The 56370-nt window shown below is 68.0% G+C and carries 51 protein-coding genes and 1 pseudogene (1 of these 52 only partly in view); 36 read left to right on the top strand and 16 right to left on the bottom strand.

Annotation, left to right across the window (positions count from 1 at the left end; all coding sequences use genetic code 11):
- Window positions 1–44: 44 nt before the first annotated feature.
- Complete coding sequence (gene rpsO, locus FOZ76_RS23875) at window positions 45–314, bottom strand: 30S ribosomal protein S15 (RefSeq protein ID WP_143950802.1); 270 nt, start codon at window positions 312–314, stop codon at window positions 45–47.
- A 398-nt stretch (window positions 315–712) separates the two neighbouring features.
- Between rpsO and FOZ76_RS23880 the strand changes: the two genes are divergently transcribed.
- A complete protein-coding gene (locus FOZ76_RS23880; protein WP_143950803.1) occupies window positions 713–1237 on the top strand; it encodes an outer membrane protein assembly factor BamE in 525 nt (174 codons plus the stop codon).
- A 92-nt stretch (window positions 1238–1329) separates the two neighbouring features.
- Here the strand turns inward: FOZ76_RS23880 and pssA are convergent, their stop codons facing one another.
- Window positions 1330–2106 carry a CDP-diacylglycerol--serine O-phosphatidyltransferase gene (gene pssA / locus FOZ76_RS23885; protein ID WP_143950804.1) on the bottom strand — a complete coding sequence of 259 codons (777 nt, stop codon included), beginning with the start codon at window positions 2104–2106 and terminating at the stop codon, window positions 1330–1332.
- Between the two features lie 45 nt (window positions 2107–2151).
- Window positions 2152–2838, bottom strand: a complete 687-nt coding sequence (locus tag FOZ76_RS23890) for a phosphatidylserine decarboxylase (protein WP_143950805.1) — start codon at window positions 2836–2838, stop codon at window positions 2152–2154.
- 198 nt (window positions 2839–3036) lie between these two features.
- Between FOZ76_RS23890 and FOZ76_RS23895 the strand changes: the two genes are divergently transcribed.
- From FOZ76_RS23895 to FOZ76_RS23905, 3 genes are read left to right on the top strand one after another with little or no spacing between them, the layout of a single operon-like run.
- Window positions 3037–3231, top strand: a complete 195-nt coding sequence (locus tag FOZ76_RS23895) for a YqaE/Pmp3 family membrane protein (protein ID WP_143950806.1) — start codon at window positions 3037–3039, stop codon at window positions 3229–3231.
- Window positions 3232–3244: 13 nt separating this feature from the next.
- Window positions 3245–3916 carry an epoxyqueuosine reductase QueH gene (locus FOZ76_RS23900; RefSeq protein WP_143950807.1) on the top strand — a complete coding sequence of 224 codons (672 nt, stop codon included), beginning with the start codon at window positions 3245–3247 and terminating at the stop codon, window positions 3914–3916.
- Window positions 3917–3926: 10 nt separating this feature from the next.
- On the top strand, window positions 3927–4955 hold the full coding sequence (locus FOZ76_RS23905) for an AI-2E family transporter (protein ID WP_246129740.1): 1029 nt from the start codon (window positions 3927–3929) through the stop codon (window positions 4953–4955).
- Here FOZ76_RS23905 and FOZ76_RS23910 read toward each other — a convergent pair.
- From FOZ76_RS23910 to FOZ76_RS23925, 4 genes are all read right to left on the bottom strand, one after another.
- On the bottom strand, window positions 4921–6558 hold the full coding sequence (locus FOZ76_RS23910) for a PepSY-associated TM helix domain-containing protein (protein ID WP_211366460.1): 1638 nt from the start codon (window positions 6556–6558) through the stop codon (window positions 4921–4923). The two genes, FOZ76_RS23905 and FOZ76_RS23910, sit on opposite strands and share 35 nt — an antisense overlap.
- A gap of 84 nt (window positions 6559–6642) precedes the next feature.
- Window positions 6643–9108 carry a TonB-dependent receptor gene (locus FOZ76_RS23915; RefSeq protein WP_170235608.1) on the bottom strand — a complete coding sequence of 822 codons (2466 nt, stop codon included), beginning with the start codon at window positions 9106–9108 and terminating at the stop codon, window positions 6643–6645.
- Between the two features lie 146 nt (window positions 9109–9254).
- Window positions 9255–10277, bottom strand: a complete 1023-nt coding sequence (locus FOZ76_RS23920) for a FecR family protein (protein WP_246129741.1) — start codon at window positions 10275–10277, stop codon at window positions 9255–9257.
- A 31-nt stretch (window positions 10278–10308) separates the two neighbouring features.
- Window positions 10309–10779: a sigma-70 family RNA polymerase sigma factor gene (locus FOZ76_RS23925; RefSeq protein ID WP_143950810.1), complete on the bottom strand. Its 471-nt coding sequence runs from the start codon at window positions 10777–10779 to the stop codon at window positions 10309–10311.
- Window positions 10780–11044: 265 nt separating this feature from the next.
- Between FOZ76_RS23925 and FOZ76_RS23930 the strand changes: the two genes are divergently transcribed.
- The 3 genes and pseudogenes from FOZ76_RS23930 (at window position 11045) to FOZ76_RS23940 (ending at window position 13323) form a co-directional block, all read left to right on the top strand.
- A complete protein-coding gene (locus FOZ76_RS23930) occupies window positions 11045–11554 on the top strand; it encodes an acyl-CoA thioesterase (RefSeq protein WP_143950811.1) in 510 nt (169 codons plus the stop codon).
- 205 nt (window positions 11555–11759) lie between these two features.
- A pseudogene (locus FOZ76_RS23935) lies at window positions 11760–12284 on the top strand (IclR family transcriptional regulator domain-containing protein); the annotation flags it as partial.
- Window positions 12285–12369: 85 nt separating this feature from the next.
- Complete coding sequence (locus FOZ76_RS23940) at window positions 12370–13323, top strand: tripartite tricarboxylate transporter substrate-binding protein (RefSeq protein ID WP_143950813.1); 954 nt, start codon at window positions 12370–12372, stop codon at window positions 13321–13323.
- Window positions 13324–13772: 449 nt separating this feature from the next.
- Here the strand turns inward: FOZ76_RS23940 and ilvC are convergent, their stop codons facing one another.
- The 4 genes from ilvC to FOZ76_RS23960 form a co-directional block, all read right to left on the bottom strand.
- Window positions 13773–14789 (bottom strand): ketol-acid reductoisomerase, encoded by a 1017-nt coding sequence (ilvC, locus tag FOZ76_RS23945; RefSeq protein WP_143950814.1) that lies wholly within the window; start codon window positions 14787–14789, stop codon window positions 13773–13775.
- A gap of 57 nt (window positions 14790–14846) precedes the next feature.
- Window positions 14847–15338 (bottom strand): acetolactate synthase small subunit, encoded by a 492-nt coding sequence (ilvN, locus tag FOZ76_RS23950; RefSeq protein ID WP_143950815.1) that lies wholly within the window; start codon window positions 15336–15338, stop codon window positions 14847–14849.
- A gap of 10 nt (window positions 15339–15348) precedes the next feature.
- Window positions 15349–17061 (bottom strand): acetolactate synthase 3 catalytic subunit, encoded by a 1713-nt coding sequence (locus tag FOZ76_RS23955; RefSeq protein ID WP_143950816.1) that lies wholly within the window; start codon window positions 17059–17061, stop codon window positions 15349–15351.
- Between the two features lie 393 nt (window positions 17062–17454).
- Window positions 17455–18024 (bottom strand): MarR family winged helix-turn-helix transcriptional regulator, encoded by a 570-nt coding sequence (locus FOZ76_RS23960; protein ID WP_143950817.1) that lies wholly within the window; start codon window positions 18022–18024, stop codon window positions 17455–17457.
- A 127-nt stretch (window positions 18025–18151) separates the two neighbouring features.
- Between FOZ76_RS23960 and FOZ76_RS23965 the strand changes: the two genes are divergently transcribed.
- From FOZ76_RS23965 to hslO, 20 genes are all read left to right on the top strand, one after another.
- Window positions 18152–19117 (top strand): Bug family tripartite tricarboxylate transporter substrate binding protein, encoded by a 966-nt coding sequence (locus FOZ76_RS23965; RefSeq protein WP_143950818.1) that lies wholly within the window; start codon window positions 18152–18154, stop codon window positions 19115–19117.
- Between the two features lie 11 nt (window positions 19118–19128).
- A complete protein-coding gene (locus tag FOZ76_RS23970) occupies window positions 19129–20685 on the top strand; it encodes a sulfatase-like hydrolase/transferase (RefSeq protein ID WP_143950819.1) in 1557 nt (518 codons plus the stop codon).
- A 145-nt stretch (window positions 20686–20830) separates the two neighbouring features.
- Window positions 20831–21880 (top strand): phosphate ABC transporter substrate-binding protein PstS, encoded by a 1050-nt coding sequence (gene pstS / locus FOZ76_RS23975; RefSeq protein ID WP_143950874.1) that lies wholly within the window; start codon window positions 20831–20833, stop codon window positions 21878–21880.
- Window positions 21881–22061: 181 nt separating this feature from the next.
- Window positions 22062–23105 (top strand): phosphate ABC transporter substrate-binding protein PstS, encoded by a 1044-nt coding sequence (gene pstS, locus FOZ76_RS23980; RefSeq protein ID WP_143950820.1) that lies wholly within the window; start codon window positions 22062–22064, stop codon window positions 23103–23105.
- 206 nt (window positions 23106–23311) lie between these two features.
- Complete coding sequence (gene pstC, locus FOZ76_RS23985; protein WP_170235612.1) at window positions 23312–24250, top strand: phosphate ABC transporter permease subunit PstC; 939 nt, start codon at window positions 23312–23314, stop codon at window positions 24248–24250.
- A 57-nt stretch (window positions 24251–24307) separates the two neighbouring features.
- A complete protein-coding gene (pstA, locus tag FOZ76_RS23990; RefSeq protein ID WP_143950822.1) occupies window positions 24308–25156 on the top strand; it encodes a phosphate ABC transporter permease PstA in 849 nt (282 codons plus the stop codon).
- A 40-nt stretch (window positions 25157–25196) separates the two neighbouring features.
- Window positions 25197–25967 (top strand): phosphate ABC transporter ATP-binding protein PstB, encoded by a 771-nt coding sequence (gene pstB, locus FOZ76_RS23995; protein ID WP_143950823.1) that lies wholly within the window; start codon window positions 25197–25199, stop codon window positions 25965–25967.
- Window positions 25968–26157: 190 nt separating this feature from the next.
- A complete protein-coding gene (locus tag FOZ76_RS24000) occupies window positions 26158–26796 on the top strand; it encodes a peroxiredoxin (protein WP_143950824.1) in 639 nt (212 codons plus the stop codon).
- A gap of 253 nt (window positions 26797–27049) precedes the next feature.
- Entirely contained in the window at window positions 27050–27502 is a 453-nt protein-coding gene (locus FOZ76_RS24005) for a MarR family winged helix-turn-helix transcriptional regulator (RefSeq protein WP_143950825.1), read from the top strand.
- A 3-nt stretch (window positions 27503–27505) separates the two neighbouring features.
- Entirely contained in the window at window positions 27506–28321 is an 816-nt protein-coding gene (locus FOZ76_RS24010; RefSeq protein WP_143950826.1) for an NAD-dependent epimerase/dehydratase family protein, read from the top strand.
- Between the two features lie 220 nt (window positions 28322–28541).
- Complete coding sequence (locus FOZ76_RS24015; RefSeq protein ID WP_281283033.1) at window positions 28542–29381, top strand: patatin-like phospholipase family protein; 840 nt, start codon at window positions 28542–28544, stop codon at window positions 29379–29381.
- A gap of 338 nt (window positions 29382–29719) precedes the next feature.
- Complete coding sequence (locus tag FOZ76_RS24020; protein WP_143950828.1) at window positions 29720–31054, top strand: NTP/NDP exchange transporter; 1335 nt, start codon at window positions 29720–29722, stop codon at window positions 31052–31054.
- A gap of 66 nt (window positions 31055–31120) precedes the next feature.
- Window positions 31121–32179 (top strand): SDR family oxidoreductase, encoded by a 1059-nt coding sequence (locus tag FOZ76_RS24025; RefSeq protein WP_143950829.1) that lies wholly within the window; start codon window positions 31121–31123, stop codon window positions 32177–32179.
- Between the two features lie 248 nt (window positions 32180–32427).
- Window positions 32428–33732, top strand: a complete 1305-nt coding sequence (locus FOZ76_RS24030) for an NTP/NDP exchange transporter (RefSeq protein WP_143950830.1) — start codon at window positions 32428–32430, stop codon at window positions 33730–33732.
- 292 nt (window positions 33733–34024) lie between these two features.
- Complete coding sequence (locus tag FOZ76_RS24035) at window positions 34025–34768, top strand: SDR family oxidoreductase (protein ID WP_143950831.1); 744 nt, start codon at window positions 34025–34027, stop codon at window positions 34766–34768.
- Between the two features lie 19 nt (window positions 34769–34787).
- Complete coding sequence (locus FOZ76_RS24040) at window positions 34788–35705, top strand: SDR family oxidoreductase (protein ID WP_143950832.1); 918 nt, start codon at window positions 34788–34790, stop codon at window positions 35703–35705.
- 28 nt (window positions 35706–35733) lie between these two features.
- Window positions 35734–36201, top strand: coding sequence for a DUF1097 domain-containing protein (locus FOZ76_RS24045; protein WP_246129743.1), 468 nt, complete (start codon window positions 35734–35736; stop codon window positions 36199–36201).
- Between the two features lie 252 nt (window positions 36202–36453).
- Window positions 36454–36954 carry an RDD family protein gene (locus FOZ76_RS24050; RefSeq protein WP_143950833.1) on the top strand — a complete coding sequence of 167 codons (501 nt, stop codon included), beginning with the start codon at window positions 36454–36456 and terminating at the stop codon, window positions 36952–36954.
- Between the two features lie 104 nt (window positions 36955–37058).
- Entirely contained in the window at window positions 37059–38726 is a 1668-nt protein-coding gene (locus FOZ76_RS24055; RefSeq protein WP_143950834.1) for an acetate--CoA ligase, read from the top strand.
- Between the two features lie 376 nt (window positions 38727–39102).
- Window positions 39103–40032 carry an Hsp33 family molecular chaperone HslO gene (hslO, locus tag FOZ76_RS24060; protein WP_143950835.1) on the top strand — a complete coding sequence of 310 codons (930 nt, stop codon included), beginning with the start codon at window positions 39103–39105 and terminating at the stop codon, window positions 40030–40032.
- 81 nt (window positions 40033–40113) lie between these two features.
- Here the strand turns inward: hslO and FOZ76_RS24065 are convergent, their stop codons facing one another.
- A complete protein-coding gene (locus tag FOZ76_RS24065) occupies window positions 40114–41178 on the bottom strand; it encodes a YncE family protein (RefSeq protein ID WP_143950836.1) in 1065 nt (354 codons plus the stop codon).
- Between the two features lie 536 nt (window positions 41179–41714).
- Here FOZ76_RS24065 and FOZ76_RS27640 point away from each other — a divergent pair.
- A complete protein-coding gene (locus FOZ76_RS27640; protein ID WP_170235611.1) occupies window positions 41715–42569 on the top strand; it encodes a type 1 periplasmic-binding domain-containing protein in 855 nt (284 codons plus the stop codon).
- A gap of 92 nt (window positions 42570–42661) precedes the next feature.
- Window positions 42662–43339 carry a cytochrome b/b6 domain-containing protein gene (locus FOZ76_RS24080; RefSeq protein ID WP_143950838.1) on the top strand — a complete coding sequence of 226 codons (678 nt, stop codon included), beginning with the start codon at window positions 42662–42664 and terminating at the stop codon, window positions 43337–43339.
- A 13-nt stretch (window positions 43340–43352) separates the two neighbouring features.
- Here FOZ76_RS24080 and FOZ76_RS24085 read toward each other — a convergent pair whose 3' ends face one another.
- Together FOZ76_RS24085 and purB are read right to left on the bottom strand one after the other, a co-directional pair.
- Window positions 43353–43814: a c-type cytochrome gene (locus FOZ76_RS24085; protein ID WP_143950839.1), complete on the bottom strand. Its 462-nt coding sequence runs from the start codon at window positions 43812–43814 to the stop codon at window positions 43353–43355.
- A 268-nt stretch (window positions 43815–44082) separates the two neighbouring features.
- Window positions 44083–45459, bottom strand: coding sequence for an adenylosuccinate lyase (purB, locus tag FOZ76_RS24090; protein ID WP_143950840.1), 1377 nt, complete (start codon window positions 45457–45459; stop codon window positions 44083–44085).
- 189 nt (window positions 45460–45648) lie between these two features.
- Between purB and FOZ76_RS24095 the strand changes: the two genes are divergently transcribed.
- Window positions 45649–46266, top strand: a complete 618-nt coding sequence (locus tag FOZ76_RS24095) for a glutathione S-transferase N-terminal domain-containing protein (RefSeq protein ID WP_143950841.1) — start codon at window positions 45649–45651, stop codon at window positions 46264–46266.
- 45 nt (window positions 46267–46311) lie between these two features.
- Here the strand turns inward: FOZ76_RS24095 and hrpA are convergent, their stop codons facing one another.
- The gene (gene hrpA, locus FOZ76_RS24100) at window positions 46312–50142 is read right to left on the bottom strand and encodes an ATP-dependent RNA helicase HrpA (RefSeq protein ID WP_143950842.1); all 3831 of its coding nucleotides are present in this window, start codon (window positions 50140–50142) and stop codon (window positions 46312–46314) included.
- Window positions 50143–50262: 120 nt separating this feature from the next.
- On the opposite strand from hrpA, the gene argA reads away from it, so the two are divergent.
- Together argA and FOZ76_RS24110 are read left to right on the top strand one after the other, a co-directional pair.
- A complete protein-coding gene (argA, locus tag FOZ76_RS24105; RefSeq protein ID WP_143950843.1) occupies window positions 50263–51645 on the top strand; it encodes an amino-acid N-acetyltransferase in 1383 nt (460 codons plus the stop codon).
- Window positions 51646–51751: 106 nt separating this feature from the next.
- Window positions 51752–52162 carry a DUF3830 family protein gene (locus tag FOZ76_RS24110; RefSeq protein WP_143950844.1) on the top strand — a complete coding sequence of 137 codons (411 nt, stop codon included), beginning with the start codon at window positions 51752–51754 and terminating at the stop codon, window positions 52160–52162.
- Between the two features lie 105 nt (window positions 52163–52267).
- On the opposite strand, the gene FOZ76_RS24115 is transcribed toward FOZ76_RS24110, so the two are convergent.
- On the bottom strand, window positions 52268–52969 hold the full coding sequence (locus FOZ76_RS24115; RefSeq protein ID WP_143950845.1) for a GntR family transcriptional regulator: 702 nt from the start codon (window positions 52967–52969) through the stop codon (window positions 52268–52270).
- A gap of 280 nt (window positions 52970–53249) precedes the next feature.
- Between FOZ76_RS24115 and FOZ76_RS24120 the strand changes: the two genes are divergently transcribed.
- The 4 genes in view from FOZ76_RS24120 to FOZ76_RS24135 are tightly spaced (at most 11 nt apart) and all read left to right on the top strand, a layout consistent with a single transcriptional unit that may run on beyond the window.
- Entirely contained in the window at window positions 53250–54035 is a 786-nt protein-coding gene (locus tag FOZ76_RS24120) for an SDR family oxidoreductase (RefSeq protein WP_143950846.1), read from the top strand.
- Between the two features lie 7 nt (window positions 54036–54042).
- Window positions 54043–55176: a pyridoxal phosphate-dependent aminotransferase gene (locus FOZ76_RS24125; RefSeq protein WP_143950876.1), complete on the top strand. Its 1134-nt coding sequence runs from the start codon at window positions 54043–54045 to the stop codon at window positions 55174–55176.
- 11 nt (window positions 55177–55187) lie between these two features.
- Complete coding sequence (locus tag FOZ76_RS24130; protein ID WP_143950847.1) at window positions 55188–56069, top strand: alpha/beta fold hydrolase; 882 nt, start codon at window positions 55188–55190, stop codon at window positions 56067–56069.
- Window positions 56066–56370 carry the beginning of a M20 family metallo-hydrolase gene (locus FOZ76_RS24135; RefSeq protein ID WP_143950848.1) on the top strand. 949 nt of this gene lie beyond the right edge of the window, so 305 of the gene's 1254 nt are visible here — the first part of the coding sequence; its start codon is at window positions 56066–56068; its stop codon lies off the right edge, out of view. The genes FOZ76_RS24130 and FOZ76_RS24135 overlap by 4 nt, the downstream gene beginning before the upstream one ends.

The raw sequence follows: 56370 nt of genomic DNA on the forward strand, positions 1-56370 counted from the left end.
GATCGCCACGACCACGGTTGCGTTCGACAAGGCCGAACGGCGGATCACTTGCGCAGGCCGAGCTTTTCGATCAGCGAGCGGTAAGCGTCGGCGTTGCGACCCTTCAGATAGTCGAGCAGCTTGCGACGGCGGCTCACCATGCGCAGCAGACCACGGCGCGAGTGGTGATCCTTCTTGTGTTCCTTGAAGTGCTCGGTGAGCTCATTGATGCGCGCGGTGAGCAGCGCAACCTGAACTTCGGGCGAACCGGTGTCGCCTTGGGCACGTTGAAATTGCCCAACGATTTCAGCCTTCTTGATGTCGGCTACGGACATGTTCCTCTCCAGACGTGCGGCAGGGCCGAGGCGCCCAGCCGTGTAGGTGCAAAAAAAACGGAAGGCAGAGCCATCCACGAGCAGCGCAACATGCGCCCCCCGCCGCGGGAATCAAGCTTGCTGGCCGGAAGAGGCCACACGGGCCTGCCGGCGATACACCGACAAGCCCGATCCGATTTCCCGATGCGGGGGTTTGTGCTGGCCTGCGTCTAGCCTCAGACGGCCGTCGAGCCTCGTACAGCAGCCGAGCTAACGGCAGTCGACCCGAAACGGCACCAGCAGCAAAATCCTGATGGCAGATGCGCCAATATCGAACGCACGAGCCAGACCCGGCATTCTACCCTAAAATCGGTCCGCATTCGGCCAACGCTGTATGTGTGCCCTGCAGGAGCGTATCCATGACCCATCACCGCCCTCTTTCCTTCGCCTCGTGCGCGCTTGCGGCCGCGGCTGTTCTGGCAGGCTGTACCACACTGGAGCAGCGCCTGCCGCCCGGCACCGCCACGGACGCGGTGGTGGCCGCCATGGGCAAGCCCAGCCTGAGCTGCCCGCTGCCCGACGGCGGCCAGCGCCTGGTGTGGTCCGGGCAGCCGTTTCGCCAGGCTTCCTGGGCCGCCGATGCCGGGCCGGACGGCCGCACCACCGGCGTACAGCAGGTGCTGACGGACGCGGGTTTCGCGCAGTTGCGTACGGGCGAGTGGAACCGCGACCGCGTGCGGTGCACCTTCGGCCCGCCGGCGCAGATCGGCGCAGTCGGATCCTTCGGACATCCCCAGGAGGTGTGGTCCTACGCCTACAAGCAGGACACGGTCTGGAACTCGCTCATGCACGTGCATTTCGACGACGCCGGCTACGTCACGCGCGTCTACCCCGGGCCGGACCCGGCCTACGACCCGGATCGCGGCATGTTCGGCGCGCTCTGAGAACCGGCGCGCAGCCCGTACGAAAGCGAGGGCGCCATGGGCGCCCTCGCTGCGTTTTCGGCCCCGGGGCCGGGTCTGGCCGCCGGGAAGTATCAGGCCGTCGGCGGCGCCGGCGGCTCGCGCCGCGTACGCAGCTTGCGCGCACGCTGCCAGCGCGCGGCGAGCAGGACCCAGCCGGAGAGCCCGTAGATCACGAAAAGGCCGAACAACACCATGGGCGGGTTGGTCGACACGAACACGAACACCAGCACCATGACCAGGATCACCCAGAACGGCACGCTGCGCCCGAGGGTGAAGGTCTTGCCGCTGTAGAACGGCGCGTTGGACACCATGGTGAGCCCCGCATAGACCGTGACGACGAAGGCCACGCCGGGCAGCCAGGCGTCCGAGATGTGCATGCGGTTGTCGGCGGCCAGCCAGACGAAGCCCGCCACCAGCGCGGCGGCCGACGGGCTGGGCAGGCCCTGGAAGAAACGCTTGTCGACGACACCGATGTTGGTATTGAAACGCGCCAGGCGCAACGCGGCGCAGGCCACGTAGACGAATGCCGCCAGCCAGCCCCAGCGGCCCAGCGTGTTGAGGATCCAGACGTACATCACCAACGCCGGCGCCACCCCGAAGGCGATCATGTCGGACAGCGAGTCGTACTGCTCGCCGAAGGCCGACTGGGTGTTGGTCAGGCGCGCCACGCGACCGTCCATGCCGTCGAGCACCATCGCGACGAAGATCGCGATGGCGGCGGCCTCGAACTGGTTGTTCATGGCCTGCACGATGGCGTAGAACCCGGCGAACAGGGCCGCCGTCGTGAAGGCGTTGGGCAGCAGGTAGATGCCGCGGCGGCGGCGCTCTTGGGCGTCTTGATCAATCATGCGCGGCCAGGGCTTGCGTGGATGGAGCATGGAAGCGAGCAGGCATCATGCCTGCGCCGTCGCGGCTGCCGCACCGGCGTAGGCGCGCGGCAGGTCGGCCAGGATGGTGGAGGTGGCGCTCACCTTGTCGCCGATCGCCACGCGGGGCACGCTGCCCGGCGGCAGGTACACATCGACCCGCGAGCCGAAGCGGATGAAGCCGTAGCGCTGGCCGCGCGCGACCGCGTCGCCGGGCTGCACGTAGCAGAGGATGCGCCGCGCGACCAGCCCGGCGACCTGCACGCAGGTGACCCGCTCGCCCGAGGCGGTGTCGATGACCAGCGCGTTGCGCTCGTTCTCCAGGGAAGCCTTGTCCAGGTCGGCATTGACGAACTTGCCGGGGAAGTACTCCAGGTGCGTGATGCGCCCGTCGACCGGGATCCGGTTGGAGTGCACGTTGAAGACGTTCATGAACACGCTGATCTTCACCGCTTCGCGCTTTGCGTAGGGGTCGTGGGTGGTCTCGACCGACACGATCCGCCCGTCGGCCGGCGCGAGCACCGCGTCGGGCGGCTGCGGCACGTGGCGCGGCGGATCGCGGAAGAACTGGATCACGAAGACCGCGGCCAGCCAGAAGATCAGCGACCACGCCCCGAAAAGGATCGTCGCAACGAGCGCCACGACGAGAACTATGGCGATATGAGGCCAGCCTTCGCGGGCGAGGATCGGGTGCGGGTAGTTGGGCTTTTGCATGGGCGGGTGCGGAATTAAACGCTATCATTGTACGATTGAGACGAGCGCGCAGGCTGCTTTCTGCGCCCGATCGTGCGATCCGCCCGCGCCAGGGTGCCCTTGCCAGGGGCGCGACCCCGGGCAAATCCCTAGCCGGCAGACCTCCACTCTTGCTTACTTACGCCCCGCGCCGCCAAGGCCCGGGGCCCCCGATACACCATGCGCCTATTGCTTGCCCTGCTGCTGCCCTGGCTGCAGTTCTTCACCATCGGCCGCCCCTTCGCGGGCATCATCTGCCTGATCCTGCAGATCACCCTGATCGGCTGGATTCCGGCGGCGATCTGGTCCGTCTACGCCCTGAGCCAGTACAAGACCGACCAGAAGATCGATCGCGCCCTGGGCGGCCGTTCCTGATTCCGGAATCGCCATGGCACTCACCCAGCGCGAAACGCTCGCCCTGCCCGACGGCGGCGACAAGCTGCTCCTGCACTCGTGCTGCGCCCCCTGTTCGGGCGAGCCGATGGAGGCGCTGCTCGCCTCGGGCATCGAGTTCACGATCTTCTTCTACAACCCCAACATCCACCCCGAGCGCGAATACCTCATCCGCAAGGACGAGAACATCCGCTTCGCCGAGAAGCACGACATTCCCTTCGTCGACGCCGACTACGAGACCGAACCCTGGTTCGAGCGCGTCAAGGGCCTGGAGAACGAGCCCGAGCGCGGCGAACGCTGCACCGTGTGCTTCGACATGCGCTTCGAGCGCACCGCGCTCTACGCCCATGAGCACGGCTTTCCGGTCATCACCAGCTCGCTCGGCATCTCGCGCTGGAAGAACATGAACCAGATCAACGACTGCGGGCTGCGCGCGGCCGCGCGTTATCCGGGCATGAGCTACTGGACCTACAACTGGCGCAAGAAGGGCGGCTCGGCACGCATGATCGAGATCAGCAAGGACGAGGGCTTCTACCAGCAGGAATACTGCGGCTGCGTGTACTCGCTGCGCGACACCAATCGTCATCGCCGCCAGAGCGGGCGCGCGGCGATCCAGATCGGCGTGAAGTACTACAGCCACGACAGCGACGACAACGGCAGCCTCTGAGTCCGCCGCCGTGGGTTCGGACGATCTGACGCCGGGGTTCTCGCGCCTGCCCCCACTGCTGCTGGTGGGCTGGGCGCTGGCGCTGCTCGCCCTCTTTCTCTCGCTGCAGCTACACCTGCTGATCGCGCTGTTCTCGGCACTGCTCGTGCACCAGTTGATCCAGTTGCTCGCGGCGCGCTTCGCCGGGCGTTTCACCGGGCGCGGCCACGCGCTGGCCGTGGCGGTTCTCGCAGCCCTGGTGGTCGCGGTCACCGCACCGCTGGTGCTGGCCGCGGTCGCCTGGCTGGCCAAGGCCGGCCAGCATCTGCCGCTGATCGAGGCGCGCGTGCAATCCGTGCTGGAGCAGGCGCACACGCAACTGCCGCCCTTTCTGCAGGAGTACCTGCCGCGCGACTTCGCGCAGATCCAGACCGGCATGCTCGAGTGGCTGCACCAGCACGTGGGCGAGCTGCAGCTTGCCGGCAAGACAGCCGCGAGCGCCGTCGTGCACATCATCGTGGGCGCGGTGCTGGGCGGGCTGGTGGCGTTCGAGGAGCAATGGCAGCCCGAACGGCTGCGCCCGCTGGCGCGCACGCTCGCGCGGCGCGCCGCCCTGCTCGGCCAGTCGTTCCGGCAGGTGGTGTTCGCCCAGGTGCGCATCTCGGCGCTGAACACCGCCTTCACGGCGATCTTCCTCATGCTGGTGCTGCCTGCCTTCGGCGTGCACCTGCCGCTGGTCAAGACGCTCGTGACGATCACTTTCGTCGCCGGGCTGCTGCCCGTGGTCGGCAACCTCATCTCGAACGCGGTCATCGTGCTGGTCAGCCTCTCGCTCTCGCTCTACGTGGCGATTGCCGCGCTCGTCTTCCTGGTGCTCATCCACAAGCTCGAGTATTTCCTCAACGCCCGCATCGTAGGCTCGCGCATCCACGCCCGCGCCTGGGAGCTGCTCGCCGCCATGCTGGTGATGGAAGCCGCCTTCGGCATCGCCGGGCTGGTCGCGGCCCCGGTCTACTACGCCTATATCAAGCGCGAGTTGAACGAGGTCGGGCTGGTGTAGCGTCCGGCTCGGCCCCACGCCGGGCCGCCCTGCCCCTGGGCCGGTGCCGTGCAGCGCGTACCGCCAGCGCGGCGTGCAGGCCGCCCAGCGCCAGCAGCGTCAGATCGAAGCCGGCGAACACCCAGTCGCCCGCGGCAAGGCTGGCGAACAGGCCCCGTTCGGTGCTCAGTGCGTTGAGCACCGGCAGCAGCACGAGCAGCGCCGCGGCCAGCCAGAGCTGCTCCAGCCAGGCCTGTTTGGCCGGGCGCAGCAGAGCATGCGCCAAGGCCACCGCCCAGGCGGCGAAGAACAGGTGGATCTCCCACTCGCCACGCTGCGGCAAGCCGGCGGGCAGCAGCCGGTTGCCCCAGAGAAACACCACCATGGCGATCGACAGACCCGCGATGCCGGCGATGTTCAAGCGCTCCACCAGCCGAAAGCCGAAATGGGGCCGCTCGGGATCGGGCAGCCTGGCGCGCCGCTTGACCGTCCACAGCACCAGCCCGGTGCCCACCATCGCGGTACCAGCCAGGCTGACGAGAAAGTACAGCCAGCGCACCCAGGGGTCGGCAAAGCGGCCCAGGTGCAGGGCATACACCACGCCGCGCGTTTCGGCCGCCGCGCCGACGCGATCCCTGGCCTGCAGCAGACTGCCCTTCACGCCGTCGAACAATAGGTACTGCGGGCTGGTGGAGACACGCTCGAAGTCGCCGCGGACCACCACCACGCGCGCCGCGGCATCGCCAGGATGGGTGACCGTCACCCGGCCGATGTTGTCCCGACCCCAGCGCGCCTGCGCCTGGCGCATCATGTCGGCGATGGGCGCCAGCGCAGCCTTCTCGCCGCTGGACTTGCCAGCGGGCACGTTGGCGTTCATCTGCGCGGTCAACGTCTGCCGCTCGGCGGGCGTCCTGAAAGCCGCATCGCTGCCCCAGGGCATGTAGAGCAGCATCAGCGTGACCAGCCCGCTGTAGGTGATCATCAGGTGAAACGGCAACCCGAACACCGATAGTGCGTTGTGCGCGTCCAGCCAGGATCGCTGGCCCTTGCCCCAACGGAAGGTGAAGAAGTCGACGAAGATCTTCTTGTGCGTGATGACGCCGCTCACGATGGCCACCAGCATGAACATCGCGCACAGGCCCGCCAGCCAGCGGCCCCACGGCACGGGCATGTAGTGGAACTGAAAATGGAAGCGATAGAAGAAGTCGCCCCCGGCGGTGTCGCGCGCTTCTACCTTCTGGCCGGTGGCCGGGTCGAAGACGGCGCTCGCGAAGCCGCGCCGGCCGGGAATTCGCGGGTTCGCCCAGGACGCCGAGGCGACGTTGTTGCGCGCGCCCGGCGGAGTGAAGCTCCATTGCGGGCTGTCCGGCGCGAGCACGGACATGGTGTCGGCCAGGCGCTGGACCACCTCGGCCGCATCGGGCACCTGCGCCTGCGCCGCCAGCTCGGGACGCATCCACTGTGACATCTCGTCGCGGAAGTAGGCCACCGTGCCGGTGAGGAACATGGCGTACAGGATCCAGCCGAGCAGCAGACCTGTCCAGATGTGCAGGTCGGACATGGTCTGGCGCAGGCCGGGCGCCTTTTTCGGAGGAAGTTTGCGGGCGGGGTGGTCTGGGTTCATGGGGCAGCGCTGCCGTTGGCGGCCAGGCTGCCGGCGCACGGGCGTCGAACCCTGCGCCGGCCCTGGCCGCAACGACGACGGAAACTAGAAGTCGAAGGAAGCCGACAGCAGGAAGGTGCGCGGCGCACTCAGCGCCGCGCCGCCGTTCACGGCGATCCAGTAGTCCTTGTCGAACACGTTCTCCACGTTGGCGCGCAGCGTCACGTCCTTGCCGGCGATCCGCGTGGCATAGCGCGCGCCCACGTCGTAGCGCGTCCAACCGCCCGCCCGCTGCGTGTTGGCAGCGTCGAGATAGGCCGCGCCGGTCCGGATGGCCCTGGCACTGAGCGTCAGTTCGGGCAGAGCAGGCAGGTTCCACTCCAGGCCCAGATTGGCCTGCAGCTTGGGCACGCCCGCGGCCTGATTGCCCTCGTTGACGCCGCCCGCAGTGCGGGTCAGTTCCGCACGGACGTAGCTCAGGCCGCCGAGCACGCTGACGTGCGGGGTCACCTTGCCGAACACGCTCCATTCGACGCCGCGGTTGCGCTGCTCACCGTCCTGGCTATAGCGCCGCGTGACCGGATCGATGACCTGGGTCGGCTGGGCGATCTGGAACAGGCTGACCGTAGTCGCGAAATCGCCGAAATCCTTTTTCACACCGAGCTCGTACTGCCGGGTCTTGAACGGCGGGAACATCATGCCGTCGTCGGGCGACGTCGCGTCACGGACGGTGGAACCCTGCAGCAGCCCTTCGACGTAGTTCGCGTACAGGGAAACGTCGTGCCATGGCCGTACCACCACGCCGACCATGGGCGTCAGGGCATCGTCCTTGTAGTGGACCATCCCGCCCCGCGCCTGGCCCTCCTGTTCGACGTACTGCTTGCGCACGCCCAGGATCAGGCGCAGCCGGTCGTCGCTGAACGACAGGGTATCGGCAATGCCCACACTTTTTCTGTCGGTGCTGCCGCTCCTGACCCAGTCGCCCCAGGTCGGCACGTCCGGCCACACGCCCGGCAGGGGTTCGTAGATGCTGCCCGGAATCGAGGGGCCGACGCCGCTGTTGCGCCCGCTCTCGCGCGCGAGAGCGCGCTGATGGTAGCGGTCCGCGGTGAACGCCAGCCTATGCTGCACAGGGCCCGTGGCGAAGTCGGCATGGACGCCCATCTGGACATTGGTGTTGTTCACGCCGTAGGCGTCCGTGGTGATTGCGCCCACGTAACTGCCGTCCGGCATCACGTCGGTGATGCTCAGGGCCGCCACGTCCGAGCGCGACTTCAGATAGCCGGCGGCCACATAGCCCGACACCGACTCGCTGAAATCGTACTCGGCGCGCAGAGCCGCGGTGGACTCCTTGTGGTCGGCCTTGCCGCCCAGCAGCGTGGCGCTGTCCGATTCGGGCGGGCGCGGGATGTCGGGCGTGGCGAAGACGAACGAATAGGGGGACACGTTCTTGAGCTTCGCGTTCTGGTGGAGAAGATCCAGCGACACCCTGAGCCGGTCGCCGCGATAATCCAGCGCCGCGGAGCCCATCCCCAGGCGCCCGCTCTGCTGGTCGACCGGCGTGTCGCCGTCCCGGTAGACTCCGTTGACGCGCACGCCCCAGGCCTGGTCCTGGCCGAAGCGGCGCCCGGCGTCCAGGTGTGCGGTGTACTCGCCGTCCGACATATAGCCGGCGCTCAGGCGCGTCAGAGGTTCGTTCGTCGCCCGCTTGGGCACGAGATTGACGTCGCCGGCGATGCTCGTGCCCATCCCGGTGAGCAGCGCGTTCGGCCCCTTGAGCACTTCGACCCGCTCCAGGGCCTCCACGGGTTGCCGATAGCCGGGGAAGACGCCACGCAGACCGTTGAACGAGGCATCGAAAGTGGCGAACGGCAGGCCCCGGATGAAGAACGCATTGGACGCCTGCCCGAACTTGCGCCCGGAATCGCGCACCGAAGGATCGCCGACCAGGACGTCGGCGATCATCTGCGCCTGCTGGTTCTCCATGAGTTCGGCGGTATAGCTGGTCTGGCTGAACGGCGTGTCCATGAAGTCCAGATTGCCCAGCAACCCCACCCGTGCGCCGCGGGCCACCTGCCCGCCCGCATAGGGCGCCGGCAGTTCCGCCTGCAACAGCTCGGCGCCGGCCGTCACCGTCACGGCTTCCAGCGTCGCGACGGGTGCGTTGCCGCGGCGGATCGAGACGCCAGAGCCGCTGGCCGCTGCCGTCAGGCCCGAGCCCGCCAGGGCGCGCTCCAGCGCCTGGCCCAAGGTCATGGACCCTTGCAGGGCGGGCGCGGTCTTGCCGGCGGCAAGATCGGCATCGAGCCCGATACCGACGCCGGCCTGGCGTGCCAGCGCATCAATGGTCGCGGCCAACGGCTGAGCCGGCAGCGAGAGCTGCAGTTGCCGCCCGGTCACGGCCGCCGGAGTCTGCGCTACCGCGCCGTCGGGCGTGCCGATCAGAGCCAGCGCGGCCGCGCATGCGATCACCACGGCACCGGCCGACCATCCCGGCGCGCGCCGACGCGCCTGTTCGCGAAGGTGGCGAGGCGATGGGATTGAACTGCGGTCGATACGCGGTCGGTGCATGGAGATCGTCCTGAAGGAAAGGGTTTTCCGTGAAGACGTTCTCGACGGCGAATCACCGACAAATGAAATGCAACAGAAAGAAACGCGAACGACTGTCGTGGGCCCACCCTGCATCGCGCAGCCTGCGGAATCCGCTCCGGGGTCCGTCAGGGACGGGGATACAGCACGATCGCCCCGCTTTCCCTGACCACGCGTACGGGCAGTATGTCCGGCAGGTTTTGCAGGAAGGCGCTGGGATCCCGCGCGGGGAACGAACCGGTCAGACGCATATCGCGCAGCGCGGCGCTGTCGGCCAGCCGCAGCGGCCGGGGAAGATAGTCGTTCCAGCGGGCGATGGCTTGCGGTAGCGGCGTGCCGTTGAAGACCAGCCAGCCGTCGCGCCACGCGCCTACGCTTTGCGCCCGGACATGGGTGAGCCTGCCGAAGCCAGCGCCGTCGACTTCCACCGCCTCGCTGGCTTCGAGCACCATGTCCGACCCGGTCGGCGCATCGAACCGGGCATCGTTCCAACGCACCGCCCGCACCGCGACACGACCGTGGGCGACCTCGACTCGCATGCGCTGATCGCGCACGGCCACGCTGAAGACGGTGCCCAACACCCTTACATGCCCCCAATCGGTAACGACGACGAAGGGGCGCCCGGCGTCGGGCCGCACGTCGAAGCGCATCTCGCCGGCGAGCAGCCGCACCTCGCGGCGATGACGGTAGTAGGCGACTTGCCCCGTCGTGTTGGCGGCCAGATCGATGCGCGAACCGTCGAGCAGGTCATGCCCCAGTAATTGCCCGCGACCGGTGGCCAGCGCGTACTCGGCGATCGGCAACAGCCAGGCCCAGCGCATGCCCGCACCCATCGCAGCGGCCAGGCCGGCCACACCCAAAGCAGTGAGCGCCCGGCGTCTGGCGCGCGCCGGGCGCCCGAGCGGCAGCGGCACGCTGCCTTTCAACGCGCTCGCGTCCGTCGCGCTCCAGTATCGGCTGGCGGTCTCGAAGGCCGATTCGTGCTCGGGATTGGCCTGGCGCCATTCGGCCAGCTCACTGCGGGCGGCTTCGGCTTCGCATGGTTCGCCGTGCTGCGCGCGACCGATGAGCGACAGCGCGTGCTCGATCAGCCGGCGCGGCGGCGGCCGGGGTGTGGGTGCCGAGTGGGAAGTCGAAGCGCGTGAGGGCACGATAGGCTGGAACGAACGGACGCGCGATGCATCAGACGGCGCGCCGGCGCACGCAGTCCAGCACGCCGCGCACGACGTGCCGGTCGACGGCGAACGACGAAACACCCATGAACTCGCCCGCCTCTGCATAGCTGTAGCCGTAGATGCGGACCAGGATGAACGCCTCGCGGCGCCTGCGCGGCATCGCGGACATCCGCGCCAGCAAGCGTTCCAACTGTTGGCGGGCATCCACCTGCTGCTCGACGGATGGTGCGCTATCGCTGCTGACCAGCCGCAGCGTTTGCAGCATGCGTTCCTCGGCGGCGCGCCGGCGCACGTCGCTCACGGTGAGGTTCTTGCCGGTGCGAAAGAGCAGCGCGCGGGGATCGAACGCTACCGTACCGTCCGCATACATCTTCAGGACGCGGGCATACGCCTCCTGTACCACGTCGGCCGCCGCATCGCGGTCACCCAGCGACCTGGAAAAGAAACTGAGGAGTTCGGGGTAATGGTGAGCGACCAAAACTTGCCTCGGACAACGCGAGATGGCTGCCCGGCCGGGCAGCAAGCATCGCCGCAGCGGGTCGGGACTCGGATCTGGAAACGGAAAGCCCGTGCATTATAGTGTCAATAATGAGAATGCTTATCAATATAGGAATTACTTTTGCGAAGAAATCAGGCTGCGCCGAAACCCGTAACGGGCCGGTCTACCATGCACGCCGGACGACTGCCGCGACGCCCGGCCTTCCCGCCTACAATGACTCATCCGCATTCGCCGCGAGCAGGCCATGAACGAGCACAGCCACCAGATGTCGATGACCATCCTCATGACGCCCGACATGGCGAACTTCGCGGGCAACGTGCACGGTGGCACCATCCTGAAGTACCTCGACCAGGTCGCCTACGCCTGTGCCTCGCGGTACGCCGGCAGCTACGTGGTCACGCTCTCGGTGGACCAGGTCGTCTTTCGCCAGCCCATCCACGTCGGCGAGCTGGTGACCTTCTACGCCGCCGTCAACTACACCGGCCGCACCTCGATGGAAATCGGCATCAAGGTAGTGACGGAGGACATCCGCAACAAGGTCGAGCGCCACACCAATAGCTGCTACTTCACCATGGTCGCGGTCGGCGACGACGGCAAGCCGGTAACCGTGCCGCCGCTCGCGCCGCGCAACCACGAGGAACGCCAGCGCTTCGAGGCGGCCAAGCTGCGCCGCGAGCTGCGGGAGGAAATGGAACGCCGGCACGCCGAGATCAAGCGCGCGTTGAGCGGCGCCCCCGACAGCGGCGCCGGCTGAAGCCCGCCGCCGGCCGGGATGTCCTGGCGCTGACGCGCATCCTCGGCATCGATGTGCCGGGCTCTGGCCAGCACCTGCTCGGCAGCGCCAAAGGGTACGAACACGACACCGCCCTCGGCCTGGTTGTAGGCTTCGTGCGCGCCCATGCGCCGGTCAGGTCCTCCAGCGCCGCGTAGCCCGCCAGCACCGGTGCCGGCAGGCGTGGCCGGTGATGGAATCCCTGGCGCCGTACTGCGAGAACCGCGCCTTCCTGCTGTGCTCGCCCTACAAGGACCATGTGCTGTGCATCTACAAGGTCGGCGCCGACCAGATCCGCATCCAGGAGGTGGCGCGGCCGATCCTGCGCGGGCGCGGCACGGTGTTCCCGCTGTTCCGGGGCGCAGGCTCGCAAGCCATCCTGGCGCATTTGCCGACGCACACGATCAAGTCGCTGTACCTGGCGCACGCGAGCGAAATCGACGAGGCCGGACTGGGTTCGGACTGGAAGGCCTTGCTGCGCAGCCTGGGCTCGATCCGCAAGCAGGGTTACGCACGGACGGTGGGTCGCATGCAGGACGGCATGTACAGCCTCGCGGTGCCCGTGATCAAGCCGGGCATGCGCGTCGCCGGCAGCCTTCTCATGCTGGGCGATGCCAGCCCCGGCCAGTTCGAGGCGGATCTGGACCTCGTGCCGATGCTGCAGGCCAAGTCGGCGGCCATTGCGGCCGCCCTGGGCGACGAAGCGTGCTGAGCCCGTCGCGTCGCAATACGAACAGGCGCTTGCCCACCGCCTGCCATGGCCGGCATACTCCCCGGTCTTCAAGGAGACACGACCCATGCGTCATACGTTGCGCGCGCTGTGCGCCTGCCTAACCCTGGCCTGCGCGCCCGCGCTGGCCGCCGAGCCCCCGCTCACCCTCATCGTCGGCTATGCCCCCGGCGGCACCAGCGACCGCGTCGCCCGGCTGGTGGGCGACGGCCTGGCCAAGCGCCTGGGCACGCCCGTCATCGTCGAGAATCGCGCCGGCGCGGGCGGCCGCATCGCGGCCCAGCAACTGGCGCGCGCGGGCGCCGACGACAACCAGCTCATGCTGGCCAACCCGGCGGTGATGGTCGTCGCGCCCCTGGTGTACAGCAATCTCGGCTACGACGCGGCCAAGGATTTCCAGCCGGTGGCCATGACGGCGTCCTACCGCTTCGCGCTGGCGGTACCGGCCGGCTCGCCGATCAAGAACGCCAAGGATCTGGCCGACGTCGCCGCCAAGGACCCCGCCTTCAATATCGGCGTGCCGGCCACCGGCAGCCTGCCCCACTTCTTCGGTTTGATGCTGGGCGAAGCGCTGCAGGCCCAACCCGAGATCATCGGCTACCGTGGCTCGGCGCCCTTGCTGACCGAACTGCTCGGCGGGCACATCGGCTACGCGATCGACACCTACGACACGCTGGAACCGCAGCACGCGGCCGGCAAGGTCCGCATCGTCGCGGTATCCGGCACGCAGCGCGACACCGCGCAGCCCGACGTGCCGACCTTCAAGGAAAGCGGCATCGACCTGGACGGCGAAGGCTGGAACGCCTTCTTTGCGTCGGCGGCCATGCCCAAGGAGAAGGTCGAGCGCCTGGGCAGGGAGATCGCCGAGATCGTGGCCTCGCCCGCCTTCGCCGAAACCGCGCGCGCTCAACGGCTCGAGCCGGTGGAAGCCGGCCCGGCGCGCACCGGCGAGATCGTGCAGGCCTTCAACGAGCAGTGGGCGCCCGTCATCCAGGCGTCCGGCTTCAAGGCGACGGACTGACCGCGAGCCTGCAGCCGAGCCTCTCGTGGAGCTGGCGATGGAGCTGATCGACGTCATGGCCGCGGTCACCCTGCCGACGCGCTTTGGCGGCCCGGGGCTCGCACGCTGGCTGGCCGCCTGGCCACAAGGCGGAACTGGCCCTGGCCAATGCCGGGCGCAGCCTCATGGGCTCCTAGCTGCTGATCCAGATCGCCCAGGCACGCGCCCTGACCCTGCCCGTACTGGCCACGATGGCGGTGGCCCGGCGCAGCGGCGGGCTGCAGGTCTCGCTGCTGGCGGGATGGCGGGTTCTCATGGCGGTGCGACGTTTGTAGGCGGGCGTGCCGCCTCTCGCTGACGCTCAGTAGCGAGGAAAAAAAACCCCACCCAGGCTTTGCCCGGATGGGGTTGCACGCAACGGCCGAACGCCGCTCCGTTCGGCAGCGCGCCCGGCAGGCGCGCCGCTTCGATCAGTTCTTGCTCTGATCCACCAGCTTGTTCTTGGCGATCCAGGGCATCATCGGGCGCAGCTTGCCGCCGACGACTTCGATCTGGTGCTCGGCGTTCAGGCGGCGGCGCGATTGCAGCGTGGGGGCGCCGGCCTTGTTCTCCAGGATGAAGCTCTTGGCGTATTCGCCGGTCTGGATGTCCTTCAAGACTTCGCGCATCACCTTCTTGGTTTCTTCGGTCACGACGCGCGGGCCGGTGACGTACTCACCGTACTCGGCGTTGTTCGAGATCGAGTAGTTCATGTTGGCGATGCCGCCTTCGTAGATCAGGTCGACGATCAGCTTCAACTCGTGCAGGCACTCGAAGTAGGCCATCTCGGGCGCGTAGCCGGCTTCGACCAGGGTCTCGAAGCCGGCCTTGATCAGTTCGACGGTGCCGCCGCACAGCACGGCCTGCTCGCCGAAGAGGTCGGTCTCGGTCTCTTCGCGGAAGTTGGTCTCGATGATGCCGGCACGACCGCCGCCGTTGGCGCTGGCGTACGACAGGGCGATGTCGCGGGCGGCGCCGGACTTGTCCTGGTAGACGGCGACCAGGTGGGGCACGCCGCCGCCCTGGCTGTAGGTGCCGCGCACGGTGTGGCCGGGAGCCTTGGGCGCGATCATGATGACGTCGATGTCGTCGCGCGGCACGACCTGGCCGTAGTGCACGTTGAAGCCGTGGGCGAACGCGAGCGCGGCGCCCGCCTTGATGTTGGCGGCGACCTGGGTGTTGTAGACCTCGGCGATGTTCTCGTCGGGCAGCAGGATCATGACGACGTCGGCCTGCTTGACGGCGTCGGCCACTTCGGCGACCTGCAGGCCGGCGTTGACGGCCTTGTTCCAGGAGGCGCCGCCCTTGCGCAGGCCGACCACGACCTTCACGCCCGAATCATTCAGGTTGAGCGCGTGCGCATGGCCCTGCGAGCCGTAGCCGATGATGGCGACCGTCTTGCCCTTGATGAGGGACAGATCGCAATCCTTGTCGTAGAACACTTTCACTTGGTTTCTCCAGTTTCTTGCCGAGGCGCACCTGGCGCCCCTTCGTCGTTGTTGCGTTTAGAGCTTCAGGATGCGCTCGCCGCGGCCCACGCCGCAGCTACCGGTGCGTACGGTTTCCAGCACGGCCGTGCGGTCCAGGGCGTCGATGAAGGCGTCGAGCTTGCCCTGATCGCCGGTGAGCTCGACGGTATAGCTCTTGTCGGTGACGTCGATGATGCGGCCGCGGAAGATGTCCGCCATGCGCTTCATCTCTTCGCGCTCCTTGCCGACGGCGCGTACCTTGATGAGCATCAGCTCGCGCTCGAGGTGCGGGCCTTCGGTGAGGTCCACGACCTTGACCACTTCGACCAGGCGGTTCAGGTGCTTGGTGATCTGCTCGATCACGTCGTCGGAGCCGCGCGTGGCGATGGTCATGCGCGACAGGGTGGCGTCCTCGGTGGGCGCCACCGTGAGCGTTTCGATGTTGTAGCCGCGTGCCGAGAACAGGCCCACGACGCGGGAGAGTGCGCCCGGCTCGTTCTCCAGGAGCACGGAAATGACGTGTCTCATGCGTGCCTCCTTACAAGTCTTCGGAACCGAGCAGCATCTCGGTCAAGCCCTTGCCTGCCTTGACCATCGGCCAGACGTTCTCGGACTGGTCGGTGATGAAGTCGAGGAAGACGAGGCGCTTGCGATGCTTGCCGAAGGCTTCGCGGATGGCAGGCTCGACGTCGGCCGGGCGGTCGATGCGCAGGCCGACGTGGCCGTAGGCTTCGACCAGCTTGACGAAGTCGGGCAGCGCGTCCATGTACGACTCGGAGTAGCGCGAGCCGTAGTCGATCTGCTGCCACTGGCGCACCATGCCCAGGTAGCGGTTGTTCAGGCACAGCACCTTGGGCGTGAGGTGGTACTGCGTGCAGGTCGAGAGTTCCTGGATGTTCATCTGGATCGAACCTTCGCCGGTGATCACGGCGATGTCGGCGTCCGGATTGGCCATCTGCACGCCCATGGCGTAGGGCAGGCCCACGCCCATGGTGCCCAGGCCGCCGGAGTTGATCCAGCGGCGCGGCTCGTCGAAGCGGTAGTACTGCGCGGCCCACATCTGGTGCTGGCCGACGTCGGAGGTGACGAAGGCCTTGCCGCCGGTGACTTCCCACAGGGTCTCGATGACCTTCTGCGGCTTGATGACTTCGGTGGAGTCGGCGAACTTCAGGCACTCGCGGCCGCGCCAGGTCTCGACCTGGCGCCACCAGGGGGCGATGTCGGCGGATTCGAAACCACCCGCGGCGTCGAGCTGCTGGATGAGGTCGGCCAGGACTTCGCGCACGTCGCCGACGATGGGCACGTCGACCTTGACGCGCTTGGAGATCGAGGACGGGTCGATGTCGATGTGGACGATCTTGCGGGCGTTCTGCGCGAAATGGCGCGGATTGCCGATCACGCGGTCGTCGAAGCGCGCGCCGATCGCGATCAGCACGTCGCAGTGCTGCATCGCCATGTTCGCTTCGTAGGTGCCGTGCATGCCCGGCATGCCGACGAACAGGCGGTTGCTGGCCGGGAAGGCGCCCAGCCCCATCAAGGTGCTGGTGACCGGCGCGCCCACGCGCGCGGCGAGCGTGCGCAGTTCGTCCTCGGCGTTGGCGAGGACCACGCCGCCGCCGGTGTAGATCATGGGCCGCTCGGCGCTGCGCAGGAGCTGCACGGCCTTCTTGATCTGGCCCTGGTGACCCTTGGTGACCGGCGAATAGGAGCGCATCACCACCGGGGCGTCCGACGGCGTGTACTTGCAGCGCGCGATCGTGATGTCCTTGGGCACGTCGACCAGCACCGGGCCCGGGCGGCCGCTGCGCGCGATGTAGAACGCGCGGCGCAGCGTCTCGGCGAGATCCTTGACGTCCTTGACCAGGAAGTTGTGCTTGACGCAAGGGCGAGTGATGCCGATGGTGTCGCACTCCTGGAAGGCGTCCTCGCCGATCGCGGCGGTGGGCACCTGGCCGCTGATGATGACCATCGGGACCGAATCCATGTAGGCGGTGGCGATGCCGGTGACGGCATTGGTCGCGCCCGGACCGCTGGTCACGAGACACACACCGACCTTCTTGGAGGAGCGGGAATAGGCATCGGCGGCGTGCACTGCGGCCTGCTCGTGCCGCACCAGGATGTGCTGGAACCGATCCTGCTTGTAGATTTCGTCGTAGATGTACAGCACGGCGCCGCCAGGGTAGCCGAAGACGTGTTCCACGCCCTCATCGGCCAGGCAGCGCACGAGAATTTCGGCGCCTGTGAGTTCCATTATGGTTCCCTTCAAACCGTTGCGATCGCCCCGAGCGCCGCCTGCGATACGGCGGACCGAACCCGCAGCGGACACGGCAGCACGCCCGACGCTTCGCGATTCACGGAATCGCTAGGCCCGAACGCCCTGGCGGCCCGACGCACGTTCATCGGAACGGACAGCGGACATTGAAACGAAGGCCCCCTGCCGTGCTTGTGGCGCGAGAGGCGGGCAAGTAAGTGGGCGCGAAGCGCGCGCTTCGGTTGAAAGCGCGGCAAGCGTCTTGCTGGCGTTGCCTGATAGTTGCAACGGGGGCAAGCTTTAAAGAATAAACCTGAAATGCCAAGCATCGCAAGCGGCGCGTGCCGATTCGCGGCCCCTGCGCCGGACGAGGCCGCCGCACGGCGCCCCGGTTCAGGCCGGCGGCTCGTCCCACCAGGCCTGCAACGGATCGGCCGGGGTGGCGGCTCGCGCCACTGGACCTGCCCCCTGGGCTCTTTGCGCCAGATGCAAATCGCGCGCGTGCGCGGTGAGACGCGGCAACAGTGCGCGCAACTGCTCGGCCTCGGCGGCGCTCATGATTTGCGCCAAGCGCACGTTGTAGTCCGCGGTGACGCGCCGCGCCTCGGCATGCGCACGCCAGCCCTGCTCGGTGAGCGCCAGGCGCGCCACCCGGCGATCGCTGTCCAGCCGGATGCGGCTGACCAGCCCGCGCTCGACCAGGCTGGCGATCAGGCGGCTGGCGACGACCTTGTCCAGGCCCGCGCGCTCGGCGAACGCGGTGAGCGGCATGCCGTCTGCGCGGGCGAGCACCGCCAGGGCGCGCCAATCCCGCCGGCCCACGCCGACCTCGCGGCGCAGGCACAGGTCGATCCCGGCGGTCGCCGCGCGCGTCAGGCCGTGAAGCTGGTAGATGAGGTAGTCCTCGAGACCGGCGGGACGGTGAAAGCCGCCCGGTTCGGCGGGCGGCGCATCAGGAGCCATGGACAAGGAAACCGGTGGTTGATTAGGTCAATTATCGGCGCCTTTGCTAGCGTGCGGGAGCCGCATTCCCGCAAGGGATGCTTTCGGTCTATAAAAAGCCCCCCAAAGCCTTCCCGGAGACAACCGCATGCCCAAACCTTCCCACGCCGGCGTCCTGCTGGCCTGCGCCGCCGCGTTCGCCGCATCCGCCGTGCAGGCGGCCGACTGGCCCAGCCAGCCCATTCGCCTGGTGGTCGGCTCGCCGCCCGGCGCGCCGTCGGACATCGTGGCGCGCACGCTCGCCGAACAGATGGGCAGCACGCTCGGCCAGCCCCTGGTGGTGGAGAACCGCGCGGGCGCCGGCCTGAACCTTGCCGCCATCAACGTGGCCAACGCCAAGGACGGCCACAGCCTGCTCGTGACCTCCGACACGATCTGGACGGTCAACCCCCGCATCTACCGCAGCCTGGGCTACGACCCCGACCAGGACCTGGCGCCGGTCGCCGTGCTCGCCAGCTTCACGCAGATGCTGGTGTGCAACAGCGGCCTGGGCGTCAAGACCGTGCCGGAGCTGCTCGAGCGCGCCAAGCAGCAGACCCTCACCTATGCGTCGGGCGGCGCCGGCGTGCCCGGCCACCTGGCCGCCGAGATGTTCCTGGCCGCGACCGACGCGCGCATGACGCACATCCCCTATCGCGGCCCGGGCCCGGCCATCACCGACGTGGTCGGCGGCCAGGTGGACTGCGGTTTCCTCACCACGCCGCAGGTGCTGCCGCATGTCCAGTCGGGCAAGCTGAACGCGCTTGCGGTATCGTCAGCCCAGCGCTCGCCGATGGCGCCGGACGTGCCGTCCGCGGCCGAAGTCGGCGCAACCGGCATGGACGCTACCTTCTACCAGTTGCTCGCCGCCCCGGCCGGCACGCCGCCCGAGGTCATCGAGCGGCTTCAGAAGGCCGCGGCGCAGGCGCTGTCCACGCCGGCCAGCCAGGAACGCCTGGGCATGCTCGACATGCAGGCGGTCGGCGGCGATGCCCAGGCGGCCCGCGAGCTGCTGGCGCGCACGTCGACGGCCTGGGGCGCCGTGATCGATCGCATCGGCCTGAAGGTCGATTGACGGAGAAAGTCTTGACCGCCAGAAATGTGCTTTTCATCATGTGCGACCAGCTTCGCCATGATCATCTGGGCTGCGCCGGCCATCCCTACCTGCGCACGCCCAACATCGACGCGCTCGCCCGCCGCGGCGTGCGCTTCTCGCAGGCGTATGTGGCCAGCGGCGTGTGCGGACCCTCGCGCATGAGCTACTACACCGGCCGCTACCCCTCCAGCCACGGCGCCACCTGGAACCGGGTGCCGCTGGGCGTGGGCGAGATGACGCTCGGCGAATACCTGCGCACCGCCGGGCGCGAGCTGAGCCTGGCGGGCAAGACCCACGTGATGCCCGACGAGGACGGCATCCGCCGGCTGGGCATCGCGCACGGCAGCGATCTCGCGACGCGCCTGCGCGCCGGCTACTTCGAGGAACTCGACCGCCACGACGGCCACCACGCCGAACCGCACAGCGCCTATGCGGACTACCTGCGCGCGCAGGGCTACGACAGCGCCGATCCCTGGACCGACTACGTCATCAGCGCCATCGACGAGAACGGCCAGGTGGTCTCGGGCTGGAACATGCGCAACGTGCACCTGCCGGCGCGGGTGGCCGAGGCGCACTCCGAGACGGCCTACACCACCGAGCGCGCGATGGAATTCATCGAGGCGCGCGGCGACGACCCGTGGGTGCTGCACCTGTCGCTGGTCAAGCCGCACTGGCCGTACATGGCGCCCGCGCCCTACCACCAGCGCTACACGCTGGACCAGTGCCTGCCGCTGCACCGCGACCCGGCCGAGCTCGAGAACGCCCACCCGGTGGCCGCCGCCTACCGCACCCAGGAAGAGTGCGTGAATTTCATGCGTGCGGAGGTCTCGGACAAGGTGCGCCCGGCCTACCAGGGCCTGATCGAGCAGGTCGACGATCACCTCGGCCGCCTGTGGGAGCTGCTCGAGCGCACCGGCCGCTGGCAGGACACGCTGGTCGTCTTCACCGCCGATCACGGCGACTTCCTCGGCGATCACTGGCTGGGCGAGAAGGAGCTCTTCTACGACACCGTGCAGAAAGTGCCGATGATCGTGTATGACCCGAGCGCCGAGGCCGACGCCAGCCGCGGCACGGTGGACGAGCGCTTCGTGTCGTGCGTGGACGTCGCGCCCACCATTCTGCAGGCGCTCGGCCTGCCGGCGTTCGATCACCGTATCGAAGGGCAGTCGCTGCTCGCCGCCCTGCGCGGCCAGGACGCGCCGCACCGCGAGTTCGTCGTCTCGGAGCTGGACTACAGCTTTCGCAAGGCGCGCCTGGTGCTCGGCCGCCAGCCCGACGAGTGCCGGGCCTGGATGGTGCGCACCCAGCGCTGGAAGTACGTGCACTGGATGGGCTTGCGCCCGCAGTTGTTCGATCTCGCGCGCGACCCCGGCGAGCTGCAGGACCTGGGCGAGGACGCCTCGCTCGAAGGCGTCCGCGCCGAGATGCGCGAGCACCTGCTCACCTGGTTCACCCGGCTCAAGCCGCGCGTCACCGTGGACAACGCGCTGGTCGCCGCCAAGACCGACGTGTACAAGAAGGCAGGCGTGTTCTACGGCGTCTGGTAGGCCTCTGCCGGGCGCGGCGAATACCGTCCGCGCCCGGGTTACTGCCCGGGTTACTATTCGGGCTTTCACACGGAAACTGCCGCGCCTCGCCGCGCGCGGCCATACCCACGCATCCATGAGTCACGAGCCCTCCGCCATTCAGCGCATGGCCCGCACGAGCGCGGGCGCCCGTCGCTGGCTGGCCGCCCTTGCCCTGGCCTGCGCGGCCGGTGCGGCACACGCGGTGGACATCACCGGCGCCGGCGCCTCCTTCCCCTTCCCGCTCTACGCCAACTGGGCGCATAGCTACCATGCCGAGACCGGCGACGTGGTCAACTACCAGTCGATCGGCTCGGGCGGCGGCGTGGCCCAGATCAGCAAGCCCACCGTGGACTTCGGCGCGACCGACGCGCCGCTCTCCGGCGAGGAGCTGGACAGGCTGGGCCTGGTCCAGTTTCCGGCCCTCCTGGGCGGCGTGGTGCCCGTCGTGCACATCCCCGGCATCGAACCCGGGCAGTTGAAGCTCTCGGGCAGCGAACTGGCCGACATCTTCCTCGGCCGCATCACCCGCTGGAACGACCCGACACTGACCGCGCGCAATCCCGGCCTGACGCTGCCCGACGCCGAGATCCTGGTGGTGCATCGCTCCGACGGCTCGGGCACCACGTACAACTGGACCCACTATCTCGCCCAGGTGTCGCCGGCCTGGCAGGAGACGGTGGGCGTGGGCAAGGCCGTGAAGTGGCCAGCCGGCCAGGGCGGCAAGGGCAACGAGGGCGTGGCGAACTACGTGCGCCAGCTACGCCACACCATCGGCTATGTGGAATACGGCTACGCCCGCGAGAACGACCTGTCGCACGTGGCCCTGGAGAACAGCGCGGGCAACGTGGTGCAGCCCGACGCGGCGAGCTTCGCCGCCGCCGCGGCCAGCGCCGACTGGGACGCCGTGCCCGGCATGGGCCTGACGCTCACCAACCAGCCCGGCGCCGACGCCTGGCCGCTCGCGGCCGCCACCTTCATCCTCGTGCCCCGTACCACGAACCGGCCCGCCAGCACGCGCGCCGCACTGGCCTTCTTCGACTGGGCCTTTCGCCACGGCGACCAGATGGCCGAGGACATGCACTACGTGGCGCTGCCCGACGCCCTGACCGATCGGGTGCGTGCCGTCTGGGCGCGCGACGTGCGCGATCGGGACGGCAAGCCGGTCTGGCCCTGAAGGCGTCGCGGGCGTGCCGTGAGAACGCCCGCGGGGCCACGCTGCGCCCAGTCGTCCCGCTGCCCTGCCCCGGTGTCATATTTCCGTCATCTTCCTGTCATGTTCCAGTCACGCCCCGTCGGTAATCTGCGAGGCGTCGGGCGAAACCTTCGCCTACCCTACGGGACACACAGGAAATCACATGTTCAAAAGCGTTCTTCGCCAAGTCACGATCGCGGTTGCCCTGGGTTCGGCGACCGTAGCCGCCCACGCCGCCGACATCACCGGCGCTGGCGCCTCGTTTCCCTACCCGATCTATGCGCGCTGGGCCGCGGACTACCGCGCCGAGACGAACAATGTCGTGAACTACCAGTCGATCGGCTCCGGCGGCGGGGTCAAGCAGATCACCGCCAAGACGGTGGACTTCGGCGCCACCGACGATCCGATGCCCGGCGACGAGCTCGACAAGAACGGCCTGCTGCAGTTTCCGGCCGTCATCGGCGGTACGGTGCCCGTCGTCAACCTGCCGGGCGTCAAGCCGGGCGAACTGCGCCTGACCGGCCAGCTTCTGGCCGACATCTACCTGGGCAAGATCAAGCGCTGGAACGACCCCGCGCTGGCCGCCGCCAACCCCGACGTGAAGCTGCCCGACGCCGATATCGTCGTGGTGCACCGTTCGGACGGCTCGGGCACGACCTTCGGCTGGACCAACTACCTTGCCAAGGTTTCGCCGGAGTGGAAGGAACAGGTCGGCGAAGGCAAGGCCGTGAAGTGGCCGGTGGGCCAGGGCGGCAAGGGCAACGAAGGCGTGGCCAACTACGTCAAGCAGCTCGCCAACTCGATCGGCTACGTCGAATACGCCTACGCCAAGCAGAACGGCCTGTCGCACACGGCCATGCAGAACAGCGCCGGCCAGTATGTGCAGCCAGAGTACGACAGCTTCGCTGCTGCGGCCGCCGGCGCCGACTGGAAGAGCGAGCCCGGCATGGGCATGGTCCTGACCGACCAGCCGGGCGAGAAATCCTGGCCGGTGACCAGCGCCACCTTCATCCTGGTGCACAAGGCCGCCGACAACGCCGAGAAGACCCGCTCGGTGCTGAGCTTCTTCGACTGGGCCTTCGAGAAGGGCGCCGACTCGGCGCGCAGCCTGGACTACGTGGCGCTGCCGCAGGCCGTGACCCAGGCCATCCGTGACGAGTGGACATCGGACATCAAGGACGGCAGCGGCAACGCCGTCTGGAAGTAAGCCGTCCGCTTGCCTGAACGGCGGGCGTCCTGCACGCGGGGCGCCCGCTTTCGCGTTGATGGGAAGCCGCTTCCTTCCCGTCTCGGGAAGGCAGGAAATCGAAGCGCTACCCCCCGGGAGAACCAGTGATGACAGCAGTACTTGGTAATATGTCCGCGCGCTCGGGCCCCGTCTCGGAGCCGGAGAAGCTTCCCAAACTGGACCCGATGAATCACACCCGCAACACTTTCCTGGATGCCGCGTTCAAGAACCTCACGCGGCTGTTCGCCTTCCTCGTCTTCTGTCTGCTCGCCGCGATCCTGGTGTCCCTGCTCTATGGCAGTCAGGACAGCCTGCGCGAGTTCGGCCTGAGTTTTCTCTGGTCCCGCGAATGGGATCCGGTCAACAACGAGTACGGCGCACTCGTGCCGATCTACGGCACGCTGCTCACCTCGATCATCGCGCTGATCATCGCCGTACCGGTCTCGTTCGGCATCGCGCTCTTTCTGACCGAATTGTCGCCGCGCTGGCTGCGCCGCCCGCTGGGAACCGCCATCGAGATGCTGGCCGCGATCCCCTCGATCATCTACGGCATGTGGGGCCTGTTCGTCTTCGTGCCGATCTTTCAGCGCACCCTGCAGCCCTTCATGATCGATACGCTGGGCCGCATCCCGGGCCTGGGCCTGCTGTTCCAGGGCCCGCCGTTCGGCATCGGCATCTTCACCGCCGGCGTCATTCTCGCGATCATGGTGATTCCCTTCATCACCGCCGTGATGCGCGACGTGTTCGAGCTCGTGCCGGCCCTGCTGAAGGAATCGGCCTACGGCCTGGGCGCAACCACCTGGGAAGTCGCGCGCAACGTCATGCTGCCCTTCACCAAGGCCGGTGTGATCGGCGGCATCATGCTGGGGCTGGGGCGCGCGCTGGGCGAGACCATGGCGGTGACCTTCGTGATCGGCAATGCGTATCGCATGACCGGCTCGCTGTTCGCTCCCGGCAACTCGATCGCCTCGTCGCTGGCCAACGAATTCAACGAGGCCAGCGGAATGCAGATTTCTGCCCTGATCGAACTCGGCCTGATCCTGTTCCTCATCACCACCGTGGTGCTGGCCCTCTCGAAGGTCATGCTGCTGCGTCTGTCCCGCCGCGAAGGCACCAAGACCTGACCCCGCGCCCCGGGGTCCGAGCCCCGGGGCCAGACGACACTTCCGACCCGATCCGCCATGTCGCAAATCCACATGCAGAACCCGATCTATCGGCAACGGCGCCTCACCAACAAGGTGATGCTCACGCTGTCGTTGATCGCCCTCCTGTTCGGCCTGTTCTGGCTGTTCTGGATCATCGCCACCCTGCTCGTCAAAGGGGCGGGCTCGCTCTCGCTCAGCCTGTTCACGCAGATCACCCCGCCGCCCGGCTCTTCGGGCGGCCTGATCAACGCCATCATCGGCAGTGTCATGATGGCCACGGTGGGCGTGCTGATCGGCACGCCGGTGGGCGTGCTGGCCGGCACCTACCTCGCCGAGTACGGCCAGCGCGGCTGGCTGGCGCCCGCCACCCGTTTCATCAACGACGTGCTGCTCTCGGCCCCGTCGATCGTGATCGGCCTCTTCATCTACACCGTGTATGTAGCGCAGGTGGGCCACTATTCCGGCTGGGCGGGCGCGGTAGCGCTCTCCATCATCGTCGTGCCGGTGGTGGTGCGCACCACCGACGACATGCTGCAGCTCGTGCCCAACAGCCTGCGCGAAGCCACCGCCGCGCTGGGCTGCCCGAAGTGGAAGATGATCACCATGGTGAGCTACCGGGCCGCCATGTCCGGCATCATCACCGGCGTGCTGCTCGCCGTGGCGCGCATCGCCGGCGAGACCGCGCCGCTGATGTTCACGGCGCTCTCGAACCAGTTCATGAGCTGGAACATGAACCAGCCGCTCGCCAACCTGCCGATGGTGATCTTCCAGTACGCCGCGAGCCCTTTCCCCGACTGGCAGACGCTGGCCTGGGCCGGCGCCGCCCTCATCACCTTGTTCGTGCTGGCCATCAACATCATCGCCCGCACGGTCTTCCGCAAGTAAGCCGCGGACCGCCACCGACAAGCGCTACACAGGAATTCTCATGGACAGCACCTCTGCCCGTACCAAGCTGCAGATCCGCAACCTGAACTTCTACTACGGCAAGTTCCACGCCCTGCGCAACATCAACCTGGACATCCAGGAAAAGCGCGTGACCGCCTTCATCGGCCCGTCGGGCTGCGGCAAGTCGACGCTGCTGCGCACCTTCAACCGCATGTTCGAGCTCTACCCCGGCCAGAGCGCCGAGGGCGAGATCAACATGGACGGCGAGAACCTGCTCACCTCCCGGCGCGACATTTCCCTGATCCGCGCCCAGGTCGGCATGGTGTTCCAGAAGCCCACGCCGTTCCCGATGAGCATCTACGACAACATCGCCTTCGGTGTGCGCCTGTTCGAGAAGCTCAACAAGGTCGACATGGACGAACGCGTGGAGTGGGCGCTCACCAAGGCCGCGCTCTGGAACGAAGTCAAGGACAAGCTGCACCAGAGCGGCAACAGCCTGTCGGGCGGCCAGCAGCAGCGCCTGTGCATCGCGCGCGGCGTGGCGATCAAGCCCGAGGTGCTGCTGCTCGACGAGCCATGCTCGGCGCTGGACCCGATCTCCACGGCCAAGGTCGAGGAGCTGATCGCCGAACTGAAGTCGGACTACACCGTGGTCATCGTCACCCACAACATGCAGCAGGCCGCGCGCTGCTCGGACTACACCGCGTACATGTACCTGGGCGAGCTGATGGAATTCGGCGAGACCGACCAGATCTTCGTGAAGCCGCGCAACAAGGCCACCGAGGACTACATTACCGGCCGCTTCGGCTGAGCGGTTGCGCCGCTGCGCAGCAAGGACGAAGGCCGCGCATCCGTGCGGCCTTCGTCTTTCAGGGCGTGCCCGGTCGCGGCAGCGCCGCATATGGATATAGCGCGCAGCTATGCGAGCACCCCGCACAGTGGCTCATAATGAAGCCTGGCGCCGAACCGGCGAACCCAAGAACCTGGAATAGGAGATCGACATGGCACTGCGTCTGGGCGACACCGCCCCTGATTTCGAACAGGAATCCTCGCAAGGCAAGATCCGTTTCTACGACTACCTCGGCGATAGCTGGGGGGTGCTGTTCTCCCACCCGGCCGATTTCACCCCCGTGTGCACCACCGAACTGGGCTACACGGCCAAGCTCGCCGACGAGTTCGCCAAGCGCAACGTGAAGGTGCTGGCGCTGTCGGTGGATCCGGTCGAATCGCATACCCAGTGGATCGGCGACATCGACCAAACACAGAACACCCGGGTCAATTTCCCCATCATTGCCGATGCCGACCGCAAGGTTTCCGAGCTCTACGACATGATCCACCCCAACGCCAGCGCCACCGCGACCGTGCGCTCGGTGTTCGTGGTCGATCCGCAGAAGAAGGTGCGGCTCACGCTCACCTACCCGGCCAGCACCGGGCGCAACTTCCTGGAGCTGCTGCGCGTGATCGATTCGCTGCAGCTCACCGACAACTACAGCGTGGCCACCCCGGCCAACTGGGAAGACGGCCAGGACGTCATCATCGTGCCCTCGCTGAAGGATCCGGAAGTGCTCAAGGAGAAGTTCCCCAAGGGCTACACGGAAGTGAAGCCCTACCTGCGCGTCACGCCGCAGCCCAACAAGTGAGCCCTGTGGCCGGGCGCGCGAGCGCCCGGCCGCGACGGCGCCCACGCAGCCTGGCCGACCCGGTGTCGCGCCGGGCTTTTTTTTGCCGCCGGGGCGGCGGTCCGGGCCGAAGTCCATCCGCGCGAAGTCCAAGCCGACCAATGCAGCCCCTGGGATGCCCGCGTTCGCATGCATACGAGCCGAACGCTGAGGGCCACGTGGGCCCATCAAAAAAAAAATTGACAACTTGTATGGCACCTAACATAATTGTTAGATGGCTAACAAAACAAGCAGACCTCATCACAGTTCCGTCGGCGCCTGGGCGAAGCGGTGCTATCTGGCCGGCCGTGCCGCGATGGAAGCAATGCTCCGCCCATACGACCTCGGAACGACGCAATGGTACGTGCTGTACCACCTCGCTCACGACGGGCCGACCATGCAGCGCGATCTGGTGAAGGCACTCCAGGTCGAGCGCGCGACCTTGAGCGCGATCATCGGCGTGCTGGTCCGCAAGGGGCTTGTCGAGCAAGCGCCTGATCGTGTTGATCAAAGGCAGAAGCTACTGCGGATGACAGCGGCGGGCACCGAGCTCTGGAAGAAGCTGCCCGATCTCGCGGTCATTCACGACGTGGCGTTCAACGGCATGGATGACACGGCCATCGCCACGGCGGTCCAGGTCCTCCGGAGCGCCACCGAACGACTTGAACATTTCATAGACAGGAGCTGACACATGGCAGTCTTGATGACCGGTGTGACCGGGCTGGTAGGAGCCCGGCTTCTCCCTCGCCTCGTCGAGGCAGGCATCGATTGCCGCGCCCTGGTGCGCGGCGGGAAAGCGGTTCCTGCCGGCGTAACGCCAGTGGAGGGTGATCTCTTTGAACCCTCGACGCTCACGCAAGCCGTGGATGGCATCTCGGACGTCATCCATCTTGCGGCGGTTTTTCGCAGCCAGGACACCGACCTTATCTGGAAGAGCAATCTGGAGGGGACGCGTAACGTCATCGCTGCCGTGAAGGCCCGTGCACCAAAGGCCCGCTTCATCATCGCGAGCACCAGCAACGTCTACGACATGGACAGCCCGCGCCCCGGGCGCGAGGACGATTCGGTCGATCCGAAACATGCTTATCCGGCCAGCAAGGTCGCGGCCGAGAAGGCGTTGCAGGAGAGCGGACTCGATTGGGCCGTGCTCCGCTTTCCCTTCGTCTACGGTGACCGGGATGGTCATCTCGAGGCACTGCCCAAGCATGCGATCGCCGGTAAGTGGCACCCGGCAAAGAGGATCAGCACGATCCACCATCGCGACATCGCCACAGCCATCAGACTTGCCTTGGACGGCGCATTCGACGCTCGCATCGTCAACATTTGCGACGAAGCGCCCACGTCGATCTACGAACTGGCCGAGTTGGTGGGGGCAACTCTGGAGCCATCGTCGGAGCCGCTGGAGAACCCGTGGCACCTGCATGTCGATGGCTCGCTCGCACGCAGCCTCGGCTTTCAGCCCAGCGTGAGAACCGTCTACCAAGCCGTTCGAGAGAAGCTGATGTGATTTTCCTTCGGCAGCGTTCAATGGATGCAATGCCAAGGAAGGTCTGCACAACGTGACGCGAAGCGCTAAGTTGCGTTCGCCTTATGCCATCGGCGACTGGAGGTCCAGGTTGATTGGCGTTGGCGTCGCAGTTGCTGTTGCGGCCGCGCTTTTCGCTGGATGCGGAGCCTTCCGCAACATAATCCTCGGAGACCCACCAGCGCCGCTTTCGCTCGATAGCGTGCGGAGCACCACATCACATGGGACTGGGACGAACGCCTCTGCTCCCGTCGTCGGGCTCGCCCTTGGCGGAGGCGGTTTGCGTGGATACGCGCACATAGGCGTGCTCCAGGCATTCGAGGAGGCTGGAATCGACGTCGAGGTGATCGCCGGCACGTCTGCCGGCGCGGTCATCGGCGCCGCTTACGCCAGTGGCAGAACCGTCGAGGAGATCAAGCAACTGGCAGAAAATCTTGACGTCTCGAGCCTCATCGACTGGAGGCTGAGCACCACCTCGTTCTTGCGCGGGGACGCTCTGGCAAGATGGGCTTCGGACATGGCGCGCAACACGCCCATCGAGAAGATGCCACGCAAGTTCGGCGCAGTCGCGGCGGTACTGGACACCGGCGAGGCGGTTCTTGTCGAGCGGGGCGATGTCGGCATGGCCATTCGGGCGTCGGCGGCAATTCCCGGCAGCATGCCGCCGGTCGAATCCACACGCGGGCCGCTGGTGGACGGCGGCATCTCCAGCCTGGTACCGGTGCGGTTCGCGCGCGCCATGGGCGCTGACGTGGTCATTGGCGTGGATATCTACTGCAACAGCCCGCCGCGAAGTGGCAGCACTTTTCTTGCGACCCTTGCCAGGGTCAGCCGGACGCAGACCTGCCTGCTGAGCAGCGTCGAGATGGCGGAAGCTGACGTGCTCGTTGCGCCGACCGTCGGGATCACCGACATGAGAAGCGCCGCGCAGCGCGAAGCATCGGTTCTGGCAGGGTACCGCGCAGCAAAGGCCGCAATGCCGGCCGTGCTCGACCAGATCAGCGGCCACGCCACGAGCACTATTTGGCCGCTGGCGCCATGATCGGAGGCGCCTGCGGGGTGGCGGTGGCGCGGGTAAAGCTGCCCAGCTCCACGATGCGGGTGAACAGTTGCAGGGATTCGAAGCGATCCATCACGCCTATTGTTGTCTCTGATTGAATTGAGTTGCCAATATGGAAGTATTTATTCCATGGGCAATAAGCAATGAGAATGCATGCGTGGTGGCTAACCCTCTTTCGACAGGCCCCTAAAACCGCAAGCGACGATTCTCGAGATGCCATTGTTTATGAAGACCGCGACCTCGTATTCCAAGTCGTACCCCGCCTATTCCCGCTGGCAGCGCCGCGGGCACCGTTGCGCCCCGGCGAGGATGTGCTGCCCATGACCCGGACCGCAACCTCTGCCTCACGCCTCCCGCGCGCACTTCAATCCCTGTTCAACCTTCGCCGCGAGGAGATCGGGCCGGTGCTGATCGCGGCGCTGTTCTTCTTCTGCGTGCTGACCGCGCTGATGCTGTTGCGGCCTGCGCGCGACGCGCTGGGCATGGAGCGCGGCATCGAGAGCATCCGCTGGCTGTTCATCGGCACCGCGGTGGTGACGCTGGCGGTGAACCCGCTGTTCGGCTGGCTGGTCAGCCGTCTGAAGCGGCTGCAGTTCATCGGCGCGACCTACGGCTTCTTCGTGCTGAGCCTGGTGGGTTTCTGGGCGTTGCTGATGTTCGCACCCGGTGCTGTGGGTCAGCGCAGCGGCCAGGTGTTCTTCGTCTGGTTCAGCGTGTTCAACCTGTTCGTCACCATGGTGTTCTGGGCGCTGCTGGCCGACCGCTTCACCAGCGACCAGGGCAAGCGGCTGTTTGCCCTGATCTCGGTCGGCGGCACACTGGGCGCGATCTTCGGGCCGTGGCTCACCTCGCAACTGGCCCAGCCGCTGGGTACCCCCAGCCTGCTCCTGGTCGCGGGCGGATTCCTGCTGCTGGCCCTCGCCATGGCCTGGCTGCTGGTGCGCGTGGCGCCGGATCGGGCCAGCCCCGACGCGCCCGCCGCCGCGGCCGGACTGGCCAGCGAGGCCGAGCGCATCGGCGGCAGCGCCTGGGCAGGCCTGCGCGCGGTGTTCCGCTCGTCCTACCTGACCGGCATCGCCGGCTACATCCTGCTGATGACCGTGGTCGCGACCTTCGTCTATTTCACCCGCCTGCAGATGGTCGCCGCCGTGTCCGACAGCATGGATGCGCGCGCGGCGCTTCTCGGCAACATCGACATGTGGACGCAGGTCGCGGTGCTGGTCCTGCAACTCACCCTGACCGGGAAGATCATCCAGCGTTTCGGCCTGGGCGTGGCGCTGGCCATCCTGCCGGTAGCCACCGCTCTGGGCTTCATCGGGCTGGCGATCTACGGCTCGTTCGTGGTGCTGATCCTGCTCGAGGCCACCAACCGCGCGGTGCAGCGCGGCATCACCCGGCCGGCGCGCGAAGCGCTGTTCACCGTGGTCGGCCGCGAGGACAAGTACAAGGCCAAGGCCTTCGTCGACACCTTCGTCTACCGCGCCGGCGACGTCGCCGGTGCGCAGACCGAGGGCGCGCTCGGACGGCTGGGGCTGGCGATGGGCGGACTGGTCAGCATCGTCGTGCCGCTGGCGCTGGTCTGGGCCGCGCTGGCGCTGTGGCTGGGCCGCGCGCAGGCGAGGCGCGTGGCAGAGCCACCAGCGAGCACCGTCTGAGCGCTGCGCGCGCGGCATCACCGCACAGCAAAGGTAAACCCCCAACCCACTTGTGAGGACAAGAGAATGATCAACCTACTGCGAATCGAAAACACGCGGGCCACCCGCTCTGGATGGCGTAGCCATCTCGCCGCGCTGGGCGTGCTGTTGAGCTGCACGTTTGCCATGGGCAGCGCGCTGGCGCAGACCGCGCCCAAACCCGACTGGCGTGTGGCCGACATTCCTGCCCAGAATGGCCGCATTTTCCTGGTCACGGGCGGAACCAGCGGCATGGGTTACGAGGATGCCAAGGCCCTGGCCGCTGCGGGTGCCCAGGTCGTGATCGCCGCGCGCAACCCCCAGCGGGGTCAGGAAGCGATCGAACGGATCCAGCAGGAAGTGCCTGGTGCCCAGGTGCAATTCGAAGCCATCGATCTGGCCGACCTGTCGTCGGTCCGGGCACTGGGTCAACGTCTGGGCACCACGCTGCCCCGACTCGATGGCCTGATCAACAACGCGGCCATCATGGCGCCTCCCGAGCGCGGCACGTCCGCGGACGGTCTCGAGATGCAGTTCGCGACCAACTACGCCGGCCACTTCGTCCTGACCGCCGAGCTGTTGCCGCTGCTGCGCAAGAGCGATGCACCTCGCGTCGTAACGTTGTCCAGCATCGCGGTCAACCGCGCCAGCATCAATTTCGACGACCTCCAATCGACGCAGGCCTATGACCCGTACGGGGCCTATGCCCAGTCCAAGCTGGCGGGCCTGATCTTCGCGTTCGAGCTTCAGCGGCGCAGCGAGGCCGAAGGCTGGGGCATCCAGAGCATTGCCGCCCATCCCGGCGTCGCGGTGACCGAACTGGTCGCGCGTGGTCCGGGCTTTGACAGTGAGTTCGGACGCAGTTGGGCCCAGGACCGTGATAACTATCACTCCCCAGCCGAAGGGGCATTGCCCACGCTGTACGCCGCGACCGCGCCCGATGCGCAGGCCGGCGCCTACTACGGACCGACTGGCGAGAACGAACAGCGCGGACCGCTCGGCTTCGCCACGGTGCCTGCCGCTGCCGGGGATGCCGAAGTGGCTGTCCGTCTGTGGACCATCACCGAAGAACTCACCGGCACGCGTTTCCCCTCGCGCGCCCGTTGATCGCATCGGGCACCCGCCGAACGTCGGCCACGTCCTCTGCCGGCACCGGCAATCGAGCGTTCCAGGAGGTCCGGCACAGGAAGCCAACGCATGCCCATCCGGGTGGCGTTGCTTTCCTGTGCGGGGCGTCCCCATGCGCCGCGGTCTGTCCGCCTGCGCGATGAGGACCGGCTGTCAGCAGCAACAGTCCGTGTAACCAAACCGATTCACCGCTTGCGTCCTGGGCGCCGGTGTGCCCAGGAGACCCCATGGTTCGAACCGGAACGTCCGCCCGGCGCGGCCCGAATCCACTGCAAGCGCTATTCAACGTTCGCCGCGAGGAGATCGGGCCGGTACTGGTCGCGGCCCTGTTTTTCTTCTGCGTGCTGACCGCGCTGATGGTGTTGCGGCCCGCGCGCGACGCGCTGGGCATGAACCACGGCATCGAGAGCGTGCGCTGGCTGATCATCGTCACCGCGCTGGTCACGCTGGTGGTGAACCCGCTGTTCGGCTGGCTGGTCAGCCGCCTGAAGCGGCTGCCATTCATCGGCGCGACCTACGGCTTCTGCGTGCTGAGCCTGGTGGGCTTTTGGGCGCTGATGACGTTCGCGCCCGGCGCGATCGGCCGGACCAGCGGCCAGGTGTTCTACGTCTGGTTCAACGTGTTCAACCTGTTCGTCACCATGGTGTTCTGGGCGATGCTGACCGAGCGCTTCACCCATGACCAGGGCAAGCGCAGCTTCGCCGTGATCTCGATCGGCGGCACGCTGGGCGCGATCTTCGGCCCGTGGCTCACCTCGCAACTGGCCGGACCGCTGGGCACGCCCAACCTGCTGTTGGTCGCCGGCGGCTTCTTACTGCTGGGCGTGCTGTGCGCCTGGCGACTGCTGTGGATCCCGCACGACCGCGCCACCGACACTGGCGTCGCCACCTCGCCGCGCGCGGACGAGTCCGAGCGTATCGGCGGCAGCGCCTGGGCTGGCATCCGCTCGGTGTTCCGGTCTCGCTACCTGATCGGCGTCGCCGGCTACGTGATGCTGATGGCGGTGATGGTGACCTTCGTGTACTTCACCCGTTTGCAGATGGTCGCCGCGATCGCCGACGACATCGACGCGCGAGCCGCAATTCTGGGCAGGATCGACATGTGGACGCATGTCGCGGTGCTGGCGCTGCAGCTCACCCTGGCCGGACAGATCATCCAGCGCTTTGGTCTGGGCGTCACGCTGGCGATTCTGCCGGTGGCCACCGCGCTCGGCTTCATCGGGCTGGCCATCTACGGTTCCTTCGTCGTGCTGGTGCTGCTGGAGGCCGCGACCCGCGCAGTGCAGCGCGGCATCATCCAGCCCGCACGCGAGATGCTGTTCACCGTGGTCGAGCGCGAGGACAAGTACAAGGCCAAGGCCTTCATCGACACCTTCGTCTACCGCGCCGGCGACGTGGTGGGTGCGCAGACCGAGGGCGCGCTGGGCCGGCTGGGACTGGCGCTGGGGGGCCTGGTCAGCGTGGCCCTGCCGCTGGCCCTGGCGTGGGTGGTGCTCGCCTTGTGGTTGGGGCGCGCGCAGCTCTCTCAATGAACAGCACGGACTGCTGAGAACCCAGGATCCCCAACATAGCCATTGATGCCAAACGCACCACCTTCAAGAACAGCGACATCGACCTCGACCTCGTCGGCGCGGTCGCGGCCCGGCTGAAGCCATCCAGTTCCACGATGCGGGTAAACAGATGCCAGGAAGCGAAGCGATCCATGTCCCCTATTGTTGTTTTTGGTTGAATTTATATGGCAATAAATAGATATTTATCCCATTGAAGCAAACAAGCAGAATGTGCTCCACGGGTATTTCGCCCGCTTTCGATCCGGAGCACCCCATGAACGCAAACACAGCACCCAAGGCCGCCATCGTCACCGGCGCCTCCCGCGGCATCGGCCGGGCCATCGCCCTGCGCCTGGCCGCCGACGGCTTCGCTGTCACCGTCAACTACGCCGGCAACGCCGCCAAGGCCCAGGAAACCGTCACCGCCATCGAAGCGGCCGGCGGCAAGGCCATCGCGATCCAGGGCGACGTCGGCAATCCGGTCGACGTGGCCGCACTGTTCGAAGGCGCCAGGCGGGCCTTCGGCCGCATCGACGTGGTGGTCAACAGCGCCGGCATCATGCCCATGGCGCCGATCAACGAAGCCAGCCTGGCCGACTTCGACAAGGTCATCGCCACCAACCTGCGCGGCGCGTTCCTGGTGTTGGGCCAGGCCGCCGCGAACCTCGGCGAAGGCGGCCGGATCATCGCGCTGTCCACCAGTGTGATCGCCAAGTCGTTCCCGTCCTATGGGCCCTACATCGCCTCGAAGGCCGGCGTCGAGGGTCTGGTCCACGTGCTCGCCAACGAACTGCGCGGCCGCGGCATTACCGTCAATGCCGTCGCCCCGGGTCCGGTCGGCACCGAGTTGTTCTTCAACGGCAAGACGCCCGAGCAGATCGCGCAGCTTTCCAGGCTCGCACCGCTGGAGCGGCTGGGCACGCCGGAGGACATCGCCGGCGTGGTGTCCTTCCTGGCCGGCCCGGACGGCGGGTGGGTCAACTCGCAGGTGCTGCGCGCCAACGGCGGCTTCGCCTGAGCCCCACCAGGAGAATCCCATGAGCCAAGTCATCCTGATCACCGGTGCCTCCAGCGGCTTCGGTGCGATGAGCGCCCGCGCGCTGGCCGATGCCGGCCATACCGTCTATGCCAGCATGCGCGATACCGTCGGGCGCAACGCCGCGCAGGTCGAGGCCGTCGATGCCTATGCAACGGATCGCAACGTCCGGTTGCAAGCCATCGAACTCGATGTGCAGTCGCAGCCCTGCGCCGATGCGGCGATCGAGCGCATCGTCGCCGAGCAGGGCCGCCTGGATGTCGTGATCCACAACGCCGGACACATGGTGTTCGGCGCCGCCGAGGCGTTCACGCCGGAACAGTACGCGCAGTTGTACGACGTCAACGTGCTCGGCACGCAGCGGGTCAACCGCGCCGCGCTGCCGCAACTGCGCAAGCAGGGCAAGGGCCTGCTGTTGTGGGTCGGCAGCAGCAGCCATCGTGGCGGCACGCCGCCGTACCTCGCCCCGTACTTCGCGGCGAAGGCGGCGATGGACGCGGTGGCGGTCAGCTATGCCGGCGAGCTGGCGCGCTGGGGCATCGAGACCAGCATCATCCTGCCGGGTGCCTTCACCCAGGGCACCAACCACTTCCTGCATGCCGGCAAGCCGGCCGATGAAGCGCGCCAGGCCGAGTACGACGACGGCCCCTACCGGGGCCTTGCCGAGGATGTACTGAAGAACCTGGCCGCCTGCGAGCCGCCGGATGCGGATCCGGCCAGCGTCGCCCGCGCCATCGTCGAGGTGGTCGATACGCCGTTCGGTCGCCGACCGTTCCGTGTGCACATCGACCCGTCCGACGACGGTTGCACGGTGGTGGCTGCGGTCGCCGACCGCATCCGCGCCGAGTTCCTGCGTCGTATCCAACTGGGCGACCTGCTGGCGCCGCGCATCCATCCGGAGGCGTCTCATGTCGGCTAAGAACTCCTGGGGCAAGCATCTGCGGATCGTGGCGGGTGAATCGGTTGTGGCCTCGTCGGCCGCAACCTTCAGTGCGCTGGCGCTGGAACTGCCGATATGGGCGATGTTCATCGGCTGGATTGCCTTCTTCACCCGGGGCCTCAACTTCAAGGCGGGACTGGTCAACCTGGGCTGCGTGCTGATCGGTCTGGTGCTGGGCATTGGCGCCGCCTACCTTCAAGGCGTGCTCGGCCCGTACCTGGGCGCGTATGCGATCACCGCGGTCGTGCTGGCGATCACCGCGGCCGCGCTGTCGCTGGCCCGGCTGCCAGTCTTCAACAACCTGCTCGGTTTCTTCCTTGGTTTGGTGTCGTACTTCGCCTCGCACCTGCCGCCGACGCTGGGCAGTTTCGCCAGCCTCGGCGTGGCCGCCGCGATCGGCATCGCCGCCGGTTTCCTGGCCCATGCCTGGGCGCATCGGGTCAACGCGATCCGTCCTGCCAGTTCGGCGTCCTGACCCGACTTCGCCTTTTCACAGACCACTTTCTCCAGGGAGAAACCGCCATGCCGTTCGCCAACGACAAGTTCACGGAAGGAATCCTGGACCATGCCAAGAAGGGAAAGGCTTGACACAGGCACTTTCTTGCCGCCGGGCCGTTCCAAGGTAAAAAAAAAGTCCCCCTTGGGGCAGCGCCCCCCGGACGGACGGCCGCATCCGGGCAAACCCGGGGCTCGCCAGCGAACGGGCAAGCGCGTATCTTTACCGCCCATGCAGAGCCCTTCGCCGCCCCTTCCGCTCGTCAGCCGCAGCCGGCGCTTCGCCTGCATGCTGTATGAGGCCGTTCTCCTCTTCGGCGTGGTCTTCATCGCCGACTACCTCTTCGATACGCTCACCCAGAGCACCCATGCGCTCATGCTGCGGCCCTGGCGCCAGGCCTGGCTGTTCGTGGTGATCGGCGCGTACTTCGTGCTGAGCTGGCGGCGCGGCCAGACCCTGCCGATGAAAACCTGGAACATCCGGCTGGTGGACGGCGACGGAACGCCGCCCGGGCTCGCGCGCAGCATCGCCCGCTACGTGCTCGCCTGGCTGCCGGTGCTGCTGGGCGCGGCGCTGGTAGCTCTGGTGCGCTGGGCGACTGGCTGGCCTGGCGTGCTCTCGCTGGTCGTGTTCGCCCCCATGGCCCTGTTCGTGTGGTCGTGGATCGATCGCCAGGGCCAGTTCCTGCACGACCGCCTGCTCGGCACGCGCCTGGTGAGCGACGAGCGCTGAGCCCGGCGGGGGCGGCAGCGCCGCGGCAACGCCGGCCGGCTCCGGGGCCTTGCAGTTCACCCGCTGCTGGGCAATGATTGTGTGTTGCATGCAGGGACGCCCCGATGAATGACGCATTCGCCCAGTATCAGGCCCTCTACAGCCAATACCGCTGGCTCGTCCCGACCCGCTTCAACATCGCCGAGGCGTGCTGCCGCCGCTGGGCGGAGAACGCCGCCGAGGCCCGGCGCATCGCCGTCTTTGCCGAAGAGGCCGACGGCGCGCGCGATATCTGGACCTTCGAGCGCCTCTACCAGACGGCCAACCGGCTCTCCCACGGGCTGCTGCGCATGGGCCTGCAGCGCGGCGATCGCGTCGCCGTCATCCTGCCGCAGCGCGGCGAGGCGCTCGCCGCGCAGTTCGCCATCCAGCAGGCCGGCGCAGTCCACGTCCCCCTCTCGCCGCAGCTTGCCCCAGACGCACTCGAAGCGCGCCTGCGCGACAGCGAAGCGCACATCGCCATCGTCGATGCCAGCAGCCGCATCACGCTGGCGACCATCCTGCACCGCTGTCCGGCGCTGCAACAGATCATCGGCATCGGCTTTGCCGACGAGCACACCCTGGCCTGGCGCAGCCTGCTCGCGCGCCAGGAAGACCGCTTTACACCGGTGGACACCGCCGCCACCGACCCCGCCCTGCTGCTCTACACCGCGGGCACCACCGGCCCGCCGCGCGGCGCGCTGCACGCGCACGCCGCCCTGATCGGTGCGCTGCCGGGCTTCGTGGCCGGCCAGGACTGGTTTCCGCAAGGGGGCGATTCGCTGTGGTCGGCGTTCGACTGGGCCAGCCCGGGCGGCCTGCTCGGCGGCGTCCTGCCGACGCTCTATTTCGGTCGTCCGCTGCTCGCCGCCCAAGGGCGTATCACGCCGGCACGCACGCTCGAGCTGCTCGGCCGCTACCGCATCCGCTGCGCAGTCCTGTCCCCTTCGCTGCTCGCCGGGTTGATGCAGGCCGACATCCCGCTCGGCGCCCCGCTTGCCCTGCGCAGCATCATGTGCACCGGCGACCCCCTCGACCCGGCCGTGAACGCCTGGTGCGCCCGGGTGCTGGGCGTGCAGCCCAACGAGATGTTCGGCCAGGCCGAGACCGGCTTCGTGCTCGGCAACAGCCGGCACAAGTGGCCGGTGCGGCCCGGCAGCCTGGGGCTCCCGATCCCGGGGCACCGGGTGGAAGTCATCGACGAACACGGCGCGCCCGCGGCGACGGGCGAGATCGGCGAGCTGGCGGTCCACCGCCTCGACCCGGCAGGCGAGCCGGACCCGGCCATGTTCCTGCGCTACTGGGGCCAGGACGAGAACGCCACGCCCGCGGCCTGGGTGCGCACCGGCGACCTGGCGCGCCGCGACGCCGACGGCTACCTGTGGCACGAAGGACGCGCCGAAGACGTGTTCCGCGCCGACGGCCACCGCATCGGCCCGGGCAACATCGAGAACTGGCTGCGCCACCACCCCGCGGTCGCGGCCGCGGCGATCGTGCCCAAGCCGGACGCCGCCCACGGCGCCATCGTCAAGGCCTACGTCGTGCTCGCCCCCACCTACGTCGGCCAGGCGCAGAGCTACCTGGTCGAAGCCCTGCAGAACCACGCCCGCGAACGTCTGGCGCCCTACGAGAACCCGCAGGAGATCGAGTTCGTCGATACGTTGCCGACCAGCGCCACCGGGGCCATCCAGCGCGGCGTACTGCGCCAGCGCGAGCGCGACCGGGCCGCACGGCGCAGCCGCGGCGTGCGCTGACCTGTCGGCCCGCCCTCCCCGCACGGCGGGCTGGGTACAATGGACGCCAGCTTGGCGGAGCGGTGCAACGCGGTGCGCGGCAACCGTGCCCGTGCCAGCCGCAGCCCTTGTCATCGACGGAAACGCCACCATTGAAGATGGGATGCAGCGCCCACCCGCGCACCCACGGCGGGCGGCGCCGGCTCGGCCGGCGTGCGGGCCGTCATCCGATCGACACACCCGCCAGCGGCGCCACGAGGCGCCGTCCGATGCAAGACGCAGCGCGCCTTCGCGGCAGGCCGGCGCCGCCATCCGCCCGCCGCGAGCGGCCCGCTCGTCCGCGAGGCATCCGATTCCTTCGCCCGCCGCGCATCGGCGGGCCTACCTCCGACCGCCCATGTCTGACCAGCTCACCAAATACCTGTTCGCGGACCAGAGCGTCCGCCTCGAAACCGTCACCCTCGAGAACACTTGGCGTGACATCCAGGGCACGCACGACTATCCGCCCGCAGTGCGCCGGCTGCTCGGCGACCTGGTCGCCGCCAGCGCCCTGCTCTCGGCCAACCTGAAGTTCGACGGCTCGCTGGTCATGCAGATCCAGGGCGACGGCGACGTCCGGCTGGTGGTGGTCGAATGCCGCGCCAACCTGGAGATGCGCGCCACGGTCAAGATGCGCGAGGGCGCGAGCTTCGACGACGCGGCCGACCTGCAGGCGCTCGTCAACCCGGGTGGCAAGGGCCGTTTCATCGTGGTGCTCGACCCCCGCGGCCGGCAAGCCGGACAGCAGCCCTACCAGGGTGTGGTCCCCCTGCAGGGTACGAACGTGGCCGAGGCGCTGGAGCATTACATGGCCGCGTCCGAGCAGTTGCAGACGCGGCTCTGGCTGGCCACCGACGACCATCGCGCTGCCGGCCTTCTGCTGCAACGGCTGGCCCGCGAGGGCGGCAAGCCGGCCAGCGAAGGCGCGGTCCTCGAAGAGGACACCTGGGAGCGCGCCGAGCAGTTGGCGCAGACCATCAAGCAGGAGGAACTGCTGACGCTGACGGCACCGACGCTCGTGCACCGGCTCTTCTGGGAGGAAGACCTCACGATGTTCGAGCCGATGACGCCGCGCTTTCATTGCGGCTGTTCGCGCGAGAAGGTGGCCGACGCGCTGCGCATGCTGGGCGTGCAGGAGGTCGAGTCCATCCTCGAGGAACAAGGCCGGGTCGAAGTGAAGTGCGACTATTGCGGCGCGGCCTACCATTTCGACGCCGTGGACGCCGCCGAGCTCTTTGCCAACGACAACCCGGTACAGGCGCGTCACCAGAGCTCGAGCACGCACTGAGCGCGGCACACCCGGCGCTCTCGCCAGCGCGTCGGGCCCTGCGGCGCGATCCGGGCCGCGACGCGGCGGGGTGCGATTTCGTTAAAGGTCGGGACGAAAGGCCAAGCCGGCCGGATAGAGAAAATCGTCGCCTGCCTCCGCGATCCGGCACGATTCGATCGCGCCCTGCCTGTCGAGGCGGCACTCGGCCAGCGAATGATTGCCCAGGTTCGACACATAGGCGAGGCGCCCGTTGAGCGCGATGCTCAACGGCAGGCTCAGCGTCTGCGGATTGACATAGCGCGCGCAGCTCTCCAGCCGCCCGGCCGCTCCCACCGCGCAGGTAACGACCGAGCTGTCGCCGAGGTTGGTGATGTAGAGCCGCCCACCCTCATGCGCCATGCCGGTGGGGCGGCTGAGCAGGCCGGCGGCTTCCTGCTTGCTGCAGGCGGCCAATTCGCCGACCGAACTCAAGAGGCACGCGGCCACCGAATTGTCGCGCTGGTTGGCGACGAACACGAAGCGCCCGCCGGCGGCCACGCCGGCCGGACCGGCGAACGCGTCATACCCGCTCGCGCGCGCACACTGGGTGACGTCGCCGTCACGGCCGAGTGCGCAAATGGCCAGCGTATCGTCGAGCTGGCTGATGTACATGCGGCCCGACGACGCCGCCATGCCGTACGGGGCCGCCAGGCGCTGTCCCGCCGCCGTGGGCTCGCAGGCCCACAACGCGCCGCTGCCGTCCATGTGGCATTGCGTCAGGCTGTCGTTGCCCAGATTCATGATGTAGGCATGTTCGGCCCAGAGCGCCAGGCCGCCGGGGTCGGCCAGCAGCGACGCGGCCGCGGCCAGGCACGGCGCTATGGCCCCGGACGCTTCGACGCGGCAGGTGAGGACGGTCGCGCTCGTGCTGGCGATGACCAGATGGCCCGCCCGGGTGCCACCCGAGTCCATGGCGTCGCTGCAACTCGCCAGCATGCATACTGCCGAAGCGGCCAGCCTGCCGCCCAGGCGGCGCGCGACGAGGAGCAAATCCGTTGGCAAGGTTCGACGCACCAGCTCGCTGCTATCAAAAAAATAACGAAACGAAACAAGAATAATCCAAATCTGATGGATAGGCAGACACTGCGATGCTGCGCTGCCTCGGTCTCGAACGAATTTCTGCAACAATTTTGAGCAATGATAGTAAGCGTCTGATTTGCAAAGGCCTTTTCGAGTTTTTCGGAAACAACCCCCAGGTTTGTCCACGGATGCAGGGGAAAACCTCGAGCGGAAGACGCCGGCAGCGCGCCGGCCGCTAGGTCAGCCACCGCAAAAGCACGCGTTCGCAGCGCTGCCTGCGTTTTGAGCACGCAAGACAAGGTGTTGATCTGTAATAAAAATCTCACAATCTCCCGGGTCGGTCCCCAAACTTATCCACGGCAGTTGGGGAAAACCCGTCGGCACGGCTGGCCGCCTACGTTTTGAGCAGCTACCTTGCGTTGCCTGTTTTCGACGCAGTTGGCGCAAAACGTTACGGAATGCGGCTTTGCGGCAGCTTTCCGCAGCTAGTCCCCAGGGTTGTCCACTGCTTGCGGGGATAACTTCGGCCATCGAGGCCGGCCCTGCGCCGGGATACCGGATGCGCCGCGTCCACCCTGCGCCGCGAACGTAAGCACAAGCCACACTGGCGGGCAGCCGGTCCGCTGCGGCACAGTGCGGCCATGGCCTGTCTTCCCAAGCATCGTCCGGCCCGCGGCGCGGCTGGCGCCGAACTCCTCCTGGCCGCCGTGCCCCTGCTCCTGGCCGGCATGGCCACGGTGGAACTCGCGCACTGGCAGCTCACCCGCGTGGCCGTGCGCCATGCGCTGTACGAAGCGGCCCGCGCCGGCGCCACCCAGGGCGCGGACGCACAGGCCATTGCGCATGCCTTCCAGCGCGCCCTGCTGCCGATCGCAGGCGGGGCCGGGCCGGCCGGCGTACCGACCTGGCGCATCGACCGTCTATCGCCGACAGCGGCCCATTTCGCCGACTTCGGCCGCAGATCGCCGCAAGGCGGCCGGGAAATGGCGCACGACTACCAGGCCGAGCGCCGGGCGCACGACATGGCCTCGGGCTGGCCGCAAGGCCAGGGCCCCCGTTCACACGAGGACATCCATGCTGCGAACACTCTCGTGCTGGAGGCCGTCCATCTGCACCCTCCGCTCATGCCGGGCATGAGCGCCCTGCTGCGCCGGCTGCCGGTGGGCGAGCCGTCCGATGCCGTGCAGGCCAGCCGCCGCGCGCTGGGCTGGTTCGCAGTGCGCGCACGCGTCGCCCTGCCGATGCAGTCGGCCGCCCGGGAAGCGGCCGCTGCGAGCGTCAGCGGGCCCTCCGCCACGGTGCCGCCTCCGGCATCGGCGCCGCCGTCGAGCGCGCCCGACGAGGCTTGCGCGGGCCTCTGGTGCATCGAGCACGGCAGGCCGCCCCCGGATGCCGGGCAGCCCGCGATGCCGGCACCGGACGCGACGCCCGCCCCGCCCCGCGCGCCGCCGGACGCCGGCGAGGCTTGCGGCGTGATCCTCTGCTGCGCGCCATAGGCAGCACCGCGGCGGGCGCCATGGACCAAACCGCGCGGCCGCGCAGCCATGCGCCTGCGATATGCTACGGTCAGCCGCTTCGAGGAGTCGCCATGGCCGTCAACCGCGTCAGAGTCTGGGATCTGCCCCTGCGCCTCTTTCATTGGGCGCTGGCCGTCTGCGTGACCGGCTCGCTGGTCACGGCGACACTGGGCGGCTTCTGGATGGACTACCACCTGCTGTTCGGCTATGTGGCGCTCGGCCTGATCAGCTTTCGGCTGGTCTGGGGTTGCATCGGCCCCGCGACCGCCCGCTTCACGAATTTCGTGCGCGGCCCGCGGGCCATCCTGGCCTACCTGCGCTCAGGTCCGGAAACGGCGCCCTACGGCCACAACCCGCTGGGCGGGTGGTCGGTGCTGGCGATGCTCTGTGTGCTCGGCGTCCAGGCCGTCACCGGGCTCTTCGCGGATGACGGCATCTTCACGCAGGGCCCCTTGGCCGCGCGGGCCAGCCCCGGCACCGTGGACTTCCTGACGGGTTGGCACCTGCGCCTGGAGCCCGTGATCTACACCCTGCTCGGCCTGCATCTGGCCGCCGTCGCCTGGCACAGCCTGGTCCGGCGCCATCCGCTGGTGCGGGCCATGATCACCGGGGAGCGGCCCGACACGCCGGGCCGGGACGTGCCACCGACGCAAGACGACGCCCGCGTGCGGCTGCGCGCCGCCATCGTGGCGGCGATCTGCGCAGCCAGCGTGGCCGGGGTGGTGGCGCTGGGCGGCAGCAGCCTGTAAAGGGGGCACCAATTCAGCGGCGCTGGCGGAAATCCTGGTGGCAGGCCTTGCAACTGGCCGCCACGTCGCCGTAGGCGGCGCGTATCGTGTCGAAATCTCCCTCGCCGGCCACCTGGGATAGACGCCCCATGCTTTGCTGGAAGTTCTTGAGCGCCGCCTCGAAGCGCGCCGAATCCTTCCACACGGCGGGTTGGGCGTTGCCGCCTTCAGCGCCGTCGGCAAAACCGCGCCAGGGCAGCGTAGCCAGGGTGCGCAGCACGGCAACCTCCTGCTGCACGGCGGCCGCATCGAACGTGGCGCGCCCGCGCATCACCGGCGCCAGCCCGTTGAAATGCGCGCCCATCAGGCGCAGCGCAGCCTGCCGGTAGGCGACGGCCTCCTGGGTGTTGTCGAATTGCGGCTCGGCGAAGGCGATGGGCGCGGCGGCTGCCAGCGCCAGCGTACAGGCCGTCAGCACGCGGGCGGAACGGATCATGGGGAACCTCCTGGACGGACAAAAAAAACCCCACGCTGCGCCGTCGGCTTCGCTGCCCCCAAGGGGGCGCGTTTTTGCCTCGGGGCGGCCCAGCGGCAAAAAAAAGCCCCCACGCTGCGCCGTCGGCTTCGCTGCCCCCCAAGGGGGCGCGTTTTTGCCTCGGGGCGGCCCAGCGGCAAAAAACAACGCACATGCGACTTGCCATGTGCGTTTCAAAAGATAACAGCACCGCGCGTCGCGGGCAATGACCCGCGGCGGGGGTTGGCCGTCAAACCTCGCGGGCGAGCTTGGCGGCCAGGCCGATGTAGGTGCGCGGCGTGAGCGCGAGCAGGCGGTCGCGGGCCTCGGTGGGCAGTTCCAGCCCGGCGACGAACTCGCGCAGCGCCGATTCGGTGATGCCCTTGCCGCGCGTGAGCTCCTTCAGGCGCTCGTAGGGCTGGGGCAGGCCGTAGCGCCGCATCACCGTCTGTACCGGCTCGGCCAGCACTTCCCAGCAGGCGTCGATGTCGGCATCGATGGCCGCGGCGTTGATCTCGAGTTTGCCCAGGCCGCGCAGGCAGGCATCGTAGGCGACCAGGCTGTAGCCGAAAGCCACGCCCAGGTTGCGCAGCACGGTGGAATCGGTGAGATCGCGCTGCCAGCGCGAGATCGGTAGCTTGTCCGACAGGTGGCGCAGGGTGGCGTTGGCCAGGCCCAGGTTGCCCTCGGAGTTCTCGAAGTCGATCGGGTTGACCTTGTGCGGCATGGTGGACGAGCCGACCTCGCCCTCCTTCAGGCGCTGCTTGAAGTAGCCGAGCGCGATGTAACCCCAGACGTCGCGGTTCAGGTCGAGCAGGATGACGTTGGCGCGCGCCACGGCGTCGAAGAGCTCGGCCATCCAGTCGTGCGGCTCGATCTGGATGGTGTGCCGGTTCTGGGTGAGGCCCAGGCCGCTCAGCACCTTGCCCGCCAGCGTTTCCCAGTCGATCTCGGGATAGGCCGAGAGGTGCGCGTTGAAGTTGCCGGTGGCGCCGTTGAGCTTGGCGAGCGGTTTGACTTCGGCAATCGCTTCGATCGCCCGCTTGAGCCGCGCGGCCACGTTGGCGAATTCCTTGCCCATGGTCGAGGGCGTGGCCGGCTGGCCGTGCGTGCGCGACAGCAGCGGCTGCTCGGCATGGGCATGCGCCAGCTCGGCCAGCCGGGCGTGGACCTGGCGCAGCGCCGGCAGCAGTGCCTGTTCGCGCGCCGCGCTCAGCATCAGGGCATGCGAGGTGTTGTTGATGTCTTCCGAGGTGCAGGCGAAGTGGATGAATTCGGCCGCCTTGGCGAGCTCGTCGTGCCCGGCCACCTTTTCCTTGAGCCAGTACTCGACGGCCTTCACGTCATGGTTGGTAACGCGCTCGATCTCCTTGATGCGCGCGGCGTCGTTCTCGGAAAACTCGGCCACGAGACGCTCGAGCAGCCCGCGGGCCTCGGCCGAGAAGGCGGGCAGCTCGGGCAGGCCGGCATCGGCCAGGGCGATCAGCCAGGCGATCTCGACCTTGACGCGGTGGTGCATGAAACCCGCTTCGGACAGCAGCGGGCGCAGGGCGTCGCCACGCCCGGCGTAGCGCCCGTCCAGCGGCGACAAGGCATTGAGGGTGGTGAGCGTGGCGGCGATTTGCATGGCTTAAGACGCGTAAAGCTAGAGAAATAAAAGGAAAGTTTACCATTGCGTCCGGCGGGAGCAGGTACCGCGATGCTATACTCCGCTGCCCTTCGCGCAAGGTCCGTTCGCATCGCGTCGCCCGCAGCGACACACCGCTCGACACCACCCGTTCGCGCTGCCCGCACCCCACTGAGAATCCGGCCCTCCATGAAACTGATCGGCTCGCTGTCCAGCCCCTACGTACGCAAGGTACGCATCGTCCTGGCCGAAAAGAAGCTCGACTGCCCGCTCGTACTCGATAACGTCTGGTCCGCGGATACGCAGATCCAGGCCACCAATCCGCTCGGCAAAGTACCCTGTCTAGTGATGGACGACGGCAACAGCCTGTTCGATTCGCGGGTGATCGTGGAATATCTCGACACGCTCTCGCCCGTCAGCCGGCTGGTGCCGGCCGCCGGCCGCGAACGCCTGGACGTGAAGTGGTGGGAAGCCTTGGCCGATGGCGTACTCGACGCCTGTGTGCTCATGCGCGCCGAGGAAACGCAGCGCGCGCCCGAGCAGCGCAATGCCGACTGGGTGGCCCGCCAGCGCGGCAAGGTCGAGGCCGCGCTGCCGGTGATGGAAGCCACGCTGGGCGAACGCGCCTTCTGCGTCGGCCACGTCACCAGCAACTACTCGCTGGCCGACATCGCGGTGGGCTGTGCGCTCGGTTACCTGGACTTCCGCTTCCCGGACATCGCCTGGCGCGAGCCGTATCCGAACCTGGCCCGGCTCTATACCAAGCTCGCGCAACGTCCGTCGTTCATCGACACACAGCCGGGCTGATGCGCTCGCGGCCGGCGCTGCCCGGCCGCTGCCCAAGCCTGCGGCTCAGCGCTGCAGCGCCTGCCAGGCCTTCTCCAGCCGCTTGACCGACACCGGCATCGGCGTGCGCAGCTCCTGCGCGAACAGCGCCACGCGCAGCTCCTCCAGCATCCAGCGAAAGTTCACCAGCCCGTCGTCGAGCACGCCCTTGCGCGCGGACAGCTCGCGCTGGTAGCGCGTCAGCAGGGGTGCCATCTCCGCCATCAGCCGAGCGTCGCGCGCCGGGTCGGCGCGCAGCTTGTCGATGCGCGCCGTCACCGCCTTCAGATAGCGCGGGAAGTGCGCAAGCTGGGCATACGGGGTATCGCGCACGAAGTGCTTGCCCATCAGGCCGCGTAGCTGCTGCTCCATGTCGGCGTGCGACGCGGGATGCGCGCGCGCCTGCACCAGCTTGCGCATGACCCCGGCCCATTCGGTGAGAATGGTCTGCACCAGCCGCGCCATCTCCTGGGCGAGCAGGCCCAGGCGGCCACGCCCCTGCTCGGCGCGCGCGGCGAAGCCCGACGCATCCGTGGGCAGGGGTTCCATCAGACAGGCCGCGGCCAGCGCCGCGTCGATGATCTGGTCGCGCAGTTCCTCCTGGGTGCCCAGTGGCATATACAACATGCTCATCTGGGTCAGCCCGGGCAGGTTCTTCTCGAGGTACTTGACCTGGTCCTTCAGTTGCAGGCGAAAGAGGCGCAGCAGGCCGCCGCGGTGCCGCCGGGCGGCCTCTTTCGGGTCGTCGAACACGTCCAGGTCGCAATGCGTGCCGCGGTCGACCAGCGCCGGATAGCCGATCACGGTCTGCCCGCCCCGGCGGATCTCCAGCAGCTCGGGCAGCTCGCCGAACGTCCAGCCGGTCAGGTTCTCGTGGGCCAGCGCCTGGGCCACGCCGGCGTCGCGCGCGGCCACCTTCTGGAAGGTGGCCTGGGCTTCGCGCCCATGCTCGCTGCGCAACTGCGCGAGGTTGCGTCCCATCGCCAGCATGCGGCCGTGCTCGTCGAGCAGCCGGTAGTTCATGAAGAGATGCGCGGGCAGCGTCTCCGGCTTGAAGTCGGTCACGGCCACACGTACCTGGGTCTGGCCGCGGATGTCGTCGATCAGGGTTTCGACCAGGCTCCTGGCCGGCTGGCGCGCCTCGTCGAAGTGCCGCTCGTAGAAGCCCGCGGCATAGTCCGGCAGCGGCACGCAGTGGCGGCGCAGCTTCTGCGGCAGCGACTTCAGCAGCAGGTGCACCTTCTCCTTGAGCATGCCGGGCACCAGCCACTCCGCGCGCGCCGCATCGACCTGGTTGAGCGCATAGAGCGGCACACCGAGCGTGACCCCGTCGCGCGGCGAACCGGGCTCGAAGTGATAGTCCAGCGCCATCTCCACGCCATGCCAGGACATGCGCTTGGGGAACACCTCGGTGGTGACGCCCGCGGCCTCGTGGCGCATGAGCTCGTCGCGGGTGAGAAACAGCAGCTTCGCGGACTTGTCCCGGGCCGCCGCGCGCTGGTACCACTTTTCCAGCGCCACGGTGGACACCACGTCGGCGGGCAACTGGCGCTCGTAGAAGGCGAAGATCAGCTCGTCGTCGACCAGGATGTCCGGGCGGCGCGTCTTGTGCTCGAGCTTCTCGATGTCGGCGACCAGCTTGCGGTTGTGCGCGACGAAGGGCAGCCGGGTCTCGATCTCGCCGGGCACCAGGGCCTCGCGGATGAAGATTTCGCGCGCGCGCGCGGGGTCGATCTTCGCGTACGAGACACGCCGGCCGGTGTAGATCGTCAGGCCGTACAAGGTGCCGCGCTCGCTGGCGACGACCTGGCCCTGCTTCTTCTCCCAGCGCGGATCGGACCAGTTGCGGTTGAGCAAATGGCCCGCCACGCGCTCGACCCACGCCGGCTCGATCCGGGCCACGCAGCGTGCGTACAACCGGGTGGTCTCGACCAGTTCGGCCGCCATCACCCAGCGGCCCGCCTTGCGCGCGAGCCGCGAGCCCGGATGGATCAGAAAGCGGATGCCGCGCGCGCCCAGGTACTGGGCCGCTTCCTCGGCCTTGGTGCCGATGTTGCCGAGCAGGCCGGACAGCAGCGCGAGGTGGATCTGCTCCACCGTGGCCGGTTCGCTGTTGAGCTTCCAACCCGCGCCGCCCACCACCTGGGCGAGTTGGCTGTGCACGTCGTGCCATTCGCGCAGGCGCAGCGGCGAGAGGAAATGCTCGCGCAGGCGCGCCACCAGCTTGCGCTGCGAGGCCTTGTGCGCGACTTGCTCGTCGTACCAGGTCCAGAGCTTGAGGTAGGACAGGAATTCCGAGCGCTCATCGGCAAAGCGCGCGTGGGCGGCGTCGGCCGCCTCCTGCGCGTTGAGCGGACGCTCGCGCGGGTCCTGCACCGAGAGCGCCGCGGCGATCACCAGCATCTCGGCCAGGCAGTGCTGCTCGCGCGCGGCCAGGATCATGCGCGCGATGCGCGGGTCCACCGGCAGGCGCGCGAGTTCCTGCCCGACCTCGGTGAGCGCATTGGCCTCGTCGATCGCGCCCAACTCCTGCAGCAGGTGGTAGCCGTCGGCCACGGCACGGCCGCTGGGCGCCTCGACGAAGGGGAAATCCTCGATGCTGTCCAGGCGCAGCGATTTCATGCGCAGGATCACCGAGGCCAGCGAGGCGCGCAGGATCTCCGGGTCGGTGAACGCCGCGCGCGACTGGAAATCCGCCTCGTCGTAGAGCCGGATGCACACGCCGGGGCCGATCCGCCCGCAGCGCCCCGCGCGCTGGTTGGCCGAAGCCTGGCTGATCGGCTCCACGCGTAGCTGCTCGACCTTGTTGCGCCAGGAATAGCGCTTGACGCGGGCGAGCCCGGTGTCCACCACGAAGCGGATGCCCGGCACGGTGAGCGAGGTCTCGGCCACGTTGGTGGCGAGCACGATGCGGCGCGCGTTGGTCCGGGGCCGGAAGACGGCCTCCTGCTCCGCCTGCGACAGGCGGGCGAACAGCGGCAGGATCTCGGTGCCCGGCGGGTGGCGCTTGCGCAGCGCCTCGGCCGCCTCGCGGATCTCGCGCTCGCCGGGCAGGAACACCAGCACGTCGCCCGGCCCGTGGCGCGCGCATTCGGCCACGGCGTCGACGATGCCGTCGATGAGGTCGCGCTCCTCGTCGCGATCCAGCCGCTCGCGGCCGCCTTCACGCCCGCCGTCCTTGTCTGAAGTCCCACTGCGGTCCTCGTCGAGGATGGGACGGTAGCGCAGCTCCACGGGGTACAGGCGCCCGGACACGGCGATCACCGGCGCGGGCTGCGCTTGGCTGCCGAAATGGCGGGCGAAGCGCTCGGCGTCGATGGTGGCCGAGGTGATGATGAGCTTGAGATCGGGCCGTCGCGGCAGCAGTTGCTTGAGGTAGCCGAGCAGGAAGTCGATGTTCAGGCTGCGCTCGTGCGCCTCGTCGATGATGATGGTGTCGTAGCGGCGCAGCATCGGGTCGCGCTGCGACTCCGCGAGCAGAATGCCGTCGGTCATCAGCTTGACCGAAGCGCCGGGGTGCGTGCGGTCGTTGAAGCGCACCTGGTAGCCCACGACTTGCCCGAACTCGGTGCCCAGCTCCTCGGCGACTCGCTTGGCCACCGACGTCGCCGCCAGCCGGCGCGGCTGCGTGTGGCCGATCATGCCGCGCTCGCCGCGGCCCATCTCCAGGCAGATCTTGGGTAGCTGCGTGGTCTTGCCGGAGCCGGTTTCGCCGCTGACGATCACCACCTGGTGGCCGGCGATCGCGCGCGAGATCTCCTCGCGCCGCGCACTGACGGGCAAGTCTTCCGGATAGATGATGGGGGGGAACGGGTTGCGCTGACGCGACGGGCTGGCTTTCACGCGATGGGTATTCATGATTGAACCGCCATTATAGGAAACCTCCCGCCGCGGCCCGTGGCGGGAGCTTCCTCCATGGGGCGTAAAATACCGGCGCGCGCGCCGCGCCGTGCGCCCTCCCAGCCGCTACGCCCTGTCATGACCGAAAACGTCCACGCCGAAGAGCCCCCCGACGCCGTCGAGCGTCCCGAAGCCGAAGATTCCATCGCCAACGATTCGCCCGCGCAGTTCGTGCGCTGGTTCCGCGAAGTCGCTCCGTATGTGCACGCCTTTCGCGGCAAGACCTTCGTGGTCGCCTTCGGCGGCGAGCTGGTCCAGGCGGGTGCGCTCAACAGCCTGGTGCAGGATCTTTCCCTGCTGAGCGCCCTGGGCATCCGCCTGGTGCTGGTGCACGGCTCGCGCCCCCAGGTCAACGAGCAACTGCGCCTGAAGGGCATTCCACAGTATTTCGACCGCGGCCTGCGCGTGACCGACGCCGCCGCCCTCGAATGCGCCAAGGAGGCCGCCGGCGAAATCCTGCTCGACATCGAGGCGGCCTTCAGCCAGGGCCTGCCCAACACCCCCATGTCGGGCTCGCGCATTCGCGTGCTCACCGGCAACTTCGTCACCGCGCGCCCCGTGGGCGTCATCGACGGCGTGGACTACCGGCATACCGGCCAGGTCCGCAAGATCGACGTGCAGGCGCTGCGCGCGGTGGTCGACAGCGGCTCCGTCGTGCTGATGTCGCCGCTCGGCTTCTCGCCCACCGGCGAAGCCTTCAACCTCGCGATGGAGGAGCTGGCCACCCGGGTCGCCGTCGTGCTGCGCGCCGAGAAGCTGATCTACCTCACCGAGACCCCGGGCGTGCTCGACAGCGACGGCAGCGTGGACACCGAACTCGCGCGCGTGGACGCCGAGCGCCTGCTGCAGCAAAAGACGCTGGACGAGGACACCGCCTATTTCCTCGAGCACGCCTCGCGCGCCGTCAAGCAAGGCGTGGCGCGCGCGCACCTGCTGCCCTACTCGCTCGACGGCAGCATCCTGCTCGAGATCTTCACCCACGACGGCGTGGGCACCATGGTCGTCGAAGACACCCTGGAAGACCTGCGCCAGGCGACGATGGACGACGTGGGCGCGATCCTGCAGCTCATCGAACCGCTCGAGCAGGACGGCACGCTGGTGCCGCGCGGGCGCCACGCCATCGAGCGCGACGTCGAGAAGTTCTGGGTGGCCGAGCACGACGGCATCATCTACGGCTGCGCCTCGCTGAACATCTGGCGCGAGGATCGCATGGCCGAAATGGCCTGCCTGGCCGTCCATCCCGACTGGCAGGGCGAGGGCGAAGGCGACAAGCTGCTGCGCCACATCGAGGCGCGCGCCCGGGCAAGCGGCGTGCGCCGCCTCTTCGTGCTCACCACGCGTACATCGCACTGGTTCATCAAGCGCGGCTTCGTGCCGAGCTCGCTGGCCGACCTGCCGCGCGACAAGCAGGCGACCTACAACCGGGCGCGCAACAGCCTGGTCTTCATCAAGCGGCTGTGAAGCAGCGCGCTGCGTTGCCGGACCGGCAACGCAGTCCTCCCTCGATACCACCCGTCGGCGACGCACCGCAGTGCGACACTACGCCGGTCCTCATCGTGGAACAGCCATGTCCAAGCTACGCATCACCGCCGGCGGCCACCGTTTCGTCGCCGAACCCCACCCCGACGCCCCGCTCACCGTCGCCGCATTCGAGAAACTCCTGCCCTATCGCCAGCGCATCATCCACGTGCGCTGGAGCGGCGAAGGCTGCTGGATCCCCCTGGGCGACTGGCAGCTCGGCGTGGGCTTCGAGAATCACACCAGCCACCCCTCGGTAGGCGACATCCTGTTCTATCCGGGCGGCTACAGCGAGACCGAGATCATCATGGCCTACGGCGCGTGCAGCTTCTCGAGCAAGATGGGCCAGCTCGCAGGCAACCACTTCCTCACCATCGTCGAAGGCAAGGAGAACCTGCGCGCCCTGGGCACCAAGGTGCTTTGGGAAGGCGCGCAGGAAATCCTGTTCGAGACAATGTGAATCCGGCTCGCGGCGCGCTCACGGGCGCGACGCCCACCGCCCGGCCCGGCCTTCGGAGGCGGCGCAATGCCGCCCTTGCGAGACGACGGCGAAGGCGCAACCGCGTCAGGCCGCGCGCCCCATGTCCTTGGGAAACAGCGCCAGGAAATCCAGCAGCTTCTCGCCCAGCAGATTGACGTGCCCGCGCATGGCCTCGGCCGCACCGCCGTCGTCGCCCTCGGCAAGGCAACGCAGCACGTCCTCATGTTCGCGCAGCGTGTCGCGGCGGCGCGACGGCCGCTGCGTCACGAGCCGGCGATACGCGCCGATGCGGTTGCGCAAGGCGCGCGTCTGCTCGGCCAGGAACTCGTTCTGCGAAGCCGCATAGATGCCCTCGTGGAACAGGCGGTTGATCTCGTAGAACGCTTCCACCTTGTCCGTGCGCGCCAGTTCGATCAACTGCGTGTGCAACGCGCGCAGCCCCTCCAGCTCCTGGGCCGTGATGCGACGCGCGGCAAGGCGCGCGCACAGGCCTTCCAGTTCAGCCATCACCTGGAACATCTCGATCAGCCTGTGTGCGGACAACTGCACGACCTGGGCCGGCTGTCGGTTACGGATCTGGATCAGGCCGGCTGAGGCCAGATGACGCAACGCCTCGCGCACCGGCGTGCGCGAGACATTGAAGCGCGTGGCCAGGTCGACCTCGTCCAGGCGCGCGCCTGGCGCGAGCTTGCCGGAGAAGATATCGCTTTCCAGGATCGCCTGGATCTGTTCCGCCCGACTTCCGACGAGCCGTTCACCTTCGTTCGACAGAACCTCGTCCGTCATGACTTTCCCCAATTCCATTGCCAACGGTGGCGCACCGATATTTTAGCGCTCCAATTAAATACAAGACTAACCGTCTTGTATGCACGAATCTGGCGCAAGAACGCGCCGCCCTGGCGCCACGCACCTCACTCGTGCACGTCGCCGCGTCCCGATCCGCCCACTTCCCTAGGTACGAGGAATTGGCATGCGCCTTGCATTAGGTACGCATGATTCACCTTTTTGCATACAAGAAATCGATTCTTAAATATCAACCGGCATCCACCGACGTGTAAGGAACACCATGGACCTCGGCCTGCAAGGCAAATCAGCGCTGGTTACCGGCGCATCCCGCGGCATCGGCATGGCCACCGCCGAGAGCTTCGCCCGCGAGGGCATCGCCGAACTCCACCTGGCCGCCCGCTCGGAGGAAGGCCTCGCCCGCGTGCGGGATAGGCTCGTCGCCGAGTACGGCGTGAAGGCCGCCATCCATCCGATGGACCTGGGCGCGGCCGACAACGTGGCCGAGCTCGCGCGCCGCTGCCCCGAGGTCGACATCCTCGTGAACAACGCGGCCGACTCCACGCCCGGCCCGCTCGACAAGCTCAGCGACAGGGACTGGCGCGACAGCCTGGACATGAAGATCTTCTCCTACGTCGCGCTGACCCGCGAGTTCTACGCCCACATGAAGCGGCGCGGCGGCGGCGTGATCGTCAACGACATCGGCAACTCGGGCGAGAACCCGGACGCCAACTACATCGTCGGCACTACCGGCAATGCCGCCATGATGGCCTTCACCCGCGGCGTCGGCGGGCGCAGCCTGGACGAGGGCGTGCGCGTGGTCGGCGTCAATCCGGGGCCGGTCGCCACCGATCGCATGGTCAAGCTCATGAAGCGCCGCGCGCTCGACTGGTACGGCGACGAGGGCCGCTGGGAGGAGCTATTCGACAAGTATCCCGGCAAGCGCCCCGCGCAGCCCGGCGAAGTGGCCGACCTCATCGTCTGGCTGGCGTCGCCGCGCGCCGGCTACATCACCGGCACCATCGTCACGATCGACGGCGGCATCGCCTCGCGTGGCTCGATCATCTGAGGCCGTCATGCGCAGCTTCGAGGAACGCAACCGCTATTTCGACCGGCTCTGCAACACGCCCGGCCTGATGTGGCTCGGCCAGAACACCAACCACTTCGATCCGCACCCGGCCGTGGTGGCGGCCGTGACCGAGGCGCTCGCGCGCGGCGACTACCACGCCTACGCGCCGCCCGCGGGCTTCGAGGAGCTGCGCCGGCTCATCGTCGAGGACGCCGGCGTGCCCGACGCCTGCGCCTTCGTCACCGACGGCGCGGTCGAGGGCCTCTACAACGTGTGCAGCAACCTGTGCGAGCCGGGCACCGACTTCGTCACCACCGACCCGAGCTGGGCGTGGCCGATGCACTTCGCCCGGCGCGCCGGCGCCAACATGATCGAACTGCCGATCTACGACGCCGCCCAGGGCTACCGGCTGACCGCAAGCCAACTGCGCGCGGCGGTCGGCCCGCGCACCCGGGTGATCTACCTCGTCGATCCCAACAACCCGCTCGGCACCTGCCACACCGAGGACGAGATCCGCGAGATCGCCGCGATCGCGCGCGAGGCGGACGCCTACCTGATCCACGACGCGACCTACTCGCAGTTCGCCGACGCCTTCACGCCCGCCTGGCGCTTCTATCCCGAGAAGACGGTCATGATCTACAGCTTCTCGAAGTGGCTGGGGCTGGCCGGCATGCGGCTGGGCGCGGTCATCGCCAACCCGGACATCATCGAGCGGGTCGCCACCGCGCCGCCCAACAACCTCGGCAGCAACGTGCTGTCGCAGCGTGCGGCGATCGCCGGGCTGCGCACCAAGGCCGAGTGGTTTCCGCAGATCCAGGCGCGCCAGCGGCGCAACCAGGCGGCGGTGGCCGAGGCTGCCGCCGGCGTCGACGGTCTGCATCTGCCCGTGTACCCGTCGCAGGCCAACCTGCTCGTGATGGAAACCCCCGAGGCCGGCGTGCGGCCCGAAGCGCTGGTCGCCGCCTACCAGACGGAGAACGTGATGATCCGCCAGGGCACCTACCATACCCAGCGGTTCGGCGACCGCTTCGTGAAGATCAGCCTCACGGTGCCAGAGGCGTGGGCCGAGCGCTTTTGCGAACTGCTGCCGGCGATGGTGGCGCGCGCCCGCGACGCCGCCCCCGCCGGCAACCTCTTCTGAGGACAGACACCATGCCCACGATCACCGCCCGCGACGGCACCGCCCTCCACTACGAGGAAGCCGGCAGCGGCACCCCCATCCTCTTCGTGCACGAGTTCGGCGGCGACTGGCGAAGCTGGGAGCCGCAGATGCGCTACTTCACCCGGCGCTACCGCTGCATCACCTACAGCGCGCGCGGCTATCCGCCATCGGACGTGCCCACCGACCCGGAGCGCTACTCGCAGGCCATCGCGGTCGACGACATGGTCGACGTGCTCGACGGCCTGGGCATCGACCGGGCGCACATCGTCGGCCTGTCGATGGGCGGCTTCGCCACCCTGCACTTCGGCCTGCGCCACCCCGACCGCGCGCGCTCGCTGGTGGTGGCCGGCGCCGGCTACGGTGCCGAGAAGGCATACGAGGATTACTTTCGCGGCGTCTCGATGGAGGTCGCGCGCCAGTTCGAAGAGCTGGGCGCGCCGGTATTCGCCAAGGTCTACGCCCAGGCGGCCTCGCGCATCGTGTTCCAGGTCAAGGATCCGCGCGGCTGGGAAGCCTTCGCGCGCGAGCTCGGCGAGCACTCCTCGATCGGCTCGGCGCTCACCATGCGCGGCGTGCAGGCGCGCCGGCCCTCGATCTACGACCTCGAGGCCGAGCTGCGCACGATGACCGCGCCGACCCTGGTGGTGGTCGGCGACGAGGACGACCACTGCCTGCAGCCGGGCATCTTCATGAAGAAGACCATCCCGGCGAGCGGCCTGCTGGTGCTGCCCAAGACCGGCCACACGCTCAACATCGAGGAGCCGGCGCTCTTCAACCAGTTCGTCTCGGACTTCCTCGCCACCGTCGAGCAGGACAAGTGGCCGCCCCGCGACCCGCGCTCGCTGCCCGGCGAGATCATGAAGACGTCATGAGCGATCGCCTCTCCGCCCACGTGAAGCCGGAGCGCCTGCTCGCGCGCCTGCAAGCCATGGCGCGCATCGGCGCCACGCCGCGCGGCGGCGTGAACCGCCAGGCGCTGTCGGCCGAGGACGCCGCCGCCCAGGCGCAGCTCGCCGCCTGGGGCGCCGAGCGCGGGCTTGCCGCGTCGCGCGACGCGGCGGGCAACCTCTTCGTGCGCCTGGCCGGCGCGCGCCCCGGGCTCGCGCCGGTGCTGTCGGGCTCGCATCTGGACAGCCAGCCGACCGGCGGCCGCTTCGACGGCGTGTACGGCGT

The sequence above is a fragment of the Verticiella sediminum genome (assembly GCF_007558815.1).
GTDB classification, from domain to species: domain Bacteria; phylum Pseudomonadota; class Gammaproteobacteria; order Burkholderiales; family Burkholderiaceae_B; genus Verticiella; species Verticiella sediminum.

What these genes read in the sequence shown, in the direction of transcription:
- FOZ76_RS24125 (WP_143950876.1), top strand. Translation starts at nt 54,043, where the DNA reads ATGCGCAGCTTCGAGGAACGCAACCGCTATTTCGACCGGCTCTGCAAC.
- FOZ76_RS23960 (WP_143950817.1), bottom strand. Translation starts at nt 18,024, where the DNA reads ATGGCTCCTGATGCGCCGCCCGCCGAACCGGGCGGCTTTCACCGTCCC.
- ilvN (WP_143950815.1), bottom strand. Translation starts at nt 15,338, where the DNA reads ATGAGACACGTCATTTCCGTGCTCCTGGAGAACGAGCCGGGCGCACTC.
- FOZ76_RS24080 (WP_143950838.1), top strand. Translation starts at nt 42,662, where the DNA reads ATGGCCGTCAACCGCGTCAGAGTCTGGGATCTGCCCCTGCGCCTCTTT.
- pstB (WP_143950823.1), top strand. Translation starts at nt 25,197, where the DNA reads ATGGACAGCACCTCTGCCCGTACCAAGCTGCAGATCCGCAACCTGAAC.
- FOZ76_RS23900 (WP_143950807.1), top strand. Translation starts at nt 3,245, where the DNA reads ATGGCACTCACCCAGCGCGAAACGCTCGCCCTGCCCGACGGCGGCGAC.
- FOZ76_RS24035 (WP_143950831.1), top strand. Translation starts at nt 34,025, where the DNA reads ATGAACGCAAACACAGCACCCAAGGCCGCCATCGTCACCGGCGCCTCC.
- hslO (WP_143950835.1), top strand. Translation starts at nt 39,103, where the DNA reads ATGTCTGACCAGCTCACCAAATACCTGTTCGCGGACCAGAGCGTCCGC.
- FOZ76_RS24085 (WP_143950839.1), bottom strand. Translation starts at nt 43,814, where the DNA reads ATGATCCGTTCCGCCCGCGTGCTGACGGCCTGTACGCTGGCGCTGGCA.
- FOZ76_RS23930 (WP_143950811.1), top strand. Translation starts at nt 11,045, where the DNA reads ATGAACGAGCACAGCCACCAGATGTCGATGACCATCCTCATGACGCCC.
- FOZ76_RS23915 (WP_170235608.1), bottom strand. Translation starts at nt 9,108, where the DNA reads ATGCACCGACCGCGTATCGACCGCAGTTCAATCCCATCGCCTCGCCAC.
- FOZ76_RS23880 (WP_143950803.1), top strand. Translation starts at nt 713, where the DNA reads ATGACCCATCACCGCCCTCTTTCCTTCGCCTCGTGCGCGCTTGCGGCC.
- FOZ76_RS23895 (WP_143950806.1), top strand. Translation starts at nt 3,037, where the DNA reads ATGCGCCTATTGCTTGCCCTGCTGCTGCCCTGGCTGCAGTTCTTCACC.
- purB (WP_143950840.1), bottom strand. Translation starts at nt 45,459, where the DNA reads ATGCAAATCGCCGCCACGCTCACCACCCTCAATGCCTTGTCGCCGCTG.
- pstS (WP_143950874.1), top strand. Translation starts at nt 20,831, where the DNA reads ATGGCCCGCACGAGCGCGGGCGCCCGTCGCTGGCTGGCCGCCCTTGCC.
- FOZ76_RS23890 (WP_143950805.1), bottom strand. Translation starts at nt 2,838, where the DNA reads ATGCAAAAGCCCAACTACCCGCACCCGATCCTCGCCCGCGAAGGCTGG.
- pstA (WP_143950822.1), top strand. Translation starts at nt 24,308, where the DNA reads ATGTCGCAAATCCACATGCAGAACCCGATCTATCGGCAACGGCGCCTC.
- rpsO (WP_143950802.1), bottom strand. Translation starts at nt 314, where the DNA reads ATGTCCGTAGCCGACATCAAGAAGGCTGAAATCGTTGGGCAATTTCAA.
- FOZ76_RS24110 (WP_143950844.1), top strand. Translation starts at nt 51,752, where the DNA reads ATGTCCAAGCTACGCATCACCGCCGGCGGCCACCGTTTCGTCGCCGAA.
- FOZ76_RS24020 (WP_143950828.1), top strand. Translation starts at nt 29,720, where the DNA reads ATGACCCGGACCGCAACCTCTGCCTCACGCCTCCCGCGCGCACTTCAA.
- FOZ76_RS27640 (WP_170235611.1), top strand. Translation starts at nt 41,715, where the DNA reads ATGGCCTGTCTTCCCAAGCATCGTCCGGCCCGCGGCGCGGCTGGCGCC.
- FOZ76_RS24040 (WP_143950832.1), top strand. Translation starts at nt 34,788, where the DNA reads ATGAGCCAAGTCATCCTGATCACCGGTGCCTCCAGCGGCTTCGGTGCG.
- FOZ76_RS24010 (WP_143950826.1), top strand. Translation starts at nt 27,506, where the DNA reads ATGGCAGTCTTGATGACCGGTGTGACCGGGCTGGTAGGAGCCCGGCTT.
- FOZ76_RS24030 (WP_143950830.1), top strand. Translation starts at nt 32,428, where the DNA reads ATGGTTCGAACCGGAACGTCCGCCCGGCGCGGCCCGAATCCACTGCAA.
- FOZ76_RS23955 (WP_143950816.1), bottom strand. Translation starts at nt 17,061, where the DNA reads ATGGAACTCACAGGCGCCGAAATTCTCGTGCGCTGCCTGGCCGATGAG.
- pstC (WP_170235612.1), top strand. Translation starts at nt 23,312, where the DNA reads ATGAATCACACCCGCAACACTTTCCTGGATGCCGCGTTCAAGAACCTC.
- pstS (WP_143950820.1), top strand. Translation starts at nt 22,062, where the DNA reads ATGTTCAAAAGCGTTCTTCGCCAAGTCACGATCGCGGTTGCCCTGGGT.
- FOZ76_RS24095 (WP_143950841.1), top strand. Translation starts at nt 45,649, where the DNA reads ATGAAACTGATCGGCTCGCTGTCCAGCCCCTACGTACGCAAGGTACGC.
- FOZ76_RS24000 (WP_143950824.1), top strand. Translation starts at nt 26,158, where the DNA reads ATGGCACTGCGTCTGGGCGACACCGCCCCTGATTTCGAACAGGAATCC.
- pssA (WP_143950804.1), bottom strand. Translation starts at nt 2,106, where the DNA reads ATGATTGATCAAGACGCCCAAGAGCGCCGCCGCCGCGGCATCTACCTG.
- FOZ76_RS24120 (WP_143950846.1), top strand. Translation starts at nt 53,250, where the DNA reads ATGGACCTCGGCCTGCAAGGCAAATCAGCGCTGGTTACCGGCGCATCC.
- FOZ76_RS23910 (WP_211366460.1), bottom strand. Translation starts at nt 6,558, where the DNA reads ATGAACCCAGACCACCCCGCCCGCAAACTTCCTCCGAAAAAGGCGCCC.
- FOZ76_RS23965 (WP_143950818.1), top strand. Translation starts at nt 18,152, where the DNA reads ATGCCCAAACCTTCCCACGCCGGCGTCCTGCTGGCCTGCGCCGCCGCG.
- FOZ76_RS23940 (WP_143950813.1), top strand. Translation starts at nt 12,370, where the DNA reads ATGCGTCATACGTTGCGCGCGCTGTGCGCCTGCCTAACCCTGGCCTGC.
- argA (WP_143950843.1), top strand. Translation starts at nt 50,263, where the DNA reads ATGACCGAAAACGTCCACGCCGAAGAGCCCCCCGACGCCGTCGAGCGT.
- FOZ76_RS24005 (WP_143950825.1), top strand. Translation starts at nt 27,050, where the DNA reads ATGGCTAACAAAACAAGCAGACCTCATCACAGTTCCGTCGGCGCCTGG.
- FOZ76_RS24050 (WP_143950833.1), top strand. Translation starts at nt 36,454, where the DNA reads ATGCAGAGCCCTTCGCCGCCCCTTCCGCTCGTCAGCCGCAGCCGGCGC.
- hrpA (WP_143950842.1), bottom strand. Translation starts at nt 50,142, where the DNA reads ATGAATACCCATCGCGTGAAAGCCAGCCCGTCGCGTCAGCGCAACCCG.
- FOZ76_RS24115 (WP_143950845.1), bottom strand. Translation starts at nt 52,969, where the DNA reads ATGACGGACGAGGTTCTGTCGAACGAAGGTGAACGGCTCGTCGGAAGT.
- FOZ76_RS24055 (WP_143950834.1), top strand. Translation starts at nt 37,059, where the DNA reads ATGAATGACGCATTCGCCCAGTATCAGGCCCTCTACAGCCAATACCGC.
- FOZ76_RS24130 (WP_143950847.1), top strand. Translation starts at nt 55,188, where the DNA reads ATGCCCACGATCACCGCCCGCGACGGCACCGCCCTCCACTACGAGGAA.
- FOZ76_RS24025 (WP_143950829.1), top strand. Translation starts at nt 31,121, where the DNA reads ATGATCAACCTACTGCGAATCGAAAACACGCGGGCCACCCGCTCTGGA.